General features: G+C 73.6%; 51 protein-coding genes, 1 tRNA gene and 3 pseudogenes (1 of these 55 running past the window's edge). 26 read left to right on the top strand and 29 right to left on the bottom strand.

The genetic code is table 11. The annotated features are described in order from the left end of the window. Positions 1 to 1,371: the 3' portion of a dihydrolipoamide acetyltransferase family protein gene (locus tag AB7J25_RS11355; protein WP_428507942.1), read on the top strand. It extends 36 nt beyond the left edge of the window; the window shows 1,371 of its 1,407 coding nt (coding positions 37-1,407); the start codon falls outside the window, past its left edge; its stop codon occupies positions 1,369 to 1,371. A 15-nt stretch (positions 1,372 to 1,386) separates the two neighbouring features. Here the strand turns inward: AB7J25_RS11355 and AB7J25_RS11350 are convergent, their stop codons facing one another. Then, positions 1,387 to 1,878, bottom strand: coding sequence for a hypothetical protein (locus AB7J25_RS11350; protein WP_428507936.1), 492 nt, complete (start codon positions 1,876 to 1,878; stop codon positions 1,387 to 1,389). 106 nt (positions 1,879 to 1,984) lie between these two features. Between AB7J25_RS11350 and AB7J25_RS11345 the strand changes: the two genes are divergently transcribed. After that, the gene (locus AB7J25_RS11345; RefSeq protein WP_428507934.1) at positions 1,985 to 2,488 is read left to right on the top strand and encodes an FxsA family protein; all 504 of its coding nucleotides are present in this window, start codon (positions 1,985 to 1,987) and stop codon (positions 2,486 to 2,488) included. 25 nt (positions 2,489 to 2,513) lie between these two features. Here AB7J25_RS11345 and AB7J25_RS11340 read toward each other — a convergent pair whose 3' ends face one another. Then, on the bottom strand, positions 2,514 to 3,122 hold the full coding sequence (locus tag AB7J25_RS11340) for an SIMPL domain-containing protein (RefSeq protein ID WP_428507932.1): 609 nt from the start codon (positions 3,120 to 3,122) through the stop codon (positions 2,514 to 2,516). Positions 3,123 to 3,328: 206 nt separating this feature from the next. On the opposite strand from AB7J25_RS11340, the gene AB7J25_RS11335 reads away from it, so the two are divergent. The 4 genes from AB7J25_RS11335 (at position 3,329) to AB7J25_RS11320 (ending at position 7,718) form a co-directional block, all read left to right on the top strand. Further along, positions 3,329 to 4,519 carry an AAA family ATPase gene (locus AB7J25_RS11335; protein WP_428507930.1) on the top strand — a complete coding sequence of 397 codons (1,191 nt, stop codon included), beginning with the start codon at positions 3,329 to 3,331 and terminating at the stop codon, positions 4,517 to 4,519. Between the two features lie 155 nt (positions 4,520 to 4,674). Next, positions 4,675 to 4,995 (top strand): GroES family chaperonin, encoded by a 321-nt coding sequence (locus AB7J25_RS11330; protein WP_428507928.1) that lies wholly within the window; start codon positions 4,675 to 4,677, stop codon positions 4,993 to 4,995. Positions 4,996 to 5,037: 42 nt separating this feature from the next. Then, the gene (locus AB7J25_RS11325; RefSeq protein ID WP_428507926.1) at positions 5,038 to 7,197 is read left to right on the top strand and encodes a VanW family protein; all 2,160 of its coding nucleotides are present in this window, start codon (positions 5,038 to 5,040) and stop codon (positions 7,195 to 7,197) included. 92 nt (positions 7,198 to 7,289) lie between these two features. Next, positions 7,290 to 7,718 (top strand): CBS domain-containing protein, encoded by a 429-nt coding sequence (locus AB7J25_RS11320; RefSeq protein ID WP_428507924.1) that lies wholly within the window; start codon positions 7,290 to 7,292, stop codon positions 7,716 to 7,718. Positions 7,719 to 7,872: 154 nt separating this feature from the next. Here AB7J25_RS11320 and AB7J25_RS11315 read toward each other — a convergent pair whose 3' ends face one another. Together AB7J25_RS11315 and AB7J25_RS11310 are read right to left on the bottom strand one after the other, a co-directional pair. Then, positions 7,873 to 8,829: a hypothetical protein gene (locus AB7J25_RS11315; RefSeq protein ID WP_428507922.1), complete on the bottom strand. Its 957-nt coding sequence runs from the start codon at positions 8,827 to 8,829 to the stop codon at positions 7,873 to 7,875. 268 nt (positions 8,830 to 9,097) lie between these two features. Continuing rightward, a complete protein-coding gene (locus AB7J25_RS11310) occupies positions 9,098 to 10,933 on the bottom strand; it encodes an acyl-CoA dehydrogenase (RefSeq protein WP_428507920.1) in 1,836 nt (611 codons plus the stop codon). A gap of 231 nt (positions 10,934 to 11,164) precedes the next feature. Here AB7J25_RS11310 and AB7J25_RS11305 point away from each other — a divergent pair, with 231 nt between their 5' ends. Then, positions 11,165 to 12,202, top strand: coding sequence for a peptidoglycan recognition protein family protein (locus tag AB7J25_RS11305; RefSeq protein ID WP_428507918.1), 1,038 nt, complete (start codon positions 11,165 to 11,167; stop codon positions 12,200 to 12,202). Between the two features lie 51 nt (positions 12,203 to 12,253). Continuing rightward, positions 12,254 to 15,019, top strand: a complete 2,766-nt coding sequence (locus AB7J25_RS11300) for a LuxR C-terminal-related transcriptional regulator (protein ID WP_428507916.1) — start codon at positions 12,254 to 12,256, stop codon at positions 15,017 to 15,019. Between the two features lie 76 nt (positions 15,020 to 15,095). Here AB7J25_RS11300 and AB7J25_RS11295 read toward each other — a convergent pair whose 3' ends face one another. The 4 genes from AB7J25_RS11295 to AB7J25_RS11280 form a co-directional block, all read right to left on the bottom strand. Further along, complete coding sequence (locus AB7J25_RS11295; protein WP_428507914.1) at positions 15,096 to 16,571, bottom strand: dynamin family protein; 1,476 nt, start codon at positions 16,569 to 16,571, stop codon at positions 15,096 to 15,098. After that, positions 16,568 to 18,400, bottom strand: a complete 1,833-nt coding sequence (locus tag AB7J25_RS11290) for a dynamin family protein (protein WP_428507912.1) — start codon at positions 18,398 to 18,400, stop codon at positions 16,568 to 16,570. The genes AB7J25_RS11295 and AB7J25_RS11290 overlap by 4 nt, the downstream gene beginning before the upstream one ends. A gap of 172 nt (positions 18,401 to 18,572) precedes the next feature. Beyond that, a complete protein-coding gene (locus AB7J25_RS11285; RefSeq protein ID WP_428376258.1) occupies positions 18,573 to 19,475 on the bottom strand; it encodes a hypothetical protein in 903 nt (300 codons plus the stop codon). Between the two features lie 293 nt (positions 19,476 to 19,768). After that, entirely contained in the window at positions 19,769 to 20,392 is a 624-nt protein-coding gene (locus AB7J25_RS11280; protein WP_428507909.1) for a hypothetical protein, read from the bottom strand. Positions 20,393 to 20,580: 188 nt separating this feature from the next. On the opposite strand from AB7J25_RS11280, the gene AB7J25_RS11275 reads away from it, so the two are divergent. Genes AB7J25_RS11275 through AB7J25_RS11265 form a run of 3 tightly spaced genes read left to right on the top strand, consistent with a single transcriptional unit; the run spans position 20,581 to position 23,571 of the window. After that, positions 20,581 to 22,461 (top strand): Hsp70 family protein, encoded by a 1,881-nt coding sequence (locus tag AB7J25_RS11275; protein ID WP_428507907.1) that lies wholly within the window; start codon positions 20,581 to 20,583, stop codon positions 22,459 to 22,461. A 56-nt stretch (positions 22,462 to 22,517) separates the two neighbouring features. Further along, positions 22,518 to 22,856 carry an MmcQ/YjbR family DNA-binding protein gene (locus tag AB7J25_RS11270; RefSeq protein ID WP_428507905.1) on the top strand — a complete coding sequence of 113 codons (339 nt, stop codon included), beginning with the start codon at positions 22,518 to 22,520 and terminating at the stop codon, positions 22,854 to 22,856. A gap of 7 nt (positions 22,857 to 22,863) precedes the next feature. Continuing rightward, a complete protein-coding gene (locus tag AB7J25_RS11265; RefSeq protein ID WP_428507903.1) occupies positions 22,864 to 23,571 on the top strand; it encodes an alpha/beta fold hydrolase in 708 nt (235 codons plus the stop codon). Here AB7J25_RS11265 and AB7J25_RS11260 read toward each other — a convergent pair. Further along, the gene (locus AB7J25_RS11260) at positions 23,558 to 24,124 is read right to left on the bottom strand and encodes a DinB family protein (RefSeq protein WP_428507901.1); all 567 of its coding nucleotides are present in this window, start codon (positions 24,122 to 24,124) and stop codon (positions 23,558 to 23,560) included. The genes AB7J25_RS11265 and AB7J25_RS11260 overlap by 14 nt on opposite strands. Positions 24,125 to 24,202: 78 nt before the next feature. Between AB7J25_RS11260 and AB7J25_RS11255 the strand changes: the two genes are divergently transcribed. Continuing rightward, positions 24,203 to 24,748, top strand: coding sequence for a hypothetical protein (locus AB7J25_RS11255; RefSeq protein ID WP_428507899.1), 546 nt, complete (start codon positions 24,203 to 24,205; stop codon positions 24,746 to 24,748). 371 nt (positions 24,749 to 25,119) lie between these two features. Here the strand turns inward: AB7J25_RS11255 and AB7J25_RS11250 are convergent, their stop codons facing one another. Next, positions 25,120 to 25,893 (bottom strand): MFS transporter, encoded by a 774-nt coding sequence (locus AB7J25_RS11250; protein ID WP_428507897.1) that lies wholly within the window; start codon positions 25,891 to 25,893, stop codon positions 25,120 to 25,122. Here AB7J25_RS11250 and AB7J25_RS11245 point away from each other — a divergent pair. From AB7J25_RS11245 to AB7J25_RS11235, 3 genes are read left to right on the top strand one after another with little or no spacing between them, the layout of a single operon-like run. Beyond that, positions 25,775 to 26,710 carry a replication initiator gene (locus AB7J25_RS11245; protein WP_428507940.1) on the top strand — a complete coding sequence of 312 codons (936 nt, stop codon included), beginning with the start codon at positions 25,775 to 25,777 and terminating at the stop codon, positions 26,708 to 26,710. The genes AB7J25_RS11250 and AB7J25_RS11245 overlap by 119 nt on opposite strands. A gap of 9 nt (positions 26,711 to 26,719) precedes the next feature. Further along, on the top strand, positions 26,720 to 26,935 hold the full coding sequence (locus tag AB7J25_RS11240) for a helix-turn-helix domain-containing protein (protein WP_428507895.1): 216 nt from the start codon (positions 26,720 to 26,722) through the stop codon (positions 26,933 to 26,935). After that, a complete protein-coding gene (locus AB7J25_RS11235) occupies positions 26,935 to 28,107 on the top strand; it encodes a site-specific integrase (protein WP_428507893.1) in 1,173 nt (390 codons plus the stop codon). The genes AB7J25_RS11240 and AB7J25_RS11235 overlap by 1 nt, the downstream gene beginning before the upstream one ends. Before the next feature lie 91 nt (positions 28,108 to 28,198). On the opposite strand, the gene AB7J25_RS11230 is transcribed toward AB7J25_RS11235, so the two are convergent. Then, a tRNA-Gly gene (locus AB7J25_RS11230) sits at positions 28,199 to 28,272 on the bottom strand. 184 nt (positions 28,273 to 28,456) lie between these two features. Here AB7J25_RS11230 and AB7J25_RS11225 point away from each other — a divergent pair. From AB7J25_RS11225 to dcd, 4 genes and pseudogenes are all read left to right on the top strand, one after another. Continuing rightward, positions 28,457 to 29,641 (top strand): UDP-N-acetylglucosamine 2-epimerase, encoded by a 1,185-nt coding sequence (locus tag AB7J25_RS11225; protein ID WP_428507891.1) that lies wholly within the window; start codon positions 28,457 to 28,459, stop codon positions 29,639 to 29,641. Between the two features lie 10 nt (positions 29,642 to 29,651). After that, positions 29,652 to 29,957, top strand: a pseudogene (locus AB7J25_RS11220) (dCTP deaminase); the annotation flags it as partial. A 45-nt stretch (positions 29,958 to 30,002) separates the two neighbouring features. Continuing rightward, positions 30,003 to 30,635, top strand: a pseudogene (locus AB7J25_RS11215) (LAGLIDADG family homing endonuclease); the annotation flags it as partial. A gap of 252 nt (positions 30,636 to 30,887) precedes the next feature. Further along, a pseudogene (gene dcd, locus AB7J25_RS11210) lies at positions 30,888 to 31,166 on the top strand (dCTP deaminase); the annotation flags it as partial. Here the strand turns inward: dcd and AB7J25_RS11205 are convergent. Both AB7J25_RS11205 and AB7J25_RS11200 read right to left on the bottom strand, forming a co-directional pair. Continuing rightward, positions 31,163 to 31,600 carry a nuclear transport factor 2 family protein gene (locus tag AB7J25_RS11205; RefSeq protein WP_428507889.1) on the bottom strand — a complete coding sequence of 146 codons (438 nt, stop codon included), beginning with the start codon at positions 31,598 to 31,600 and terminating at the stop codon, positions 31,163 to 31,165. The pseudogene dcd and the gene AB7J25_RS11205 overlap by 4 nt on opposite strands. Before the next feature lie 49 nt (positions 31,601 to 31,649). Then, a complete protein-coding gene (locus AB7J25_RS11200) occupies positions 31,650 to 33,179 on the bottom strand; it encodes an HD domain-containing phosphohydrolase (protein ID WP_428507887.1) in 1,530 nt (509 codons plus the stop codon). A gap of 68 nt (positions 33,180 to 33,247) precedes the next feature. Here AB7J25_RS11200 and AB7J25_RS11195 point away from each other — a divergent pair, with 68 nt between their 5' ends. Further along, complete coding sequence (locus tag AB7J25_RS11195; protein ID WP_428507885.1) at positions 33,248 to 34,003, top strand: UPF0158 family protein; 756 nt, start codon at positions 33,248 to 33,250, stop codon at positions 34,001 to 34,003. A 28-nt stretch (positions 34,004 to 34,031) separates the two neighbouring features. Next, positions 34,032 to 34,475: a HEPN domain-containing protein gene (locus AB7J25_RS11190; RefSeq protein ID WP_428507883.1), complete on the top strand. Its 444-nt coding sequence runs from the start codon at positions 34,032 to 34,034 to the stop codon at positions 34,473 to 34,475. A 200-nt stretch (positions 34,476 to 34,675) separates the two neighbouring features. On the opposite strand, the gene leuS is transcribed toward AB7J25_RS11190, so the two are convergent. From leuS to AB7J25_RS11145, 9 genes are all read right to left on the bottom strand, one after another. Beyond that, the gene (gene leuS / locus AB7J25_RS11185; protein WP_428507881.1) at positions 34,676 to 37,603 is read right to left on the bottom strand and encodes a leucine--tRNA ligase; all 2,928 of its coding nucleotides are present in this window, start codon (positions 37,601 to 37,603) and stop codon (positions 34,676 to 34,678) included. Between the two features lie 229 nt (positions 37,604 to 37,832). After that, positions 37,833 to 39,158 carry an amidohydrolase family protein gene (locus tag AB7J25_RS11180; protein ID WP_428507879.1) on the bottom strand — a complete coding sequence of 442 codons (1,326 nt, stop codon included), beginning with the start codon at positions 39,156 to 39,158 and terminating at the stop codon, positions 37,833 to 37,835. A gap of 89 nt (positions 39,159 to 39,247) precedes the next feature. Further along, a complete protein-coding gene (locus AB7J25_RS11175; protein WP_428507877.1) occupies positions 39,248 to 39,697 on the bottom strand; it encodes a RidA family protein in 450 nt (149 codons plus the stop codon). Further along, the gene (locus AB7J25_RS11170) at positions 39,694 to 40,404 is read right to left on the bottom strand and encodes an HAD-IA family hydrolase (protein ID WP_428507875.1); all 711 of its coding nucleotides are present in this window, start codon (positions 40,402 to 40,404) and stop codon (positions 39,694 to 39,696) included. The genes AB7J25_RS11175 and AB7J25_RS11170 overlap by 4 nt, the downstream gene beginning before the upstream one ends. Continuing rightward, on the bottom strand, positions 40,401 to 40,673 hold the full coding sequence (locus AB7J25_RS11165; protein WP_428507874.1) for a EutN/CcmL family microcompartment protein: 273 nt from the start codon (positions 40,671 to 40,673) through the stop codon (positions 40,401 to 40,403). The genes AB7J25_RS11170 and AB7J25_RS11165 overlap by 4 nt, the downstream gene beginning before the upstream one ends. Next, entirely contained in the window at positions 40,670 to 41,005 is a 336-nt protein-coding gene (locus AB7J25_RS11160) for a BMC domain-containing protein (RefSeq protein ID WP_428507872.1), read from the bottom strand. Before AB7J25_RS11160 ends, AB7J25_RS11165 begins: the two co-directional genes overlap by 4 nt. A gap of 7 nt (positions 41,006 to 41,012) precedes the next feature. Further along, positions 41,013 to 41,306: a BMC domain-containing protein gene (locus AB7J25_RS11155; protein WP_428507870.1), complete on the bottom strand. Its 294-nt coding sequence runs from the start codon at positions 41,304 to 41,306 to the stop codon at positions 41,013 to 41,015. Between the two features lie 22 nt (positions 41,307 to 41,328). Further along, positions 41,329 to 42,144 (bottom strand): hypothetical protein, encoded by an 816-nt coding sequence (locus AB7J25_RS11150; RefSeq protein ID WP_428507868.1) that lies wholly within the window; start codon positions 42,142 to 42,144, stop codon positions 41,329 to 41,331. Further along, positions 42,137 to 43,135, bottom strand: a complete 999-nt coding sequence (locus AB7J25_RS11145) for a hypothetical protein (RefSeq protein ID WP_428507866.1) — start codon at positions 43,133 to 43,135, stop codon at positions 42,137 to 42,139. The genes AB7J25_RS11150 and AB7J25_RS11145 overlap by 8 nt, the downstream gene beginning before the upstream one ends. A gap of 124 nt (positions 43,136 to 43,259) precedes the next feature. Here AB7J25_RS11145 and AB7J25_RS11140 point away from each other — a divergent pair, with 124 nt between their 5' ends. After that, complete coding sequence (locus tag AB7J25_RS11140; RefSeq protein ID WP_428507864.1) at positions 43,260 to 44,063, top strand: IclR family transcriptional regulator; 804 nt, start codon at positions 43,260 to 43,262, stop codon at positions 44,061 to 44,063. Here AB7J25_RS11140 and AB7J25_RS11135 read toward each other — a convergent pair. Genes AB7J25_RS11135 through AB7J25_RS11110 form a run of 6 tightly spaced genes read right to left on the bottom strand, consistent with a single transcriptional unit; the run spans position 44,052 to position 51,779 of the window. Next, positions 44,052 to 46,463 carry a xanthine dehydrogenase family protein molybdopterin-binding subunit gene (locus AB7J25_RS11135; protein ID WP_428507862.1) on the bottom strand — a complete coding sequence of 804 codons (2,412 nt, stop codon included), beginning with the start codon at positions 46,461 to 46,463 and terminating at the stop codon, positions 44,052 to 44,054. The genes AB7J25_RS11140 and AB7J25_RS11135 overlap by 12 nt on opposite strands. Continuing rightward, positions 46,460 to 47,053 carry a (2Fe-2S)-binding protein gene (locus AB7J25_RS11130; protein WP_428507859.1) on the bottom strand — a complete coding sequence of 198 codons (594 nt, stop codon included), beginning with the start codon at positions 47,051 to 47,053 and terminating at the stop codon, positions 46,460 to 46,462. Before AB7J25_RS11130 ends, AB7J25_RS11135 begins: the two co-directional genes overlap by 4 nt. Beyond that, entirely contained in the window at positions 47,050 to 47,907 is an 858-nt protein-coding gene (locus AB7J25_RS11125; protein ID WP_428507857.1) for an FAD binding domain-containing protein, read from the bottom strand. Before AB7J25_RS11125 ends, AB7J25_RS11130 begins: the two co-directional genes overlap by 4 nt. 30 nt (positions 47,908 to 47,937) lie before the next feature. Beyond that, complete coding sequence (locus AB7J25_RS11120; RefSeq protein ID WP_428507855.1) at positions 47,938 to 48,798, bottom strand: N-acyl homoserine lactonase family protein; 861 nt, start codon at positions 48,796 to 48,798, stop codon at positions 47,938 to 47,940. Positions 48,799 to 48,856: 58 nt separating this feature from the next. Further along, positions 48,857 to 50,683: a PEP-utilizing enzyme gene (locus AB7J25_RS11115; protein WP_428507853.1), complete on the bottom strand. Its 1,827-nt coding sequence runs from the start codon at positions 50,681 to 50,683 to the stop codon at positions 48,857 to 48,859. A 31-nt stretch (positions 50,684 to 50,714) separates the two neighbouring features. Continuing rightward, entirely contained in the window at positions 50,715 to 51,779 is a 1,065-nt protein-coding gene (locus AB7J25_RS11110) for a PEP/pyruvate-binding domain-containing protein (RefSeq protein ID WP_428507851.1), read from the bottom strand. A gap of 439 nt (positions 51,780 to 52,218) precedes the next feature. Between AB7J25_RS11110 and AB7J25_RS11105 the strand changes: the two genes are divergently transcribed. From AB7J25_RS11105 to AB7J25_RS11090, 4 genes are all read left to right on the top strand, one after another. Continuing rightward, positions 52,219 to 52,659 carry an SdpI family protein gene (locus AB7J25_RS11105; protein WP_428507849.1) on the top strand — a complete coding sequence of 147 codons (441 nt, stop codon included), beginning with the start codon at positions 52,219 to 52,221 and terminating at the stop codon, positions 52,657 to 52,659. Next, positions 52,656 to 53,021: a YciI family protein gene (locus AB7J25_RS11100; RefSeq protein WP_428507847.1), complete on the top strand. Its 366-nt coding sequence runs from the start codon at positions 52,656 to 52,658 to the stop codon at positions 53,019 to 53,021. Before AB7J25_RS11105 ends, AB7J25_RS11100 begins: the two co-directional genes overlap by 4 nt. 6 nt (positions 53,022 to 53,027) lie before the next feature. Next, positions 53,028 to 54,236, top strand: a complete 1,209-nt coding sequence (locus AB7J25_RS11095) for an RNA polymerase sigma factor (protein WP_428507845.1) — start codon at positions 53,028 to 53,030, stop codon at positions 54,234 to 54,236. An 84-nt stretch (positions 54,237 to 54,320) separates the two neighbouring features. Next, a complete protein-coding gene (locus AB7J25_RS11090; RefSeq protein ID WP_428507843.1) occupies positions 54,321 to 55,025 on the top strand; it encodes a dihydrofolate reductase family protein in 705 nt (234 codons plus the stop codon). Between the two features lie 34 nt (positions 55,026 to 55,059). Here the strand turns inward: AB7J25_RS11090 and AB7J25_RS11085 are convergent, their stop codons facing one another. Beyond that, positions 55,060 to 55,470: a DUF3151 domain-containing protein gene (locus AB7J25_RS11085; RefSeq protein ID WP_428507841.1), complete on the bottom strand. Its 411-nt coding sequence runs from the start codon at positions 55,468 to 55,470 to the stop codon at positions 55,060 to 55,062. Positions 55,471 to 55,793 lie beyond the last annotated feature (323 nt).

Below are 55,793 nucleotides of genomic sequence, written 5' to 3'. Positions count from 1 at the left end.
GGCCTCACCGAGGCCGAGATCGTCAACTGGCACGTGAAACCGGGTGACACCGTCACCGTCAACCAGGTGCTCGTGGAGATCGAGACGGCGAAGGCCGTCGTCGAGCTGCCGTCGCCGTACGCGGGGGTGGTGGGCGAGCTGCTCGTCGCGCCGGGCGAGACGGTGGCGGTCGGTACGCCGATCATCGCGATCGAGACGGCGGGAACGGCGGCGGCCGCCGCGGCCGCGGACCTGGATCCCGGGGTCCCGGCGGAGGTGGGCGGCGGTGGGGATCCGGGCGGTGCCCCCGCCGAGCCTGCCGGCGCGAAGATCGGCGAGGCCGGGGCGGACGGGCGGATCGCCACGCTGGTCGGGTACGGCCCGCGGCCGGGGACGGTGCACCGCCGTGCCCGTCGCTCGGCACCTCCGGCTCCGGCACCTCAGGCTCCGGAAGGGTCGAACGGGGATCGGGTCGCCCCGGCGGCCCGGGCCACCACCGTCCCCCTCGCGAAGCCGCCGGTGCGCAAGCTCGCCCGCGATCTCGGCGTCGATCTCTACACGCTCACCGGCACCGGGACCGGCGGGGTCATCACCCGGGAGGACGTGCAGGCCGCGGCGACCGCACCGGAGACGGTGAGGCCCGAAACCGCCGCACCGCCGACCGCCGCAGCACTCGCGAGCACGGCACCCGCCGCGGCCGACCGGCGCGAGCCGATCCGCGGCGTGCGCAGGGCGACCGCGGAGGCGATGGTGGCCAGCGCCTTCACCGCGCCGCACGTCACCGAGTTCCTCACGGTGGACGTCACCGAGACGATGGCGTTGCGGGAGCGGCTGCGCGCCACCCGCGCCTACGCCGACGTCGCATTGACGCCGCTCGCGTTCGTCGCCAAGGCGGTGTGCCTCGCGGCCCGCCGCACGCCGGTGGTGAACGCGAGCTGGGACGAGGCGGCGGGCGAGATCGTCTATCACGGGCGGGTGCAGCTGGGGATCGCCGCGGCGACGCCGCGCGGGCTCATCGTGCCGAAGGTCCGGGATGCGGACACGCTGGACCTGCTGGGGCTCGCCCGCGCGCTCGCCGAGCTCACCGCGACAGCCCGGGCCGGCAAGACCGCACCCGCCGACCTGGTGAACGGCACGTTCACGATCACGAACGTCGGCGTGTTCGGCGTCGACACCGGCACGCCGATCATCAACCCGGGTGAGGCCGCGATCCTCGCCGTCGGGTCGATCAAGCCGGCCCCGTGGGTGGTGGACGGGGAGCTCGCGGTGCGCACGGTCTGCCAACTCGCGCTGTCGTTCGACCACCGGCTCGTCGACGGCGAGCAGGGCTCGCGGTTCCTCGCCGACGTCGGCGCGGTCCTCACCGACCCGGGGCTGGCGTTGACCTGGTGACGCGGGTCCTGCGCGTCAGGCGGCCGGGCGCCGCCCGGTGCGCTCCACCAGCAGCGACAGCACGCCGACCGCGAGCACCACGCCCGCGATCTCCAGCGGCAGGTGGAAGACGTAGTCGATGACGAGCAGGCCTGCGAGGTCGAGGCCGTTGCTCGCGTGCATGTTGAGGTGCGGCCACCACGAGACGAGCACGAAGCCGATGGCGACGTACATGCTCCAGGCGCGCAGCCGCGAGTCCGGCGACACCCGGCGGATGACCGGGTAGCCGAAGATCAGGAACGCGACGCCCGCGCCGAGGAACAGCGCGTCGCCCACCGCCAGGGCGATGAGCGCGCCGAGCTGCGCGGCGCTCGGTTCCACGCCGAGGTCGGCGGGTGGCCAGATGATCGGGCCGAGGGCGACGGCCGGGACCGCCACACCGATCACGATCAGGGCGACGAGCAGTCGACGGCGGGAAGGGCCGGCAGGCGGGCGGGTGGCGGAGCGGGCGGCGATGTCGGTCGTCATGGTCTGCAGCGTGCGGCGCGGCACTCAACAGCGACTGGCGACCGGCTGATCCCGGTTCGTTACCGCGTTCCGGGAGCAATCCGACACGCTCCGTCGTTACCTGTACATGCCGTTCGTCCTGCTGTACGTCGTCGTCGAGATCGTCACGCTCGTGGCGGTGGCGTCGTGGCTCGGTGTGGGCGCGACGCTTGCCATCCTGCTGGCCGGTTCGGTGCTCGGCCTGTGGCTCGCGCGCCGCGAAGGGGTGCGGGCGGCGCAGGCCGTCGCGACCGCGATGCAGGAGCGCCGTGTGGCGCACGCCGAGATCACCGACGGGATGCTCGTCGCGGTCGGCGGGCTGCTGCTGTTCGTCCCGGGCCTGGTCACGGACGTCGCGGGACTCGTGCTCGTGCTGCCGCCCACCCGGGCGCTGGTACGCAGGCGGTTGGTGCGCGCGGCCGAGGAGCGTCACCCGCAGCTGCGGACGGCCCGGATCCGGTCGTCGGGCACGATCGTGGACGGCGAGGTCGTGGACGGCGAGGTCGTCGTGAACGAGCCCGTCGGGGCGCGGCGAGCGCTCGGTCCGGTCGTGGACGGCTCGGTGGTCGACAGCGACCGGCCGATCCGCTGACCTGCACCGACCTGCACCGCGGCCGTCAGGTGAGGAGCTCCCAGGTGGCCGTGCACCGGGCCGTGACCTCCACCGGCTCGGGCTCCAGCCCGAGGTCGCGCACGTCCGGGACGGCGGCCTCGCGCGCCGCCATCGCCATCATCCGGGGGGCCGGGGCGTGGGCGCCGGCGTCACCGAGCGAGATCAACGCACCCAGCGTCCCACCGAGCGCCTCGGCGTAGCCCTCGGCGCGCTCCCGGGCGTCCGCGACGGCGCGTCTCTGCGCCTGCCGCCGCGCGGCCGCCTCGTCGGCCAGGGTCCAGCGCGGGCCGCCCAGGCCGGCCGGTTCGGCGGCGACGAGCGCGGCGAGGATCTCCTCCAGCGCGGCCGCGTCCGTGACGACGACGTCGAGATGCTCCACCGCCTGCGCCCCGACGACGACGTCGTCGCGCCACCGGGTGCCGACCCACAGCCTGCGGTGGCGGATGTCCAGGGCCGGGTGCTCCAGCGCGCCAGCCGCGGCCGCCATCCGCGCCGCGAGTGCGGACACCGCGGACGCCCGGTCCGTGCCCGCGCCCTCGAAGCGCAGGTCCAGCTCGGCACGGTCACCCGGCCTCTCGACGCGGCCGGTGCCCTCGGTGACGATCGTTCCCACGCCCGCCAGCCAACCAGATCGGGGCGTATCGGCGAGTATCGCGTTCCGGGAAGACACTCGTAGAGACCGCGAGGAAGCGTCTGCCGGTATCTCGCCCCTTCTCGGACGGGCGCGAGAAAGGCCGATACAGCCCGATCGGCGACACGCCATCGCCCTCGATAGCGAAATCTAGGGAACCGCATAGACACACGGATAACGTCCGATCCGTGGATCCCGTGCGCAACCCGTTCGCCCCCGGTGCAGGTCAGCGCCCACCCGAGCTGGCCGGCCGGGACAAGGAGCTCGACGCGTTCGAGATCGTGCTGGAACGCGTCGCCCGCGGCCGTCCCGAACGCAGCCTCGTCCTCACCGGGCTGCGCGGCGTCGGCAAGACGGTGCTGCTCGGCGAGCTGCGCTCGATGGCCGTCCGCGCGGGCTGGGGAGCGGGCAAGATCGAGGCCCGGCCGGAGGCGGACCTGCGTCGTCCGCTGTCCGCAGCACTGCACCGCGCCGTCCGCGACATCGCCGTGCGCCACCGCGCACCGGAGCAGGTCGACGAGGTCCTCGGCGTGCTCAAGGCGTTCGTGCTGCGCGCCGCGCCGGACTCGGCGAAGCTGCGTGACCGCTGGCAGCCCGGCATCGACGTCGCCGTCCGCACCGGGCGCGCGGACTCCGGCGACATCGAGATCGACCTCGTGGAGCTGTTCACCGAGGTCGCCACGCTCGCCCAGGAGGTCGGCACCGGGGTGGCGATCCTCATCGACGAGATGCAGGACCTGCGGCCCGACGACGTCTCGGCGCTGTGCGCGGCCTGCCACGAGCTCTCCCAGTCCCGGGCGCCGCTCGTGGTCGTCGGGGCGGGCCTGCCGCACCTGCCCGCGGTGCTGTCGGCGTCCAAGTCGTACTCGGAGCGGCTGTTCCGCTACGTCCGGATCGGCCCGCTGGACCGCAAGGACGCCGATCTGGCCCTCCTCGCCCCGGCCGAGCGCGAGGACGCGACCTTCGACACCGGCGCCCTCGACGCCCTGTTCGACGCCTCCGGGGGCTACCCGTACTTCGTCCAGGCCTACGGCAAGGCCGCGTGGGACGCCGCCCCGCGCAGCCCCATCGCGGTCGCCGACGTCCGCCTCGCCGCGCCGGAGGCGGAGGCTGAGCTGGCCGTGGGCTTCTTCGGCTCGCGGTTCGAGCGCGCCACCCCCGCAGAACGCGAGTACCTGCGCGCGATGGCCGAGCTGACCGACGGGCGCGACGAGCCCGTCGGCACCGCGGGCATCGCCGAGCACCTCGCGCGGCGGGCGTCGTCGCTGTCCCCGGCCCGCGACAGCCTGCTGAAGAAGGGGCTCGTGTTCAGCGCCCAACGCGGCCAGATCGCCTTCACCGTGCCCCACTTCGGCCGGTACCTGCTCGCGCAGTCGTGATCACGTAACACCCGCGAGGGCTCGACCGACTTCACCGGCAGCCTCGCAGCGCCGACGGACCCCCGACCCTGTCGGTGCTGCGAGGCTCTCTCGTTCCGGGCCCCGGACGTGGGCCGCGGCAGGGCGGACCGGCGGCGGGCCGTAGCATCTGGCCGGTGCAGGACCCGAAGCTCCAGATCCAGATGCTGCACGACCGGGTGATGGTGAAGATCGTCGACGGCATGGGCGAGCGGCGCAGCAGCGCCGGCATCGTCATCCCGGCGACCGCCGAGGTCGCCAAGCGGCTGATCTGGGGTGAGGTGTTCGGCGTCGGGCAGCACGTGCGCACCGTGAAGGTGGGCGACCGGGTGCTGTTCGCCCGCGACGAGCAGTACGAGGTCGAGGTGCAGGGATCGACGTACCTCGTCATGCGGGAGCGCGAGCTGCATGCCGTCGCTTCCGAACGGCCCGAGCACGGCACCGGGCTCTACCTGTAGGGACCGCAACGGCGCATCGACCGGAGAAAGGGAACGACGCCCATGGCGGAGCGGCAATCCGCGTCCGACGAGCAGATCGCGCAGGAGGCCGGATCGTCGGCGCCCGGTGACGACCCCGTTCCCCCGAACGGGCACGCGCCGGAGGGCGGGCCCGCTCCCGGATCCGACGCCGAGCAGGCGGCCGCCGGGGCCGCACCGGGTGAGGCCGCACCGGTCAACGGCGCCGTCGATCGCACCGCCGATCGCACCGTGGTCGACGGCGCCGCCGGTGAGGTGACGGTCGCGGCCGCAGGGCCGAGCACCTGGTTCCAGACCTCCGAGCAGCCCACGCAAGCCATGCAGGCCCGCAACGCGGCCGGACCCGCCGGGCCGCCGCCGTCGCTCCCCGGCGCAAGCCGGCCCGGCGCGCTGTTCGAGCCCGCCGCGGAGCACCCCACCGAGGTGATGCCGGCCGTCGCCAGCGCGGTGCCCACGGCTGTCGGCGTGGTGAACCCCCCGCCGCCCGTCGGCGGCGACGGAGACGGCGACGCCGGTTCGGGAGGACGCAGGCCGCTGATCGTCGTCGCGGCCGTGGTCGGCCTCCTCGCGCTGCTCTACGTGGTCGACGTCGTGCTCAGCCTCGGCGCCGTGCCCCGCGGGGTCACGGTGGCCGGGGTCGCCGTCGGCGGCATGGAGTACGCCGCGGCCGAGCGGGAGCTGCGCTCGGAGATCGAGCCGCGCACGACGCGTCCCGTCCCGGTGACCGTCGGGCAGGTCATGAGCGAGATCGACCCGCGCACCGCGGGCCTGCGCATCGACTGGGATGCCACCCTGGAGCGGGCCGGCAGCCAGCCGCTCAACCCGGTCACCCGGGTCACCTCGTTCTTCAGCGCGCGGGAGGTCGGTGTCGTCACCTTCAGCGACGACGTGGCGCTCGTCGGCGCGCTCGAGCAGCTCGCACCCGTGGTGGACCGCGCGCCGGTCGAGGGGTCGGTGGCGTTCGAGGGCACCACGGCGACCGCCGTGGACCCCGTCCCCGGCCAGCAGCTCGACGTCCGGGCGGCCGCCGATGTGCTGAGCCGCGAGTGGGCGAACGGGCTGACCGTGGCGCTGCCGCTCACCGAGCTGCCGCCGATCACGACGCCCGAGGATGTGCAGACCGCGATCCAGAAGGTCGCCGCACCCGCGGTATCCGGGCCCGTCACGATCCTCGGGGAGAAGGACACCAGCGCCGCGGTCGAACCGGCGACGATCGCCGCGGCGCTCACCTTCACCGCCGAGCCGGGCAAGGGCCTGGTGCCCGGGCTGAACCCGGAGGTCGTCGAGGAGGCGGTGCGCCCGAAGCTCGCGTCCACCGAGACGCCGGGCCGGGACGCGACGATCAGCTTCGCCACCGGCGCCCCGGTCATCGTCCCCTCCCAGGACGGGCGCGGCATCGACTACCCGGCGACCCTCAAGGACATGCTGCAGGTGATCACCGGCACCGGGCCGCGCGAGATCACCGCCGTCTACGCCGAGCAGCCCGCCGAGCTCACCACCGACGAGCTCAAGGGGCTGGGAATCACCGGCCTGATCAGCGAGTTCACCACCGGCGGCTTCAAGCCGGACTCCGGCATCAACATCAAGAGAGCCGCCGAGCAGGTCAACGGCACGATCGTCGAACCGGGCGAGACGTTCAGCCTGAACGCGGCGACGTTGCCCCGCAACGCCGCGAACGGCTACGTCGAGGCGGGCGTCATCGACGACGGCGCCCCGTCGCGCGGCGTCGGCGGCGGTACCTCGCAGGTGGCGACGACGCTGTACAACGCCGCGTACTTCGCCGGCATGGTCGACGTCGAGCACAAGGAGCACAGCTTCTACATCAGCCGCTACCCGGCCGGCCGCGAGGCCACCGTCGTCGCGGGCGCCATCGACCTGCGCTTCCGCAACGACAACCCCACCGGCGTGCTCATCCAGACCACCTGGACGCCGTCGTCGATCACCGTGCGGATGTACGGCACCAAGCGCTACGAGGTGACCTCCACCCCGGGCCCGCGGACCAACCCGACGCAGCCGCAGACGGTCACGATCCCCAAGGGCAAGCCGTGCAGCCCCAGCCAGGGCGGCCCCGGCTTCACGATCACCGACACCCGCACGCTGCGGGAGGTCAGCTCCGGGCAGACGCGCACGGAAACCCGCACCGTGCGGTACAACCCGTCCCCGATCGTCGTATGCGAACAGTGATACACCTGCGCTGATCGGGTCTCGGCCCTTCCGATCGCGGCCCGGCGGTTCGTACCCTCGGTGGCGACCCAACTCACGATCGGGGGTTCGTCATGCACATCGCCGACGTCATTCGCGGCAAGGGCGCCGACGTGGTGACGATCGGGCCGTCCGCCACCGTGGGCGAGCTGATCGCGCTGATCGCCGGACGCAACATCGGTGCGCTGCCGGTGGTGGACGACGAGGGCCACCTCGTCGGCATCGTCTCCGAGCGGGACGTGGTGCGGCGCCTGCACGAGATGGGGTCCGCGCTTCTCGCACAGCACGTCTCGGAGATCATGACCACCGAGGTCACGACGTGCTCGCCCGGCGACAGCGTCGTCGACCTGGCAAGGGTCATGACCGAGCGGCGCTTCCGGCACCTGCCGGTGGTGGTGGACGGCGAGCTGCGCGGGATCGTCAGCATCGGCGACCTGGTGAAGGCGCGCATCGACATGCTGGAGGTCGAGCGCGAGCAGCTGGCGTCCTACATCGCGAGCTGACGCGCGGCGCCGGCGCCGGTCCACTCGGCCCACCCGGTCCACTCGGCCCACCCGCCGCCCCCTGTCGCGCGAACGGCACGTACGGGAGATAGGTTTTCCCATTCGTGCCGTTCGCTCGGTGCTGCGGCCGTTCAGGAGGCCGGTCAGGAGGCCGTCAGGAGGGCAGGGCGCGGACGGCCGGTGACGGCAGAAGCGACGCCCGGGCGTGGTTCGCGCGCAGCTGGCTCCGGACGCCGTCGGGATCGCGGCGCAACGCCGACGGCAGGGTCTGCATCACGACGACACCGAGTGCCATCAGCGCAGCACGGCGCTGCACCGTGCGCTCGTAGTCTCCCGGGAGCGCGTGGTATTCGCGGGAGTCGATCTCCCACGCCATCCCGGCCTCCTCGAACCACCCGTCCACGATCGCGACCAGCCTGCCGTCCCGATCGACGAGCGTGACGTTCCAGCGCGGCCGCGGGACGCCGCTGGACAGAGCGATCCGCCGGGCGTCGGCCTCGGCCACCGAGCGGACCCCGTCGATGATCTCCCGCAGCACCTCCCTCGGCAGGGCGCTCCCGCGGGAGCAGCCGAGCGCGAGCTCGGCACGCAACTCCGCCGGCGTGCACCGCCGGCTCTGCACGGCCTCGGCGAGCACCGAGCGCACGATGTCGCGCTCCCGGCTGCGACGGCAGAAGTCCAGCGCGGCGCGGGTGACCGGGGCGAGCGGCCAGCGTCCGGGAACGGGATCGGGCAGCCGTTCGGTCCGCTCGGCGAGGACTCGGCCACCGCCCGCCCGCCGGATCCCGGCCGGCACGAGCACGTGGACCGGGCCGGCAGGAGCCGGCAGGCGGCTCAGACCGTGCAGGTGCAGCGCGTCGAGCCCGGTGAGGACGGCGCGAGGCCCCGCGTAGACGAGCGCCGCGCGGCGTCGGTCGTCCCGGGTCACCGGACCGTTGCTCAGCCGGACCACGCCGGGCAACAGCCACCGCCATGGGCCGCCGCTGCGGCAGCGATGGGCGGTGGTCCGCCGCCCGACACCGAGTTCCGCCAGCTCCGCGACCCTGACGACGTGGTCGCCGACAAGGCCGACGAGGTCCGCGGTGCGCAGTGCGTTGCGTCGGAAAGGCATGGCGTCGATGATCGAGGCAGGCAAGCCCCGATGACCGGCGAATCGTTCCTCTGTGGACAGCTTCCGGCGACGTGGACAACCTGCTCGCCCTGTCACCCGGCCTGGCCGGCCGGGCCTCTCCGCGCCGGGTCGCCGTTCTGCGCCCGCCCGTCCCCGCCCCCCGAGGCGAGCGAACGGCCCATTTGGGAAGACCTATTTCCCGTACGTGCCGTTCGCGCAGCCGGGGGGCGCGGGCAGCCGCGCGGGAGACGGCTGCCCGCGCACACCGTCAGAACGCCGTTTCGGGCAACTCCATGAGCGAGTTGTCGGCGTTCTCGATCACGGCACGCTGCGCGGTGAGCAGCGGCAGCACGGTGGCGGCGAAGAACCGCGCCGCGCCCAGCTTGCCCTCGTAGAAGGCCTGGTCCTTCGCGGAGACGTCACCGGACGTGAGCGCCGCGAGCGACACGTCGGCCTGACGCAGCAGCAGCCAGCCGACGACGAGGTCGCCGACGGCCATGAGGAACCGCACGCTGTGCTGGCCGACCTTGTACAGGCTCGACGGGTCCTCCGCCGACGCCATGAGGTAGCCGGTGAGGGAACCGAGCATCGCCTGGACGTCGGCAAGTGCGGTGGCGAGCGCCGCCCGCTCCTCCTTGAGCCGCCCGTTCCCGGCGCCCGAGTCCAGGAAGCGCTGGATCTCGCCCGCGACGTGGGTGAGCGCGCGGCCGTTGTCGCGGACGATCTTGCGGAACAGGAAGTCCAGGGACTGGATCGCCGTGGTGCCCTCGTACAACGAGTCGATCTTCGCGTCGCGGATGTACTGCTCGACGGGGTAATCCTGCAGGTAGCCGGAGCCGCCGAGCGTCTGCAGGGACAGCTGCAGCATCTCGCTGGCCCGCTCCGAGCCGACGCCCTTGACGATCGGGAGCAGCAGGTCGTTGACCGACTCCTCGAGCGTCACGTCGGTGCCCGCCGCGCGCCCGGCGCGGATCGCGTCCTGGAACGTCGCGGTGTAGAGGTAGAGCGCCCGCATGCCCTCGGCGTAGGACTTCTGCAGCATCAGCATCCGGCGCACGTCCGGGTGGTGGATGATCGTGACGCGCGGGGCGGTCTTGTCGAGCATCCGCGGTAGGTCCGCGCCCTGGACGCGCTCCTTCGCGTACTCGAGCGCGGCGAGGTAGCCGGCCGACAGCGTGCCGATCGCCTTCGTGCCCACCAGCATCCGGGCGTGCTCGATGACCTCGAACATCTGCGCGATTCCGTCGTGGACCTCGCCGAGCAGCCAGCCGACGGCGGGGATGCCGTGCTGGCCGAACGTCAGCTCGCAGGTCGTGGAGGCCTTGAGGCCCATCTTGTGCTCGACACCGGTGACGAAGGCGCCGTTGCGCTCGCCGGGCTCGCCGGACTCGGGGTCGAAGTGGAACTTGGGCACGAGGAAGAGCGAGAGCCCCTTGGTGCCCGGCTTCCCGCCCTCGGGACGGGCCAGGACCAGGTGCATGATGTTCTCGGTCATGTCCTGCTCGGCCGACGTGATGAAGCGCTTCACGCCTTCGATGTGCCAGGTGCCGTCCTCCTGACGGACGGCCTTCGTGCGGCCCGCACCCACGTCCGACCCCGCGTCGGGCTCGGTGAGCACCATCGTCGCGCCCCAGCCGCGGTCGATCATCAGCTGCGCCCAGTGCTTCTGCTGCTCGGTGCCGTTGCGGTGCACGACGGCGGCGAAGCTGGGGCCCGCCAGGTACATGAACGCGGCCGGGTTCGCGCCGAGCATGAGCTCGGCGGCGGCCCACTGCACCGACGGCGGCACACCCTGGCCGCCCAGTTCCTCGGGCAGGCCGAGCCGCCACCACTCGCCGTCCCAGAGCGCCGCGAAGGAGTCCTTGAGCGACTGCGGCAGCGTGACGGAGAAGGTGGCGGGGTCGAACACCGGCGGGTTGCGGTCCGCGTCGGTGAACGACGCGGCGAGCGGGCCGCTGGCGACGGAGTTGAGCTCGCCGAGGATGTCGCGCGCGGTGGCGGCGTCCACGCCGTCGAACGGGGCCGAGCCGAGGCGCTCCTGGATGCGGAAGATCTCGAAGAGGTTGAACTCGAGGTCGCGGACGTTGCTCCTGAAGTGGCCCATCGGCTCCTCCTCGTCGTCGCGGGTGTCGCTCGGTCGGGCGTTTACTCGCCGGTAACCACAGCATATTACTCATCGGTAACCACGGCAAGACCCACTCCGACCTGCGGATCGACCGATTCGGGCGCCCATCACCCCACAGAGGGGGCATTGCTCTTGACATCGCCGCAGCGTGATCGTTGATCTCGCTCGACCGGGGGTTGCGGGGGGACGACGGCGATGGATGTGTACGGAGTGTCACGACGGGCCTTCCTCATGGGCGCGACCGGCGGAGCGGCGCTCCTGCTCGGCGGCGGCAACGCGCGGGCCGCACCGGCGGCCCTGCCGGAGATCGTCGACTGCGCGGGCTGGGGTGCACGTCCGGCCTCGGCCCCGATCGCGACGCTCGACCGGCGGCCGACCCGGATCATCGTCCACCACACCGCCGACCCGAACGGCCGCGACGTCAGCCGCGACGCGGCCGTCCGCCTCGCCAGGGCCATCCAGAACCACCACATGGACCGGCAGGGCTGGATCGACTCCGGTCAGCAGTTCACGATCACCCGTGGGGGGATCGTCCTCGAAGGCCGCCACCGCAGCCTCGAAGCACTGCAGAGCGGGAAGTTCCACGTCGTCGGGGCGCACTGCACCGGGCAGAACGACGTCGCCGTCGGCATCGAGAACGAGGGCATCTACACCAGCGCCATCCCGCCGCGACCCCAGCTCGACCGGCTGCGCGAGATGCTCGCGGCCCTCTGCACCCGCTACGGCATCGCCCCCGCCGAGATCCGCGGCCACCGCGAGTACCGCGACACCGCCTGCCCCGGCGACCAGCTCTACGGCCTGCTCCCGCAGCTGCGCACGGACGTCGGCACGCTCGTCGGCAGGCCGCTCGCCGCCGCCCAGGCGCTCCAGCACGTCTGGCCGCTGCTGTCGCCGGGCGACCGCGGCCCGGCCGTCGCCGCCGCGCAGCACCTCCTGTCCGGGGCCGGGCACCGGGTCGAGCCCAGCGGCAAGTTCGACCCCGGGACCGAGCAGGCCGTCCTCACCTTCCAGACCGAGCACGCTACCGAGGGCCGCACCGGGCTCATCGGCGGCGAGACCTGGCCACTGCTCACCCGCGACGTCCGCGTCGACCGTGGCCCCGGTGAGCAGGCACTCCGCTGCATGCTCGGCAGCGCGCCCGGACCGCACGCCGTGGCCATCGCCGGCGTGTCGGGCGGGCCGGTCGCGGTGGCCGGCGGTGTGCTCGACGACCGCGCCTGGAAGAGGGTGCTGGGCGAGCTGGGCTGACGCGACGTTCGTCCGGTCGGGGTATCTCGGGGGCCTCGGTACCCTCCGGGCGTGGCGCAGACACCGGACCCCGCCGGGCCGCCGGACGCGCCGCTCACCGGCGCACCCCCGCCGCGGCGGCTCGTGCGCGAGATCATGGCCGACCCGGGACGCGTGCCGCGGCTCGACGTCGTCGGCCCTGGTGGGCACGGCAAGACCGTCCTGCTCGACGCGATCGCCCGCGTGCACCGCGAGACCGGCGCCACCGTCCTGCGCGAAGTCCCCGCGGGCACCGATCCCGCCGTCATCGTGATCGACGACGCGCACCTGCTCCCCGATGCCGCCCTCGCCCGCCTCACCGGGATCGCCGCGGCGCCCGGCGGCGTCGTCGTCGTGGCACACCGGCCGTGGCCGCGCCGCCCCGTCCTCGCCGCGCTCGGCGCCCGTCTGGCCGCCGACCGGCCCCCACTGGTCCTGGAACCGCTCGAACCGGGTGGCGTCGCGGCCCGCGCCGCCCGGTTGCTGCCGGACCGGCCGCGTCGCGATCTCGTCGAGTACGTCGTCGCCCGGACGGGCGGGGTCCCGCTGCTCGTGGACCGCCTGCTCGCCACGCTGCTCCCGCTCGCCCCGGCGAGGGACCCGATGGCCGTCCCGCTGCCCGAGCGGGCGCCGGCAGGGTTGCTCACCCTGCTCGGCTACGACCTCGCTGCGCTCCACGACGGCGTCCGCGCGCTGATCCTGGCCCGGGCCATCGGCGCCCCGGCGGACGCGGAGGTGCTGGCGGCGCTGCTCGCGCGCGGTGAGACCGGAGCGTCCGGTGAGCCGGGGCCCGGAGGCGGCGCAGGCCTGTGGGGTAGCGGCGGGTTCGGCGATCCCCCGGGCGGCGCGGCTGCGGGCGGGGCGGCCGCGGGCGGGGCGCTTCCCCCGCCGCCCCGTGTGTTCGACACGGCCTCCCCGGCCGTGGCGCCCGCATTCGCCGCTCCGCCGCCGTCCTCCGGCGCCGCCGCCGTCGACGACCTCCTCGACGCCGCCCGCGCCACCGGCCTGCTCGCAGCGGACGCCGGCCCGATCCCGCTGGTCAGCGAGGCGGTCCTGGCCGCGGCGCCACCGCGTCAGGTGCTGGAGCTGCGCCGCGAGCTCGCCGAGATCGAGCTGCGCCGCGGCGGCGACGTCGTCGGGGCCACGCGGGGCCTGCTCGGCGCCGGAGCCACCGGGCCGCGGATGGCGGAGCTGTTCGTCGCCGCGGGCGACGCCGCCGCGGCCGAGGGCTCCGCCGAGGCCGACCGCTTCTACGCCGCCGCGGCCGCCGCGGGCACCCCGCCGACGGTCCTCGCGGCGCGGCGCGCGGAGGCGGCGATGCTCGCCGGCCGGATCGACGACGCCCTCACCCGGGCCGACGAGGCGCTCGCCGCCGCGGGCCGCCTGGGTACGGACGAGGTGGTGCGCGCGGGCCGGGTCGCGGCCGCCGCGCTCGCGCGGCGCGGCCTTCCGGCCCGCAGCGCCCAGCTGTACGGCTGGCTCGCCGGGGCCGGAGCGCCGGACGCCGTGCTCGCGGTCCCCGTCCTGCTCGGGGCGGGGGCGCTCGAGCAGGCGCGCGAGGCGCTGCGGCCGTCGACCCCGGGCGGCCTGCCGACGGCGCTCTCGTCCGGCGTGGAGGAGCTGACCGCCCAGGGGACGCTGGACTCGGTGGTCGGCGAGCCCGGTGTGGCGCTGTCGCAGCTCGCGCGGGCGTCGGCGCTCCTGACGTCGTCGCGGCGGGCCGCGCTGATGCCCGACACCCCGGCCGCGTACGCCGCGCTCGTCGCGGTGCAGAGCGGGGAGATCGACGTCGCCCGCTCGGTGCTGGACGGCGTGGTCGCCTCCGGGCTCGGCGGGGCGCCGGCGTCCGTCCGGCACCGGCTGCTGCAGGCGTGGATCGCGGTGCAGCGCGGCGCCGTACCGCGGCCGGTGCTGGACGAGACACCCGCCGGGACGCTGGAGCCGCGGGAGGAGCTGCTGGCGGCGGCCCTGGAGGTGGCGCTGGCCCGGCGGGCGAGCGACCTCGCCTCCCTGCACGCCGTGTGGGGGCGGGCGCGCGAGGCCGTCGTCCGGTATCCGGTGGACCTGTGGTCGCTACCCGTGCTGGGGGAGCTCCTGGTGGGCTCGGCCCGGCTGCGGGAGCAGGCGTGGATGCGCCCGCAGCTGGAGCAGGCGTGGGCGATCCTCGGCCGCCTGGGGTCGCCCCCGCTGTGGACGGCACCGCTGCACTGGTCCTGCCTGCAGGCGGCGATCGCCACCGGGGACGCCGCGGCGGCGGGGCGCCACGCGAGCGAGCTCGCCGAGGTTGCCGAGTCGAGCCGCTACGCGGCGGCGCTCGCCGCGGCGGCCGCGGAGTGGATACGCGTCCTCGGCGGCGAGGTGGCCGCCGCCGACGTCGACGCCGCCGCGCGGGGCCTGCACGCCGTCGGGATGACGTGGGAGGGCGGCAGGCTGGCCGGTCAGGCCGCGATCCGCACCGAGGACCGCCGCGACATGGCCGCGCTGCTCGGTTGCGCGCGGGCGCTGCAGGGCCCGGCCGCCCCGGCGGGCGGTCCCGAGCCCGAGGCCGCCGAACGGCCCGCCCGCCGTCCCGCGCCGGAGGCCGCGCTCGACGACAGTCCCGGCCAGCTCAGCGAGCGGGAGCGGGAGGTCGCGGTGCTCGTGCTGCAGGGGCTGACGTACAAGCAGATCGGCGAGCAGCTGTTCATCTCGGCGAAGACGGTGGAGCACCACATGGCGCGGATGCGCCAGCGCCTGGGCTCGACGAGCCGGGGTGAGCTGTTCGCGCAGCTGCGCCAGGTCGTCGGCCACCGGGGTTGACCGTCGAGAACGACGTTAGGATGATCGAAAAGCCTTGTTGATCAGCACAACGTCGTTCTCGACGGGGGCACCCCGGTCAGCCGCCCAGCCGGGCCAGCACGCCCTCGCAGGACCGGACGATCACCCGGGCGGCCTCGGCCGTCGATCGGCTCGCCAGCGGGCTCTCCGCCCGCCGCCGCCAACGGCCCAGCGCGTCCAGGGCCGCGGCACGCAGCTCCGGGGCCGGCGCATCCGGCGGCAGCCCGAGGCGGGTGGCCACGGCGCCGCCGTCCCCGCCGAGAAGCCGCTCGGCCTCCTCCACCAGATCCTTCGGCAGCTTGACGACCTTGCTGCGCAGGTCCGACAGCAGCCGCAGCTCGGCGAACTCGTGGGCGCCCGCGAGGATCCGTTCCATCTCGGCCGCGAGGGGAGCGGCCTGGGGCCGGGGTTCGTTGCGCAGCACCAGATCGACGGCGATGAGGGCCGAGCGGGCCTTGAGGAGGTCCCGGCGCTCGGTGAACTGAGCGGCGAGGACGCCGCGCAGGTCGTCCAGGCCGCTGCGGCGCACCAGCTCGGCGGCGAGCTTGCCGGGATCGGCGACGCCCTGCCCGAGCAGCATCATCGACAACCGCAGCCCGAACAGGCCGAAGCGGTCCAGCAGGCGGGCCCGCGTCTCGCCGTCCGGCTGGTCGACGGCCTCGGGCCGGACGAACCTGTCCGCCGAGAGCAGCAGCCTGTCCAGCTGCTCGCCGGGGAGCTCGCGCAGCGCGACGAGCGCGAGGTACTCGTCCTGGCGCATCGTGCGGCCGGTGTGGGCGAGCAGGCCCGCGACGGCGACGACCGTCTGGCAGAGGCCACGCAGCTTCTCGTCGGTGCGGTAGCGGGTGGCGATCTTCCGCGCCGACTGCAGCGCGTCCACGCGACCCACGCCGATCTCGTCGGCCCGGGAGAGCACGGCGATCGTGTTCACCGGCGCCGCCCGCGCGACCCCGCGGTCGTGGAACGACTCGAGGAACCCGACGTCCGTGGCGTGCAGGTGGCGCATGAGGTAGAGGACGGCGTCGGCCTGTGTGGGAGCGTCCTCGGGGGTGAGGAAGCCCGCGGTGCGGGCGGAGACGTCGACCGACAGCGAGCCGATGCCCGGGGTGTCGATGAGCGTGGTCGTCCGCAGCGACGACGACGGCCAGGTGACGATGAGCCGGTCGACCTTCTCCGCGGGCACCCCGCCGAGCTCGATCGCCAGGCCCCGCTCGCTGCGGCGGATCCGCAGCTGGTGGGGTGTGCCGCCGTCCGCAGGGTAGAGGGTGACGGTGGGCGCGTGCCCGTCCTGGTACCAGGTGACGAGCCGGGTGCACTCGCCCGCGTCCGTTGCCGCGAGGTCCTCGCCGACCAGCGCGTTGAGCAGCGTGGACTTGCCGGCCTTCACCTTGCCCGCGATCGCGAGGCGCAGCGGCTCGTCGAAGCGGCCGAGGTGGTGGCGCAGCCAACCGGCCGCCTGGGGGCTGTCGGCGTAGACGTCGAGTGCGCGGCGCAGCAGCGCGCGCACGGCGAGGCCGAGCGAGGATTGCGTCATGCCGTGATGGCCAACCTCTTCGCACGGCCCGCGAGGCCGTCGACCCGCTCGATCTCCGCCTTCAGGTCCGCGATGCGCTTCTTGCGTTCGGCCTCGGTGGTGCGCAGCGCGCTCTGGGCGGCGTTGACCGAGTCCGTGATGGACGTGTGCAGTTCCTCGGCCACAGCGGTGTAGTGGTCGCGCAGCGCCCGCTGGGTGCGGCGCAGCATGTCGCGGGAGTCCTTCCCGACCTGGAACTGCACCTCGTCGATGTGCTTGCGCACCGCGACCTTGACGTCGTTCTGGCGGCGCTGCTTCTCCCGCTTCTTGTCGTCGACGACCTGCTTGCGCCCGAGGGCGAGGGCCGCGGCCCCCGCCGCGAACGGGGCGATCGCGCCGAGGCCCACGATCGTCAGCGGGAACAGGACCATCAGCCCACCCATGTAGCCGCCGCGGAAGACGCTGATCCCCCGGTCGACCTTCTTCGTCGCCTGCGTCTCCGGGCGGGCGAGGGCCTCGATGCGCGGCGGGCCGGAGCCGTCCGGCATGACCTTCAGCTCGGGCAGGACGGTGCCGCCCTCGGAGGCGAAGTGATCCGCGACGACCTCGGCCAGCCAGTGTGCGCGCTCCGTGGCCCACTGGAAGTTGGCCCCGGCCGCGGTGGCGATCTCCTTGTGCAGCCAGGCCGCGTACTGGTCCCACACGTCGGCCGGGTCGGCGTCGTCGGCGAGGGCCTCGGCGTCGCGCAGGATGCTGCGCATGCGGTCGCGCAGGTCGTGGTCGATGTCCGAGACGAGATCGGCGATGCCGTCGTTGAGCGTGATCTGCCAGCGCGCGGACCGCTCCTTGAGCCGAGCGGCCCGGTCCTTCGCGACCTCCAGCTCGCTGACGAGCCGTTGCACCTGCTCGGGGTTCTCCTGGGCCAGCAGCTCGGCGGACATGGTGGTGCTGAGCTGCTCGCACACCCCCAGGACGTCCTGGCGGGCGGAGTTGCGGTCCAGCCGGTCCGACTGCGCGACGATCTCGTCGCGCAGGTACGTGACCAGCGCGGGGAAGCCGGACTCGACGTTGAGGTCGTTGTCCTTGTCCTGGAGCGCCTGCAGCCGCAGCGTCGACGACACCTCGAACAGCGGGGCCTGCACGCCGGCCTTCGTCAGGTGCCCGCGGTCGATCTCGGCGATCCGGCGCCACTGCGGGTACAGGTCGGTCTTCGTCAGCACCCCGGCCACGTTCGGGCACAGCCGCATCGCGGCGTCGAGGAAGTCCAGCTCGGCCTTCGTGTACTCCTGCGCGGCGTCCGACACCAGCAGGACGGCGTCCGCGTTGGCCAGCGCCGCCATCGTGGCCGCGCCGTGGGCCGAGCCGAGCCCACCGACGCCGGGGGTGTCGATGAGGACGAGGCCGCCCTGCAGGATCTTGCGCGGCAGCCCCACCTCGACGTAGGTGAGGCGCTGGTTGTTGCCCGGGTTGCCCGCCTCGGAGACGTGGTCGCGCAGCTTCGCGATCGGCACCTCGGTGCGCTGCGCCGGGCGTTCGCGGTCGGCGTCCGAGGCGTCCAGCGGCACCGGAGACTCCCGCACCAGCACCGCCGAGGGCTTCTCCGCGTACCGGACGGCGGTGGGCACGGCCGTCGCGATGTCGTCGTCGACCGGGCACACCTGTGCCGCGGCCAGCGCGTTCACCAGCTGGCTCTTGCCCTGCTTGAACTCGCCGACGACGAGCACGCGCACTGCCGGGTCGCCCAGCCGCCTGCGCGTCTGCCGCAGCCGGTGCGCCAGATCCGGCCTGCCGTACGCGTCGGTGGCCTTCAGCGCCAGTTCGACGAGCTGGATCGCGTCGGGCACTGCCACGCCGAGGCCCCCTTCCGCGGGCGGTGCGCGCCCGGTTGCGCGCCGGACCTCCACGATAGGACGTGCGGCGATCGCCCTGACCAGGACCCGCACACGGACGACGGCCCGTGCCCCCGGATCCTTCACCCGGGGGCACGGGCCGTCACGCTCGTGCGGGCTCGCTACGGGTCGATCAGAACTGGATGTTCACGTCGTTGGTGTTGCCGGCGTTGCCACCGTCGCCGCCGTCGCCGCCGTCGCTGACGCCCGACACCGAGGACGCGGCCGAGCTGTCGCCACCGGCACCGCCGTCACCACCGGCGCCACCGTCACCGCCGTCGCCGAGGCCGAGGAACGGGTCCCCGTCGATCCCGTCGCCGCCGGCACCGCCGTCGTCACCGGCACCACCCGCGCCACCGTCACCGGCGTTGGCGTCGGAGTCGATGTCCTGGTTCGAGGCGCCGCCCGCGCCACCGTCGGCGGAGTTGTCGCCGGTGTTGGTGATGTCCACGTCGGCGTTCTGCTGGCGGTTGTCCACGTCGCCGTCGCCGAAGTTGAAGTTGGTGGCGGCCTGGCCGTCGCCGTCGACCTCGGTGGAGACGTCACCGGTGACGGCGTTGCCGTCCGAGTCGACCACGTTGCGGTCGCCGGTAACGATGTTGGAGTCGTCGACGTCCGAGTCGCGGATCAGGACGCCACCGTCGTCGGCGACGTTGGTGCTGTTGTCGATGTCGATGTCCTGGTTGACGTCGCCACCGGCGATGATCTGCTGGTTGAAGGAGTTGTCGGTGATGTTGTTGATCGTCGTGTACTGCTGGTAGGTGTTGACCTCCCGGACGATGTACTCCTTCAGCGACTCCTTGTCACCGCCGTGCGGCGGGTTCGACGGGTGGTAGTCGGTGTCGATGTCGTACTTGCGGCTGAAGTCGGCACTGAAGTACGTGTTCCACGAGTCCGAGATGTCGTCGATGGAGCAGCCGTGCGACTCGGCGAAGTCCTCGAGGTCGGCGAGGTCGGCGTTCGGGTTGGCCTTGAGATACGCCATCAGGTCGTCGAGGAGCTGGGCGAGGGACTGGGCGTTGAGGGTGTCGGCCATGGTGATCGTCTCCTGTGTGTGCTTCGGTCTGCTTCCTGCGGCCTGCGGTTCGTGCGTCCCGCAGTTCGTCGATGCCGAGAAAGTTAGGGCCTCACCGACCCCGGGTCATCGGGGATGGACCAGAGTTCACCTTCCGGCCCCCGGGGGCCTTGCGGGTCCTCCCGGATTAGGGGGTACGGGGATCGCTCGGGGGAGCGCGATCGTCCGGACGCACCCACGACGAACAAGGGGTGTGCAGCATGCTGCACACCCCCCGTGGGTCGTCAAGCGGCCTGCGGTGCCGTCGCGAGCGCTCAGTGGAACGAGGCGTCGTCCCCGGCCGTGCCGTGCGGGTGCGAGCCCGGGTCGTGGTGATCGCCGGAGGGATCGCCGTCGAGCCCGGGCTGCAGGTCGACGTCCGGGTCGTCGCCCAGGTCGAAGGGGTCGTCGAGGTCCACGTCGGACGTCGCGTCGTGGTCGGTGACCTCGTCGGGCGCGGGATGTGTGCCGTCCGGCGCACCGTCCGGCGATCCGCCGCCATCGGCACCTCCCAGGCCGAACGTGACGACGTCGTCGGGCCCCGCGTCGGGGAGGTCGGAGTCCGACGGGTCCGGCAGGTCCGGGCCGCCGGTCTCGAACGGGTCCCCGTGCAGGTCGGGGGCACCGAACCCGCCGTAGGAGACGACGTCGACGGTCCCGTCGCCCACCTGCTGCGCCCACCCCTCCAGCCAGCGGGCGGCGGCATCGGCATCCGGCCCGTCAGGGAGGCCCGGCGGCAGCTCGGCGGCCTCCCCGTAGCCGGTGGTGACGTTGTCCAGGAACAGCGGCAGCAGGTCCGTGACCTGCGCGATCGTGAAACCGTGGGCCTGCGCGATCCCGGCGGCGTCGCCGGGCGCGCCCAGGACCAGCCGGGTCACCTCCCACATCGACGCGGCCATGACCCCGTCCTCCTCCGCTCGCGGCCGGGCACCTTCCCAGCGTGTCGTCGTACGAATCTACGGACCGGCGGCGTTCACGCCATCGGGGAACGGACCGCGCGGACCCACTAGGGGATTGGGGGGTGCGGGCCGGGCCCGAACCCCCACGCGGCAGCATGTGGCCGACGCCCGGCCCCGGAGGAACCGCCATGACCTACCAGCTCGGGATCGACCTGGGGACCACCTTCACCGCGGCCGCCGTGGTCCGTGGCCCCGGACAGCAGCCGGAGGTCGTCACCCTCGGCACGCGCAACGCCACGATCCCCTCCGTGCTCTTCCTCGGCGCGGACGGCACCACCCTCGTGGGTGAGGCCGCCGAGCGGCGAGCCGTCACGGACCCGGACCGGGTGGTCCGCGAGTTCAAGCGCCGCATCGGCGACCCGACGCCGCTGGTCGTCGGCGGGCGCCCCTGGGCACCGCAGGACCTGTCGGCCCAGCTCGTGCGCTGGGTGGTGGACCGGGTGGCCGAGCGCGAGGGCGGGCCCGCCGCCCGGACCGCGCTCACCCACCCCGCCGCGTGGGGCCGGCACAAGCTGGACCTGCTCGCCGACGCGTTCGGCCGCCAGGGACTGCAGGTCACGTTCCTGCCCGAGCCGTCGGCGGCGGCCGTCGCCTATGCGGCCAACCAGCGCGTCGAGCCGGAGTCGACGATCGCCGTCTACGACCTCGGCGGCGGGACGTTCGACGCGGCCGTCGTGCGCAAGACGGGCACCGGCGCCGGCTTCGACCTCCTCGGGCGCCCCGAGGGCATCGAGCGGCTCGGCGGCATCGACTTCGACCAGGTCGTCTTCGACCACGTCCGCGAGGGCCTGCCGGGTGCCTTCGACGATCTCGACGACACCGACCCCGAGGTGCTCTCCGCCGTCGCCCGGATCCGCCGCGAGTGCACCGAGGCGAAAGAGGCCCTGTCCAGCGACACCGAGACCACGATCCAGGTGCTGCTGCCCGGCACCCGCGGCACGGTCCGGATGCACCGAAGCGAGTTCGAGAACCGGATCGGCGCACAGATCGGGGCGACGGTCGCCGCGCTGGGCCGGGCCGTCGCCTCGGCCGGGCTGGCGCCGCAGGGGCTCACGGCGGTGCTCCTGGTGGGCGGTTCGTCGCGGATCCCGCTGGTGTCGCAGATGGTGTCCGAGCAGTTCGACCGGCCCGTCGCCGTCGACGCCGACCCGAAGAACGCCATCGCCAAGGGCGCGGCGATCGCGGTGTCGCCGCAGCCTCCGGCACCCGGACGGATCGCCGCGAGCGGCGCCGCGGGGGGACGGGGCGCGGGGAGCCGGCCGCGGGGAGGGTTCGGCGCGGCGGGCGCCGCGGGCGCCGCAGCTGCGGCGGGGGCCGCGGGCGCTGCGGCAGCCGGTGGCGCCGCCGGTTCCGGCGGGCAGGCCTTCGGCCGCAGCGGCGCGGCGGGCCACGCCGGCGGCCAGGGCGCCCCGCCCCGCCCGCCGCACGGGCGCCTCCCCGGCGCGCCCGGCACGCCGCCGGGCGGGTCGGCCTCGGCGCCACCCGGGCCGCGCACGCCGCCCCCGATCCGGCCGCCCGAGGGGGGTTTCGGCTCCTCGGCACGCGGCACGGGCACGCCACCGGGCGGCACGCGCCGGCTCCCGCCGTCGGCCACGCCGTCCGCCACACCCTCGACACCTCCCCGGCGGGCGGCAGCGCCCGTATCCCACGACGTCGGCTACGACGAGCCGCCGCGCCGCCGCACCCAGACCGGCGTCTACGTCGGGATCGGCGCGCTGGTCGCGCTCGTCGTCGTGATCGTCGCGCTGCTCGCCCGCGGCGGGATCGAGAACCCGGGTACCGCCTCCGAGGACGTCCCGCCCGCCACCCAGACCTCGTCCGCCCCGGCCACCCGCCCGACGACCGACCGCAACCCCGGCGGCGTTGCGACGACCACCCGCCCGCCCGTGACGTCGACCCCGCCACCGACGACGACCAGCGCCGAGCCCGAACCGACGACCACCACGCCGGAGCCCGAGCCGACGACCACACCGCCCGAACCGACGGCCACGGAGACCGCCGCACCCTGACGGCCACCTCCGTTTCGTTCACGACACCGGCCAACCCGCGGAGCAGGATGATCCGCATGACCTGGGACGACGTGCTCGCGATCGTGGCCGACCTGCCGGAGGTCGAGGAGTCGACCTGGTTCCACACCCCGGCGTTGAAGGTGCGCGGGAAGGGGTTCGCGCGGCTGCGCACCGAGGCAGAGGGGCTCCTGGTCGTGATGTGCGACCTGGACGAGAAGGAGGCGCTGCTCGCCTCCGGCGATCCCGCGTTCACCACCACACCGCACTACGACGGCTACGGCGCGATCCTCGTCGACCTGGACCGCGTGGACCGCGGCCACCTCACCGAGCTGCTCACCGAGGCGTGGCGACGCAAGGCACCTGTCCGGCTGCGGAAGGCGTTCGACGGGGCATGATCGGCCCATGACGACGTTCGTGCTCGTCCACGGCGCGTGGAGCGGGGCCCACAGCTACCGCAGGGTCCGGCCGCTGCTGGCCCGCCACGGCCACGAGGTGTTCACGCCGTGCCTCACCGGGCTCGGCGAGCGGGCGCACCTGGTGAGCCCCCAGGTGGGCCTCGCGACGCACGTCGAGGACGTCGTCAACGTGGTGGTGTACGAGGACCTGCGCGACATCGTGCTCGTCGGGCACTCCTACGGCGGCGCTGTGGTCACCAGCGCCGTGGAGCGCATCGGGGAGCGGGTACGCCACCTCGTCTACCTGGACGCGTTCGTGCCCCGCGACGGCGAGTCCGTGTGGGGAATGCTGGGCCTGCCGCCGGGCGAGACGGCCGCCGTCGCCCCCGGGGAATGGCTCGTCCCGCCTGCACCGCGCGAGTACGCCACCCCGGAGGAGACGGCCTGGGCCACCCCGCGGCGGCGCCCCCACCCGGTGCGCACGCTGCGCGACCCCATCCGGCTCTCGCGACCGCTGGCCGAGCACGCTTTCGGGCTCACCTACGTGAAGGCGACCGACGACGGCCGCGACGCCGTGGGCGGGCACGCGTTCTGGGACGCCGCCGAGCTCGCCCGCGACGATCCCCGCTGGAGCTACCGCGAGATCCCGACGAACCACATGGTCCAGCACAACGCCCCCGAGGCGCTGGTGGAGATCCTGCTCAGCCTGGCCTGAGGGCCCGCGCGGCGGCCTCGACCCGATCCCGGTGGCCGGTGTCGGCGGGAGCGTTCGGGTCGCCAGGATGGCGGCCCGCGGCGCCGTCCACCAGCTCCCGGACGGCGTCGGCGTGCCCGGCGTGGCGGTGGGTCTCGGCGACGACGTGCACGAGGACCTGGCCGAGCGTCACGTGCCGTCGGGGTTCGGGCCAGTGCGGCACCTCGCCGCGCGCGTCCAGGCCGAGCGCCTCGATGGTGGCGTCGGCGTGGGCCCACACCCGCCGGTAGAGCGCGACGAGGTCGTCGCGGGACTCCCCGGGCCGCGCCCACATGTCGTCCTCGGGCTGCGCGTCGTCGGCGAACCAGGGCAGGTGCTCGGGGAAGGGGCGGCCGAAGGTCGACCCGAAGTAGCCGGCCTCGACGCCCGCGAGGTGCTTGACCAGGCCCACCAGGTTCGTGCCCGACGGCAGCAGCGGTCGGCGCGCGTCGTACTCGGACAGGCCGTCGAGCTTCCAGACGACGGCCTCCCGGCCTGCGCGCAGCGCCGCGTGCAGGTGCGCCTTCACGTCCATCCGGCCAGGCTGCCACCGGTCTGCGTGCCGCGGAAATCCGCCTGCACCCGCGGCCCCGGCTCGCGCATGATCGCAGGCATGCGCGTCGAGTTCCGGAAGCGGCCCGGCGGCGGGACGCTCGCCACCGTCGACCGCCCCGACGGCGTGCAGCTCCTGCTGACCTCCTACGACCGCGCGAGCGCGGTCCCCCACGATCTCGCGCACTTCGTCACGGAGCGGGCACTCGGCCTGGAGCGCGGGCTGTGGGGCAGCATCGCGGCGGGGGCGGAGTTCGGCAGCCTCACCGTCCTCGCGGGCCGACGCCGTCACGACGCCGCGGCCCGCTCGCAGGCGATCCGGCACGAGCACGCTGCCGACCTGGGGCTCGCCGAGATCCTCGTCGGGGCCGTGCAGCACGGCGTCGCGTCGGGGGACGCGGCGGGCCACGTCCGGCGAGCGTGGGCGAGTGTGCGGGAGACGCCGTGCCCGTTCCCGGCTTCGCGGTGCGACAGGGCGGCCGACGAGCTCCGGCGGCTCTCGGCGGAGCTCGCCAGGACGGGGCAGCTGAGCCTGGAGTGGCCGGCGGGCGGGCGGGGTTCCGGCGGCGGGCGCCCGCACGGCACGGGGCGTCGCCGGTCGCGCTGACCTGCCCGCCGAGCATGCACCCGGTCACCTGGGCACCGGACTCGGTGCACACTCGCCGCCACGGCCGGTCGTCAGGCCGGGCCGCCGCCGAAGCCGATCTCGTTGCCGTCGGAATCCCGGAAGACCACCTTGCGCACGCCGTTCTCGTAGGTCTCGCGCTCCACCGGCTCGATCCCGCGGGCCGCGATCGCGGCGACGCGCTCGTCCAGGTCCGGACGTACCAGGGCAGCGCGGCCGCGTAGTCGCGGACCCGGATACCGGCGAAGAGATGCAGTGCCACGATTACCCCTTCGCAGACCGGAAGCGAAGGCCGCGCGCGACCCGCTCGTCGCCCGGGATGCGGATGTCCAGCGGGTCGGCGGGATCGTCGGTCATGCGGTGACCCCCGGGCGCCGAACGAGCACGAGGGAGACGACCATCCCGATGACGGCGATCACCGTCACGGCGAGGTAGGCGGTGGCGTAGCCGACCACGGCGGCGTCGCGGGCCGGCGTCAGGTAGTCGGCAAAGGCCGGATCGAACTGGTTGGGGTGCAGGCCGGTCTGCTCGGCCGCCTCGATGTCGGCGCGCAAAGCCTGGTACTGGCTGTCCGTGAGGTCGGGAAGCGGTCCGCTGTCCACCCGTTCGTGGAGCTGACCGACGTAGGCCGCGTGGAACATCGCGTAGAGGACGGCGATGCCGATCGCGCCGCCACCCTGCTCGGCGGTCGCGGCCACGCCGGAGGCCTGGCCGTGGTCAGCCTCGGGTATCGAGTCGAGACTGACGGGATCGTTGACCGTCAGGATGAGCGCGAGCCCGATGCCGTAGAGCAGTAGGCCCGGCAGGATCGCCGGATAACTGTGCAGAAGCGCACCACCGGCGAGCGCGACGCCGGCGAGCGCGAGAACACCGAACCCGAGCGCCAGCGGCGGCCGGCCCCCGGCACGGTCGTACCAGCGTCCCGCCAACGGTGCCAGGAGGATCATCGGAAGGGTGGCGGGGGCCAAGGCGACACCGGCCAGTGCCGGACTCATCCCCAGGTTCAGGATCAGCAGCAGAGGAAAGATCACGCCGAGGCCCATCTCGGCCATCCCGGCGAGCGCTTGGCTGATCGTTGCCCCCAAACGGGGCGCCCCGCACTTCCACGCCGCCGTCCGGGGCACCATCCCGCGCGCGGAGCTGCGGGCAATCGCCGCCGCCACCTACCACGGCGTCTACTGGCCCGCGCACGACGAGATCCGCTACACCGGGGATCGGATGCCGCGCTGGGACGACCACCAGGACGGGTTCGTCGACCCCGACACCCGCGAACCGCTCCCGACGTTCGACGAGGCCACCGACCCCGAGATCCTCACCGCACCCACCCACGTCGTGCGGTTCGGGACACAGGTGCACGTCAAGGGCATCCTCGGCGGCACCGAAGAAGCCGGCCGCCACACCGGCTACCTCACCAAGTACCTCACCAAGAGCGTCAGCCACGCCGCCGGCCTCGACCAGGACGCCACCGACCGGCAGCGCGAACACCACCGCCGCCTCACCGCGGAGCTGCGGGTGACCCCGTGCTCGCCGCGCTGCCCGGTGTGGCTGCTCTACGGCATCCAACCCCGCGGCGCGCGGCTCTCGACCACGCCGGGGGTGTGCAAGGGCAAGGCGCACAAGCCCGAACACCTCGGCATCGCCGGACGCCGCGTCCTCGTCTCGCGGAAGTGGTCGAACAAGACGTTGGACGACCACCGCGCCGAGCGGGCGGCGTTCGTTCGGCAACTGCTGCAGAAGGCCGGGGTGAGACCCGGCTACGCCATCGACGACGGCCCCTTCGAATGGGAACGCACCCAACCCGGCGACACCGACGTCCCCAGCAGACCCGCCCTGCTGCTGCACGCCATCGCGGAGAGACAGCGCTGGAAGGCCGACTACGACGCCGCCCAGCAGCTCGTCACCGACGGAGCGGACCGTTCGGCAACTCACGATCACGCGGCTTGAGGGGGAGAGATGACCACCAGATACCTGACGGTCGCCGAGGCGGCCGAGCACCTGAACACGTCCGTCCGCTTCGTCCGCAGGCTCGTCGCGGAACGACGGATCGCCTTCCACCACGTCGGCCGGCACGTGCGCATCGCCGTTTCCGACCTGGACGCCTTCGTCCGGGCAGGTCGGGTCGAGCCGATCGTCATCCGCGCCCACCGCGGCTACAGGGCGGCGTCCTGATGGCGCGCGAGTTCGGCAACGTGCGCAAGCTGCCGTCGGGCAGGTGGCAGGCCCGCTACCACGGCCCGGATGGACAGCGACGTTCCGCGCCGTACACCTTCGACACGAAGACCGCCGCGATGCGCTGGCTCCGGCTCACCGAGGCCGAGGTCATGCGAGGGGAGTGGACCGACCCCGACCGGGCTCGCGTGCCGCTGCACGACTACGCGGAGCAGTGGATCCGCGAGCGTCCCGGCCTGCGCCCGCGGACGGTGGAGCTGTACGGCTGGCTGCTCGGCAAGCACATCGTCCCGCACCTGGGCGACGTCGAGCTGGGGAAGCTCTCGACCGCGCTCGTCCGACGGTGGCGGGCCGATCTGCTCGCGGCCGGCGTCTCCGAGTCGATCGCGGCGAAGTCATACCGGCTGCTGCGAGCGGTGCTGAACACCGCGGCGGCGGAGGACCACATCATCCGGGCGAACCCGTGCCGGGTCAGGGGCGCGGACCGGGAGAAACCTGCAGAGCGGCCGACGCTGACCGTCGCTCAGGTCTTCGCGCTCGCCGATCGGATGCCACATCCGCGCTACCGCGTCCTCGTCCTACTCACGGCGTTCTGCTCGCTGCGCTGGGGTGAGGTCTCGGCGCTGCGCCGATGTGACATCGCCGATGACGGGAGCTGGGTGCGGGTCACCGTCGCGCACACAGAGGTGGCCGGCCGAGGGATCGTCGTCGGTCCGCCGAAGTCCCGAGCGGGTCTCCGCACGATCGTCGTCCCTGAGGCCATCCGCGCCGAGCTCGTACAGCACCTGCGAGGGAGGGTCGGGCCGGCTCCGTCCGCGCTCGTGTTCACCGGCGACCAGGGCCGCGCGATACGCCGGAGCAACTTCAGCCAGCGTGTGAAGTGGACCGAGACCGTGAAGAAGATCGGCGTTCCCGGACTGCACTTCCACGACCTCCGACACGCGGGCAACGTGTGGGCGGCGCAGACGAGGGTCAGCACTCGCGACCTCATGGCGCGGATGGGCCACGACGACATGCGCGCCGCGCTGATCTACCAGCGGGCCACGCAGGAGGCGGCCGAGCGGATCGCCCGCGGGCTCTCGGACCTCGCCGACCAGCACCGCAACCCCGACGGCACCGACGACGACCCGGACGACGATGGGGCAACCGGCGCGCTCGTCCCGGCCGGTTGAGGGCACACAGAGGGCACGACAAGCGAATGGATCACGGAACGACGAAGGCCCAGGACCGGCGGATCATGCCGCTGACCTGGGCTTTTACGTGTGGAGCGGATGACGAGAATCGAACTCGCGTTCTCAGCTTGGGAAGCTGATGTTCTACCATTGAACTACATCCGCAGTGCGTGTCCGGAGCCTAGCATCTCCACCGCCCCTGCGATCAGCGGCCGATACCCTGCCGCCGAACAGCCCCTTACCGGTCAGTAGGGTCCAGGATCTGGGACCCTTCCTCGACGCCCGCGCGACGCCCGGTCGAGACTGGGCCGCGCCGACCAGAACCCCGGCTGCTAAGGATCTTCATCCGATGACCGAGTACGACCCCGTCCGGGGTTCGCTCCCGGTTCCCGAACACGACGACGACGTGCTGCTCATCGCGGGATGTCGCGCCGAGGTCGCGCGCCTCGCGCCGGTCGCCACGGCGTTCGCCATCGCGAACCGGATCCACCCGCTCACCGTCGCGACCGGGGACAACCCGATGGCGGTGCACGAGGCGTTCGAGGATCTCGGCACGCCCGCGGACGTCACGGTGCTGCTCACGAGACCGCCCGGGGTCGATCCGGCGGCGATCGTGGCGACGCTGACACCCCGCCTGGACGAGTTGCTGGTGGACCTGGACCCGTCGGCGATCATGGTGCACGGCGGCGGCATGACGGCGCTGGTGGCGGCGCAGGTCGCGTTCTGGCGGCAGATCCCGGTCGTGCACCTGCAGGCGGGCGTGGCGAGCGACGACCTGCTGTGCCCGTTCCCGCAGGAGGCGAACCGGCGGGTGATCGGGCAGCTCGCGTCGCTGTTCCTCACCACGGGCGGGGCGGCCCTCGGCTCGCCGATCGGGCCGAACACGATCCCGGTCGGCGACACGATGACGTCCAACCCGCCGTCGGAGGACATGCGGTTCGCGCCGGTGCTGCGGCGGGTGCGCGAGGGTGCGTCGCGGCTGGTGACCGTGGCGCTGGACCGGACGGACTCCCTCGGGGTCCTGGCGAGCCTGCCGGAGCTCCTGGACCGCGAACCGGCCGTCGAGGTCGTGCTCTTCGGTGAGCTCGGCGCGCACGGGGCCGCGCATTCGCTGGCCCTCCACGAACGCGCCGTCGTGGCGCGCGACGTCCCGTTCCCGGAGCTGATCGGGCTGCTCGCGGCGAGCACCGTGATCGTGTCGGACGACCTCGAGACGGTGGCGGACGCGCCCGGTTTCGGGACGCCCGCGGTCTTCGTGGACGGGAACCGGGTGGCGGAGCTCGGTGACTCGATCCGCAGCATCGGAAGCCCGTCCGTCCTCGCGACGGTGCGGCAGCTGCTCGCCGGCCCCGACGAGCCCACCGAGCCCGTGGACGGGCTGGCGGCGGCCAGGGCCGAGCAGGCGGTGGCGTGGATGTTCGGTCTTGCGGACACCCCCATCCTCGGTGCGGACATCGACCTGCCCGCCCCCCGTGAGCCGCTCGAGGAACCCCTCGAGTACCCCCGCGGGCACGACGTTCGCCCGGACGCCTAGGGTCCGGGGGGTGCTGCTGTCCGACGGCGACCTGCGCAAGGAGATCGAGTCCGGTCGGCTGGTCCTGGATCCGTGGGACACGGCGATGCTCCAGCCGTCCAGCATCGACGTTCGGCTGGACCGCTTCTTCCGCGTGTTCCAGAACTCCCGCTACACCCACATCGATCCCCGCGAGCAGCAGGACGAGCTGACCTCGCTCATCGAGGCGGCGGGCGAGGAGCCTTTCGTGCTGCACCCGGGCGAGTTCGTGCTCGGGTCGACGTTCGAGTCGGTGGGGTTGCCGGACGACCTGGCGGGGCGGCTGGAGGGCAAGGCCTTGGCGGTCGACACCCCGATCCCGACGCCGGCGGGCTGGCGTTCGATGGGCGAGCTGCGGGTCGGCGACCACGTGTTCGGGATGGACGGCGAGCCGGTGACGGTCGTCGCCGCCACCGAGGTGATGTTCGGCAGGCCGTGCTACGAGGTGGGTTTCTCGGACGGCTGGTCGATCGTGGCCGATGCGGAGCACCGGTGGCTCACGACGACCACGAGCGCGCGGAAGCGTGGGCGGCCCCCCGCGGTCGTCACCACCACGGAGATCGCCGCGAGCCTGCGCGTCGGGCAGGAGTGGAACCACCGGATCGCGCTGGCCGAGCCGGTCCGCTACCCGGCGCAGGAGCTGCCGGTCGACCCGTACACCCTCGGGGTGTGGCTCGGCGACGGCACCAGCGCAGCGGCCGAGGTCACCTGCGGCGAGGGTGACGAGCGGATCCTCGACGAGATCCGGGCCGACGGCTCCCTCCCGAGCGCGCTCCCGCTCGGCGTGCTCGGCGACACGCACGTCCCCGCCGTCTACCTGCGCAGTTCGGTACCGCAGCGGCTCGCCCTCCTGCAGGGGCTGATGGACTCCGACGGGCACGTCGACGAGTCCGGCCGGTGCGAGTTCGTCACCGTCCGGGAGTGCCTGGCGGACGCGGTGGTCGAGCTCGCCGCAGGCCTCGGGCTGCGCCCGACCAAGCGCAAGACGAACCTCACCTTCCAAGGCCTCGACCAGGGCGTGGCTTACCAGGTGACGTTCGCCCCGTGGCATCCCGTCTTCCGGCTGCGGCGCAAGCTCGCCCGGATGACGGCCGGGCACCACCACCGCCACCGCCACCGCGCGATCGTGGACGTCCGGCCCGTACCGACGCGCGCCGTCCGGTGCATCCAGGTCGACGCCGCCGACGGCATGTTCCTGGCCGGCCCGACGTTCGTACCCACGCACAACTCCTCGCTCGGCCGGTTGGGCCTGCTCACCCACTCGACGGCCGGCTTCATCGATCCCGGTTTCGCCGGCCACATCACGCTGGAGCTGTCGAACGTCGCGAACCTGCCGATCACCCTGTGGCCGGGGATGAAGATCGGGCAGCTGTGCCTGTTCCGGCTGTCCAACCCCGCCGAGCGGCCCTACGGCAGCGACGGCGTCGGCTCCCGCTACCAGGGGCAGCGTGGGCCGACACCGTCGCGGGCCTACCTCAACTTCCACCAGGCCGACACCCGGCGCTAGCCGGCGACGGTGTCCTCGCCGCGGGCGGCGGCGATGTGCTTGGCCGTGTCGAGGTAGTGGCGGAAGCGCACGACCTTGCCGGCGTCGTCGAACGTCCAGAGGTGCAGTTCCTCCTCGGCGAACCGGCCGCCGTTCGGCAGCGTGAAGCCCGCCCGGACCTCGGCGACCACCTGCCGCCCGGTGCCGATCACGTCCAGGACGGCGAACTCCTCCGGCGTCCACTCCGCGAGCAGAGCGAAGAACTCGGCGACCTCGGCGGGCCCGCGACGTCGCTTCATGTGCGCCACGCCGGCGTTCTGGGCGGAATTGTCGGCCCAGTCCTCCCACGTCACGTCGTCGGCGAGCGCATCGAGGATCGCGGCGAGGTCGCCGCGCGCGAACGCCTCGTAGATCGCGACGATGGTGGCGGCGTTCGTGCTGGTCAGAGTGGTCATGGCGGCAAGGATGAGGGCCCCGGCCGGCCGGCCACATCGGTTGTTCGACCTACGGCACCAGCCGGTGCTCCATCGCGAACACGGCGGCCCCGGCACGGGTGCGCCGCCCGGTCTTGTCGTAGACGTGGGCCAGGTGGTGGCCGACGGTCCGCTCGGAGACGCCCAGGCAGGCGGCGATCTCGCGGTTCGTGAGCCCGCGGGCGGCGTGGCGCAGGACGTCGACCTCGCGGTCGGTGAGGCCGGCGGGCCAGGCGGCGCGCGGTCGTGGCAGCCCGGCGCCCTCGACGACGGCGGCGCAGGCGGCCGGATCGAGACGGCCGGCGGCGGCCTCCGCGTCGAGCAGGGCCGCCGCGTCCGGCACGGTCCGGGCGGGGCGATGGGCACGGGTCTCGGTGGCGGCCGCGAACACGTCGGCAGCCGCGAGCAGGCGCGCGGCGAACGGCAGGTCCGTGGACCGGACGCCCCGGTGGTAGCCGGATCCGTCGCAGCGCTCGTGGTGCCCGGCCGCGATCTCGGCGAACGGGGCGAGGCCGGGGCAGCGGCGCAGGATGCGTTCGGTCCAGTAGGGGTGCAGTCGGACGCGTTCCAGGTCGGCGGCGCCGAGCGGGCCCGGGCTGTCCCAGATCCGGCTGGACACGGCGGCGCGGCCCAGGTCGTGCAGGAGCGCGGCGCAGCGCAGCGTCGAGCGCTCGGCGGCGGTGAGCCCGGCGAGGGCCGCTGCGGCGTCCGCGACCGCAGCGACGTGCGCCGAATGACCCGCGAGGTGCAGCCCCTTGAGGTCGACGACGACGGCGAGCGCCGCGCACAGCTCCTCCAGGTCGCCCGCCCCGACCCGGGCACCCGGGCCCGGCTCCGCATCGACGACGGCCGCGACGAGATCCGGTGCGGCGAGCCCCGCGAGCACGGCGTCGGCGTCCGCGACGAACGCGGCGGCCAGCGCCGGGTCCAGATGCCCTCCGGCGCGGCGGTGCACCTCGGCGACCGCTCCCGCGACCCCGCCGTCCGCGTGGGCGAAGACGGCCTGCTCCGCGACGTGGACGATCCGCGCCACCGGCGAGATCTGCTCACCGCGACGGCCGCTCGGGATGCCGAGGCCGTCCCAACGCTCGTAGACGTCGTCCAGCGCGTCGACAGCACGCACCGGGAGCCCGATCCGCGTCCCCAGCGCACGGCTGACCTCGCAGCCCGCCGCCGCGGCCCGCGGCCCCTCGGTCGGGGCTATCTCCACGAACCGCCGAGCCAGCTCGGCGGCCCGGGCACCGGCCCAGCTGCCGAACTGCGCGAGCTGGGGCCCGAACACCGCCGGGTCGCCGGGGTCGAGTCGCTTGAGCACCGCCTGGAACGCCGTGTCGTCGACGAACAGCGCCGCGTTCTCCGGCGCGTGCGCCGTGCACCCGACCGCGCGTAGCAGCGACGCGTGGAAGGCGGCCGTCCGGTCCGCCTCGTCCAGGCCGAGCACGCCGGCGAACGCCGTGGCGACCACGCACGTGCGCAGGCCCTTCTCCACCGGCACGCCGGAGGCGAGGTCGGTGGTCAGCGACAACGCGGCGAACACCTCCGCGACCCTGATCGACGCCACGCGCGGATCCTAGAGCCGCCCACCCGGCGGACCTCGTGGTCGGCGGGGCCTGTCAGTAGCATCGGCACATGCTCGATCCGGACCGCCTGGATCTCGACGAGCTGTGCTTCGCCCGCGACGACCGCACCGTCGGCATCACCTGGTGGATCGACCCCGCAACCGGCGAGCTGCTGGCGCGCGGGATCGACACCGAGCACGACCACGTCCCGGACGGCTGGATCGAGATCACGCCCACCGAGCCGTCGGAGGGCTACCGCGACATGGCCGACTTCGTCGCCACCGTCTCGCATCCGCGCGCGTCGGACCTGCTCGAACGGGCCATCGCCGGGCGCGGCGCGTTCCGCCGGTTCAAGAACACGCTGCACGAGTTCCCCGAGCTGCGCGACCGCTGGTTCCGGTTCCGGGACGCGCGGTCGCGTCGCCACGCGCTACGCTGGCTCGCCGATCGCGGCCTGATCACCGCCGAGGCCGGCGAGGCCGCGTGCGCGCACCACGCGGACCCGGTCACGGAGGACGGGGACGTCGCCGGCAGCGTCGTCGCGGACCTGCGGGAGCTCTACGGCGACCGGCTGCGGCAGGTGCTCATGTTCGGCCCCCGTGCGCACGGCGAGAGCGGCCCGGAGACCGACGTCGAGCTGCTCGTGGTGCTGCGTGACGTCGAGTGCCCGTGGTCCGAGCTGGCGCGCATGGACGAGGTGCTGTGGCGGCACACCGAGCGCACCGGCGTCACGGTCGCGGCGCTGCCGGTGAGCCGCGCCGAGTTCGGCCAGCCCACGACGCCCGCGGTGCTGCGGGCCCGGTCGGAGGCAGTGCGGGTGGGATGACGATGACACCACTCCACGAGGCGCACCGGTGAGCCCCGCGCTGGACCGCGCCCGAGCCGACCTCTCCGCCGCCGAGCTGCTCGTCGGCGCGGGGTTCGCCCCCCAGGCCGTGGCGTGCGCGTTCCGGGCCTCCCGCCACGCCGCGGACGCCGCCCTGCTCGCGATCGGGGAGACCCGCTCCACCGATGCCGCCACCGTCGGCGCGTTCGTCCAGCGGGTCGTGCGCCAGCGCGGCCTGGACCCGAAGGCCGGGCAGCTCCTGCGTTCGCTGCACAACCGGGCGCTGCTCGCGAACCTCTCCTACGACCCCGTGCCCCCGGACGAGGCGGGCGCGGCCGTCCGGGACGCGACGGCCGTCGTGGACGCGGTGGAAGCGTGGCTGGAGGAGCCGGTGCGGACGGCGAACGGGCACGTCACGCGGCGCGCGGCGCCCGTGCCTCCCAAGGAGCGGCCGGCGCGGCGACGACGCTGAGCGCGGTGCGCCGGTGGGTTGCCGGAGCTCGGGCAGGCGGACGGGACCGGGCCGGGGGCCGCTTCGCCGCGCCCGCGCGAACGGCCCATATGGGAACTCTGATTTCCCGTTCGTGCCGTTCGCGCGATCGGGGTTGCCGGTTCGTGCCGTTCGCGCCGCACCCCGCGCCCCCGCACCCCGCGCCCCTGCCCGCGAGCCGGTCAGACGACGACGTTCACCAGCCGCCCGGGCACGAAGATCACCTTCCGCGGCTCCTTGCCCGCCAGTGCCGCCACGACCTTCTCGTCGGCCAGCGCCGCCGCCTCGACGTCGCCCGGGCCGGCGTCGGCGGCCACGGTGATCCGCGAGCGCACCTTGCCGTTGATCTGGATCGGGTACTCGACCGTCTCCGCGACCAGCCACTGCTCGTCCGCCACCGGGAACGGGCCGTAGGCCAGAGACTCCGCGTGACCCAGCTTCGCCCACAGCTCCTCGGCGATGTGCGGGGTCAGCGGGGCCATCATCAGCACCAGCTGCTCGGCGACCGACCGGGGCACCCCGCCGCCCGGGTACTCCTTCGTCAGGTGGTTGTTCAGCTCGATCAGCTTCGCCGCGGCCGTGTTGTAGTGCAGCGCCTGGAAGTCCGCGTGCACGCCGGCGATCGCCCGGTGCAGCGCCCGCATCGTCTCCGGGCCGGGCTCGACGTCGGTGACCTGCACCTCGCCGGTCTGCTCGTCGATCAGGTTGCGCCACACCCGCTGCAGGAACCGCTGCGATCCGACGACGTCGCGGGTCGCCCACGGGCGCGAGACGTCCATCGGCCCGGTCGACATCTCGTACAGGCGGAACGTGTCGGCGCCGTAGCGGTCGCACATCTCGTCCGGGGTCACCACGTTGCGCAGCGACTTGCCCATCTTCCCGTACTCACGGCGAACGGGTTCACCGTTCCACGTGAAACCAACGCCACCCTCCGCGGTGGTGACCTCGGTGACCTCCTCGGCCGGGACGTACACCCCGCGGGAGTCCGTGTAGGCGTAGGCCTGGATGTAGCCCTGGTTGAACAGGCGCCGGAACGGCTCCTCGGACGAGACGTACCCCAGGTCGTACAGGACCTTGTGCCAGAACCGGGCGTACAGCAGGTGCAGCACCGCGTGCTCGACGCCACCGACGTACAGGTCGACGCCACCCGGGTCGGTCGTCCCGGGCACCCCGCGGTCGGGATCGGGCCCCAGCCAGTACCGCTCGATCTCCGGGTCGACCATCTGCTCAGGGTTCTGCGGGTCCAGGTAGCGCAGGTAGTACCAGCACGAGCCGGCCCACTGCGGCATCGTGTTGGTCTCGCGCCGGTAGTGCCGCCGGCCCGCGCCCAGGTCCAGGTCGACGTCCACCCACTCGTGCGCGCGCGACAGCGGCGGCTCCGGCTCGGTGTTCGCGGCGTCCGGGTCGTAGGTCTTGGGCGAATAGTCGTCGACATCGGGCAGCTCGACGGGCAGCGCCGACTCGGGCAGCGCGACGGGCAGGCCCGCCGGGTCGTCGGTGAAGTCCCAGACGACCGGGAACGGCTCTCCCCAGTACCGCTGCCGCGAGAACAGCCAGTCCCGCAGTTTGTACTGCACCTTCGCCTGGCCGTCACCGCGCGCGACCAGCCAGTCCGTGATCGCGGCCTTGGCCTCCGCGACGCCCAGCCCGTTCAGGCTGATCTCGTCGTTGGCGGAGTTGATCGCCGTGCCCTCGCCGATGTACGCCTCGCCGTCCCAACCCTCCGGCGGCTGCACCGTCCGGACGATGGGCAGGCCGAACGCGGTGGCGAAGTCCCAGTCCCGCTGGTCCTGCCCCGGCACGGCCATGATCGCGCCCGTGCCGTAGCCCATCAGGACGTAGTCCGCGACGAACACCGGGATGCTCTGCCCGTCGACCGGGTTCACGGCGTACGCGCCGGTGAAGACGCCGGTCTTGTCCTTGTTCTCCTGGCGGTCCAGCTCGGACTTGCGCGCCGCAGCCGCCCGGTAGACCTCGACGGCCTCGGCCGGGCTGGCGGCGCCGCCCGTCCAGCGCGCGTCGGTGCCCTCCGGCCAGGTGGCCGGCGTGATCGCGGACGCCAGCGGGTGCTCGGGGGCCAGCACCATGTACGTGGCGCCGAACAGCGTGTCCGGGCGGGTGGTGAACACCTCGACCGGTTCGTGCCCCGGGACGGCGAACCGCACCTGCGCGCCCGTCGAGCGGCCGATCCAGTTGCGCTGCATGGCCTTGACCGAGTCCGGCCAGTCCAGCCGGTCCAGGTCGTCCGCCAGGCGGTCCGCGTACGCGGTGATCCGCATCATCCACTGCTTCAGGTTGCGCCGGAACACCGGGAAGTTGCCGCGCTCGCTCCGGCCGTCCGCGGTGACCTCCTCGTTCGCCAGCACCGTGCCCAGCCCGGGACACCAGTTGACGGCGGCCTCCGAGACGTAGGCCAAGCGGTAGGAGTCGATCACCCTCCGCTGCTCGACGGACGTCAGCTCGCACCAGCCGCGCCCGTCCGGGGTACGGCGGCGGTCCAGCGCGAACTCGCGCTCCAGCTCGGCGATCGGCCGGGCCCGGTGCTGCGTCTCGTCGTACCAGGAGCCGTAGATCTTCAGGAAGATCCACTGCGTCCACCGGTAGAACTCGACGTCCGTGGTGGCGACGCTGCGTCGCTCGTCGTGGGCCAGGCCCAGCTGGCGCAGCTGTGCCTTGTAGCGCTGGATGTTCTCCTCGGTGGTCTTGCGCGGGTGCGTGCCCGTCTGCACGGCGTACTGCTCGGCGGGCAGGCCGAACGCGTCGAAGCCCATCGCGTGCAGCACGTTGTGGCCGGTCATGCGCAGGTAGCGGCCCAGCACGTCCGTGCCGATGAAGCCCAGCGGGTGCCCGACGTGCAGGCCGGCGCCCGACGGGTACGGGAACATGTCCAGCAGGTAGACCTTCGCCGACGGGTCGGCCGTGCGCTCGGGATCGGCCCACGGGCCCACCGGGTTCGGCGTGTGGAAGGTCCCCTCGGACTCCCACAGGTCCTGCCAGCGCCGCTCGATCTCGGCGGCCAGCGCGGCGCCGTAGCGGAACGGCGGGACGCCCGGGGCGCCGGCGGAGTCGGTACCCGCGGCGCTCGGCGCGGTGCTGGTGTCGGTGCTCATGTCCGTTCCCTGGTTCGTGGAGGGTGGCTCCGAGAATGACGCCGAGACGAGAAAGCCCCTCCGCCGACCGGGGCGTGAGGGGCTACCGTGCCGGTCGAGCCGGGGGGCTCAGACCCGAACGGCCTCGAGGAGAAGTCGCGGATCCACGTGTCCAGGGTAACGCCGGGTCGTGGCGGGTCGCGACGGGGTTGGGCAGCGCCGCCGATGCCCCCGGCCGGTGCGGCCGCCGTCAGCAGGCCGCGCGTACGGCGGCGGCCCGCCGGGCGACGTCGCGGACCACCTGCTGCTCGTCGACCGTCTGCGCCACGCCGCCCCGGACGACGACCGAGCCACCGACGAGCACGGTGTCGACGTCGCTGCCGCGGGCGCTGTAGACGAGTGCGGCCAGGGGATCGTGCAGCGGCGTCATGTGCGGCCCGCGCGCGTCGACGAGGACGACGTCGGCGAGGAACCCGGGCGCGAGCATGCCGAGCCGGTCGCCGAGCCCGATCGCCGTGGCCCCGCCGTGCGTGGCCATCCGGAAGACCTCCTCGGCGACGACGACGTCGGCCCGCCGGCTCACCGCCTTCTGCAGCAACGCGGCGTACTTCATGTTCTCGATCATGTCCTGACCGTTGTTGCAGGCGGGCCCGTCGCAGCCGAGCCCGAGCGGCACCCCGGCGGCGCGCAGCGCGGGGACCGGGGCGACACCGGAGGCGAGCAGCATGTTGCTGGTCGGGTCGTGGATCACCGGCGAGCCCGCCTCGGCGATCAGCGCGATGTCGCGCTCGGACAGGTGCACGCAGTGGTTGAGCATCACCGCGGGCCCGAGCGACCCGACGTCCGCGAGCATCTCGACGTTGCTGCGGCCGGTGCGCTCGCGGACGAGGTCGTTGTACTCCGGGGTCTCCGCGGTGTGCAGGTGCAGCGGCATCCCGCGGTCGGCGGAGAGCTCCACCAGGTCGCGGAACGAGCCCTCGCTCGATCCCCACGGGATCAGCGGGCCCCCACCGATCCGCGTCCGGCCGTCGTTCGGCCAGCGGTCGTGCAGCTCGCTCACCCGCCGGACGATGTCGCCGCGGTCCTCGACGAAGCCGTCGAAGAAGGACTCGTCGTTGGTGCAGCGGAACAGCACCGACCGGATCCCCGAGTCGTCCAGGGCCTGCGCGGCGACCTGGTCGACCTCGGCGTCGTAGTGCGGGGAGAAGAACACCTCGCAGACGGTCGTGTTGCCCGCCTTGAGGTTCTCGACCGCACCGAGCGTCATGCTCAGGGCGTAGTCGCTCGGCTCCAGCCCGCGCATGACGGGGATCTGCGCCTCACCGAGCCAGTGCAGGAGGTCGCGGTCGGTCCCGAGCGACCGGCCGTAGATCATGCACAGGTGGGTGTGCGCGTTGACGAACCCGGGGATCACGAGCATCCCGGAGGCGTCGATCACCTCGTCGGCGCCGGGTGGGTCGCCCTCGCCGACCGCCGCGATGAGCCCGTCCTCGACGAGCAGCCAACCGGCCTCGATCGGCGGGCGGCCCGCCTCGCCGGTCAGGATCGTCCCGCCACGCAGCACCGTCGTCGCCATCGCGTCCCTCCTCAGGGAACCGCACGCTGCCGACCCCGGTGGCCCGCGGCAACGCTCCCGTCCGGCTGTGTCGGACGGGAGCCGGACGGTCATCCGAGCTGGACGGTCATGTCGACCTCGACGGCGAAGCCCAGGGGCAGGTTCTGCACGCCGATCGCGGTGCGGGCGTGCGGGCCACGCTCGCCGAAGACGGCGAGGAACAGGTCCGAGGCGCCGTTGACGACCTGCGGGATCTCCGTGAAGTCCGCCGTGCACGTCACGAAACCCCGGACCTGCACGACCTGGCGGACCGCGCCGAGCCCGCCGGTGGCGTCGTGGATCTGTGCGAGCAGGTTCAGCCCGCAGGACCGGGCCGCCTGGTAGGCCTCGTCCCGGGTGAGGGTGTCGCCGACCCGGCCGGTGAAGCCGTCGGCCCCCTGACCGGACAGGAACAGCAGGTCGCCCGCCCGCACCCAGCCGACGTAGTTGCCCGCCTTGGGGCGCAGCGGCGGGAGCTGCAGGCCCAGCGCTGCCAGCCGCTCGTACTCGACGCCGGTCATCGGCCGATCACCTCGGGCCCCCGCGGGACGGCGAACACCCGCCGGGCCGCGGTGGCCGGGGGTAGGCCGAGCGACGCCGCGATCCGGGCCATCGAGCCCGGCGCGTCGCGGACGTCGAACAGCTGGGTGCGCATCCCGATCGCCGCAGCGCCGTCGAGGTTCGCGGCGAGGTCGTCGACGAAGAGGCAGCGCCGCGGCTCCTCGCCCAGCGCCTGCGCGGCGGCGCGGAACGCCGCGGGATCGGGCTTCAGCACGCCGAGCACCGAGGCCTCCAGGATCGTGTCGAACTCGCGTAGCACCGGGAACCGGGCAGGCCAGTCCGGGCCGAACCAGTGCGACATGTCGTTGGTGAAGGCCGTCACGCGCATCCGCCCGCCGATGCGCCGCAGCAGCCCGGTCACCTCCTCGCGCACGACGGAGCAGTCGCGCCACAGCGCCCCGATGTCGAGCTCGGGATGGCGGGCCGCGAGCCGCGCCCAGTAGTCGCGCTCCTGCATCTCGCCCTTCTCGACCTTCGCGTAATCGGCGTCGGGACGCGCGGCGTCGGAGAAGGGCCCGGACGGGAAGGACGGGAACCGGACGCGTTCGAACAGCGTCGGGATGACGACGCCGCCCATGTCGAGCACGATCGTGGTGACCGCGGGCCGGGTGCGGCGCAACGCCTGGCGGCGCCGGGCCCGCGCGCCCCCCGGGGCCGGGTACGTCACCCGCCGGCCTCCGCGGGCACCACCGCAGGCCGGGCGGGCTCCGCCACCAGCGCCACGACGGCCGCGTCCACGGTGGCGTCGCCCGCGGCGGCGGCCGCGGCCTCGTCGGTCGCGACGAGGACCAGTACGCCGGGCCCGGCGTCGACGAGATCGACGGCGACCTCGCGGCGGTCGGAGTCGATCTCGGCGACCAGCACCAACCGGCGCCCGTCGTAGCTCGGGAGCTGGCGGTCCGACCACACCTGGCGCACGACGGTACCGAGCATCATGGCGAGCCGCCCGACTCCAGCGCCGCGATCCCGCTCTGCAGCCGCGCGCTCGTGCCGTTGTCGAGCAGGGCACCGGCCTCGGCGTGCGGCTTGGGGTAGACCTGGGCAGCGCGCAGCTCGCCGTACTGGCGGACGGCCTGCGAGCCGGCCTCGACCGCCGAGCGGACCGCGGCAAGGCTGCCCTGCACCGCGGCGGCGAGGTAGCCGCTGCTCACCCGCTCGACGGCGATCGTGCGCACGTCGGAGGTCTTCATCATCGCCTCGATGCCCGCGGTCAGGGCGACGACACCGCGGGTCTCGATGATGCCGATCGCCCGGTCCGTGGATGCCATGTCGTCCTCAGCTCCCGATGATCGTGACGTCGCCTGCGATCGCGAGGACCGGCTCGGCGGGACTCGCGAAGACGATCGACTTGACGTTGCGCCCGGAGATGGCCCTGGCCGTCTCCTCGCCGATCTCGACGGCCTCCTCGACCGTCGCGAGCTCGCCGGACACCGCCACCGCGACCAGCCCGCCGCCGAGCCGTACGGTGCCCCGGACGTCGACCTCGGTGGCCTTGGTCATCGCGTCGACCGCGTCGAAGATGGGTACGAAGCCCTCGGCCTCGATGAACCCCACCGCTGTACGGGCCACTGTCTCCTCCTGGTCCGGATCACTACTGCCAGTTGACGACTGCCGCGCCGGTGCCCCAGATCGGGCCGTACTCGAGCAGCTCGCACGTCTCCAGCGCACCCACGCCCGCCCCGGTGAGGAACGGGTAGACCCGCAGCTGGCTGTCCGCCCGGGCAGCGCGCGCGTACTCCTCGCGCAGGTCCAGGACGTCGTCGTGCTTCCGGTCTACGACCAGGTCCAGCATCCGGCGGTCCCACGACTCGTGGCCGTCGGCGACCCGGTCCTCGCCGGGGGAGATCCACCGCTGGACCAGCCCCGACGACAGGCCGCTGACCACGACGACGCCGGTGCGGCGGCCCACACCTGCCGCAGCGGACGAGGCGGCCTCGCCGAGCACGCTCATCGCGTCGGCGCCTGCGTAGAGGTTGCACGACACCAGGGCCAGCCGGAACCCGTGCCCGGGGTCGAGCAGGTTCATCGCGGTGATGGTGCCGGTGTCGACGGGGAAGCCGTCGTAGCGGGTGCGACGGGCCTGCAGGCCACGGGCGTCGATCGCGTCCGCCCAGGCCAGGGCGAGGTCGACGTCGACGGTGATGTCGAAGCGCTGGCGGCCGTAGTCGTAGCGGTACCAGTTCTCGTCGCAGTGTTCGCCGGTCAGGTGCGCCGCGGTCTGGACCTGGTGGCCCAGCACGGTGAACCACTGCGTCGAGACCATGACGACGGTCTCCACACCCGCGGCCCGCAGCCGGTCCCCGGTGGTCCGCACGGCGTCGCGGAGCCGCGTCCAGCTCGGCGCCGGGTCGGCGGCGAGCAGGTGCGGCATCCCCGGCACGAGAGCGGCCATCGCGAGCTCAGCCACGGCGGCCCGGCCATTCGACCACGGCGTTGCCGGTACCGATGATCGTGCCGTAGGCGAGGACCTCGCCGGCCACGTCGGGCCAGCCCATCGCCGAGAGCATCCAGCTGAGGCTCCCGGACTTGGTCTCCGAGGCCGTCTCCGCGATGTGGCGCGGGATCAGCTCGCGCAGCCTCGACGTCGGCCCCTCCCGGATCGCCGCGAGCAGCCGCATGTCCCACTCGTACTGGTGCTGGCTGTACGGGTGCTCCCGGGACATGTCCTCGGGCAGCTCGGGCTCGACGTCCCAGTGCAGGTGCGACAGCGAGTTCGACGCCAGCAGGACGGCCCGGCGCCCCGTCCGCTCGACCGCCCGGCGGGTGGCCTCGCCGAGCGTCTCCATCTCGTCGAGGGCGGCGTCGGAGTAGAAGTACGGGTTGTTGTTCGCCGAGATCGACACGACCGGCAGGTCCCAGGCCGGGTTGACCAGGTGCAGCGCCCCGATCGTCGCGTAGTCGACGCGCACGTCGGGCTCGCGCATGGCGCTCGTGACCAGGCCCAACCCGTCCGCCTCGGCGAGGATCGCCTCGGCGAGCTCCACGTCGGTGCGGAAGTCGTAGTGGTAGCGGAACAGGTTCGGGAAGATCGGCTCCACGCTCACGCCGTGCGGGTTCGGCACGCAGTTGACGTGATGGCCGACCATCGTGATCCAGTGCGGCGCGTGCACGACGAGCACGTCGGGCCGGGCCGGGCCGGCGAGCCTGCGGCGCAGCTCCTCGTACCCCCAGCGCAGCACCTCCCAGCCGCCGCGGGAGCGTGGCTCGTTCTGCTCGGGGTTCTCCGCGTAGATCAGGTGCGGCGGGTGCGGGGCCAGGTAGCCGGCGACGATCGCCCCGCGCGCCGGTCCCGGACCGCAGGCCGCCGGAGCGTCGGGCGCGGGCAGCACCGGTGCCGGGCCCTCACGGCGAGCCCGCGACGCCGAGGTGCCGGCGGGGACCTGGAAGACGCGGCTCATGACTGCGATGGTGGGTGACGTCAGGCGCGCGATCCACGGATCCGTCCCACGGTGCTGGACGGGCAGGGGCGCAGGACGCGGTCGACGACCGACAATCCCGGGGCCGTCGGGAGAGGAGGGACCGGTGAGCGCATCCGTGGGCAAGGCCGCCGCAATCCTGCGCACGTTCCGGCCGACCGTGGAGGTGCTCTCGGTGCGTGGGCTCGCCGAGCGCACCGGACTGCCCCGCTCGACCGTCCACCACCTGTGCCGGTCGCTGTGCGACACCGGGCTGCTGGAGGCGGTGCCGCGCGCCGGGTACCGGCTGGGGCCGCTGCTGCTCGAGCTCGGTGGGCTGGTCATCGAGCGGACAGGTCTCGTCGAGGCCGTCGAGGGATCGACGAGCGCACTGCGCCGGGGGCCCGGCCAGGAGCTGCACGTCGGCCAGCTGGTCGAGGGCTGGATCGTCTACCTGCACCGCGAGTCCGGCCCGACGAGGGTCCGCATGGTCAACAGGGTGGGCATGCGCGCGCCGGCGTTCCTGTCGGGCTGCGGCAAGAGCGCGCTGGCCGCCCTCGACCCGGTCGACGCCGACCAGCGCGTGCGCAGGTTGTGCCGTGACGAGGAGCTGCCGCTGCCCGACATGGCCGCCCTCGACGACGAGCTCGCGGCGACCCGCTCGCACGGCTACTGCGTGTGCCACTCGTTCCAGCCCGGACGCACCTCGGTCGCCGCGGCGGTCCTCTGGGCGGACGGGCAGCCGGTCGGCGCGCTGTCGCTGGCCGGGCCGAGCTCGACGTTCCCGCCCGCCCGGCTGAGCGACATCGGCGCGGCGGTCACCGGGTCCGCACGGGTCGCGAGCAGGCGCCTGCAGGTCGCCTGCACCGGGCCCGACGGCGCGTCGCCCGCGACGGGCGTGCGGACGCCGCTGCGGCTGCTATCCCGCTGAGGCCACCCGCGTGGCCCCACCGCCGGCCCGCCCGGCCTCGGCGATCGCCGACAGGACGCGCTCCGGCGTGGCCGGCAGGTGGCGGACCTCGGCACCGAGCGGCGCGAGGGCGTCGTTCACGGCGTTGAGGATCGCTGCCGGGACCGACACCATCGTCGACTCGCCCATCCCCTTGGCACCCGACGGGCTCGTCGCCGAGGGCGTCTCGAGGTGGGTGAAGCCCACCGGCGGCGCGACCGAGATCGGCGGGACCAGGTAGTCGAGGTAGGTCGTCGTCGCGAGCTGGCCGTGCTCGTCGTAGACGAGCTCCTCGTAGAGCGCCTGCCCGACGGCCTGGACCACGCCGCCGCGGATCTGGCCCTCGACGATCATGGGGTTGAGGACCGTCCCGCAGTCCTCGACCGCGTGCACGCGCAGGACCTCGACCTGCCCGGTCTCGACGTCGACCTCGACGACGACCCCGTGCGCCCCGTTGGAGAAGACCGGCTCGCTCGGGTCGTAGACCCGGGTCTCCTCGAGCGTCGGGTCGAAGCCGTCCGGATGCAGCGGCCGGGCGAAGTAGATCGCCCCGACGACGTCGGGGAACGGGATCCTCGCCTCCGGCACACCGGAGATCGACGCGAACCCGTCGGCCAGCTCGATGTCGTCCGGGGAGGCCTCCAGGAGCTTCGCCGCCATCTGGATCACCTTGGCGCGCAACGGCTCGGCCGCCCGCATGATCGAGCCCGCCGCGATCACCGCGCCCCGGCTGCCCCAGGTGCCGATGCCGAAGTTCTGCCGGGTGTCCCCGGCTCGGACGACGACGTCGTCGACGGTGACGCCGAACATGTCCGCCGCGACCTGCGCCATCGTCGTGCGATGCCCCTGGCCCTGCGACACCACCGCCGTGGTGACGACGATCTTCCCCGTAGGCTCCACGCGCACCGTCGAGGAGTCGTGGGTGGTCACCGGGAAGCCGAGGGCGAAAACGCCCTTGGTGCCGAGGCCGCTCATCTCGTTGAACGCGCTGATCCCGAGACCCAGGTACCGGCCCTCGGCATGGGCCTGTTCCTGCTCACGGCGGAACGAGTCGACGCCCAGCGCCGCCTCCAGCGCGTCCACGGCGGCGCGGTAGCTGCCCTCGCGGTACACGTGGCCGGTGACCGTGGTGTACGGGTACCCGTCGTCGGGCACCACGTTGCGGCGGCGGATCTCGAACGGCGAGAGGCCGAGCTGCCGTGCGGCGCGGTCGAACAGGCTCTCCCGGGCGACCTGGGGCGCGGTCCAGCCGACACCCCGGTAGATGCCCACCGGGCACTTGTTGGTCGCCACGGCCGCGAACGACGTCCGTACCGCGGGCAGCCGGTACACGCTGGAGATGCTCGACTCGCCGATCATGACCTCCGCCAGGGAGGTCCAGGGGAAGCTGCTGTAGGCCCCGCCGTCACCCAGGATGTCGTCGGTGAGCGCGAGGAGCCTGCCGTCGGCGTCGAAGGCGAGGGCCATGTCGTGACGTTGGACCTTGGCGTGCGTCCCGGCGAGCAGGTTCTCCTGCCGGTCCTCGATCCAGCGCACCGGCCGGCCCAGGGCGCGGGCGAGCAGGCAGCAGAGCATCTCCTCGGGGAACATGTGCCCCTTCTGCCCGAAGCCGCCGCCCACGTCGGGCGCGATCACCCGGATGTGGTGCTCGGGCAGCGCGAGGAAGATGGCGAGGAACGTCCTGACGAAGTGCGGGATCTGGGTCGAGGTCCAGAGGGTGAGGTCCTCGGTGCCGATGTCGTACTCGGCCACACAGCCGCGGGTCTCCATCGGCGACGCCGCACACCGGCTGCTGGTGTAGCGGCCGCGGACCACCAGTGCGGCGGAGTCGAACGCCGCGTCGACGTCGCCGACGGACCGGCCGCCCCGGTGGATGATGTTGTCCTCGAGCGTGTCGTTGGCCAGGTCGGGGCCGGCCAGCGCGGCGTCGGGGTCGACCACCACCGGGAGCGGCTCGTACTCGACCTCGATCAGCTCGCAGGCATCCTCGGCGATGTGCCGGGACGAGGCCACGACCAGCGCCACCGGCTCTCCGCAGTACCGCACGACGTCCGCCGCCAGGAGCTGCTGGGTGGTGGCCTTCATGCCCTCCATCTCCAGCCGCCAGGGGATCCCCGGCAGGCCCGCGACGTCGGCCGCGGTCCACACCGCGGTGACGCCGCCGACCGCGGCGGCCGCCGCCGTGTCGATCGAGACGATGCGCGCGTGCGCCTGGGTGCTGCGCAGTACCGCCACCTCGAGGGCACCGGGCCGCGCCAGGTCGGCGACGTAGGCGCCGCGCCCGGTGAGCAGCCGGGGGTCCTCGGTGCGCAGCACCGGTGAGCCGACGGCCCGCATCCGCAAGGACGGGAGCCGGCCGGGGCCCGTGTCGGCGAGGGTCATGACCCCGTCCTCTCCGCTGCGGCCCGCGCCGCGGCGCCGTCGTGGGCGGCGTCGTGGGCGGCGCGGTGGGTGACGTCGAGCACCGCGTCGACGATCGTGGCGTAGCCGGTGCACCGGCAGAGGTTGCCGCCGAACGCCTCCCGCACCTGCGCCTCCTCCGGCGACGGGTGCTGCTCCAGGAGCGCCGTCGCGCTCATGAGGAACCCGGACGTGCAGAACCCGCACTGCAGTGCGTGGTGCTCCCGGAAGCTGGCCTGCAGGCCGTTCAGGTCGGTACCGGTGGTCAGGCCCTCGACCGTCCGCACCTCGTGGGAGTCGGCCTGCACGGCGAGCACCAGGCACGAGCGCACCGCGGCGCCGTCGAGCAGCACCGTGCACGCGCCACACATCCCGTGCTCGCACCCGAGCTTGGTGCCGGTCAGGCGCAACCGGTCACGCAGCAGGTCGGCGAGGCTGAGCCGGGGCTCCACCCGCTGCTCGTGCTCGACGCCGTTCACCGTCAGGCGCACGGTGAGCTCCTCGACGACGACGCCGAGCGCCGGGTCCGGAGCGACGGCCTGTTCCGGTGCCTCGACGGACTCGATGGTCATTTCCGGCTCCTCCCCGCTGCATGCACGATCGCCCGCCGCAGCAGCACCGCGGCGACCTGGCGGCGGTAGCCGGACGAGCCCTGGACGTCGCCTGCCGGGCGCAGCGCCGCCACCGCCCGGGTGGCCACCTCCTCGGCCAGCTGCCGGTCGATCCGGGCGCCCACCAGCGCCTCCTCGCCCTCCTGGAGCCGGATCGGCCGCGGATGGGCGGCGCCCACGACGACCCGGGCCTCGCGGCAGACCTCGTCCTCGATCCGGAGGCCGACCGCGACCGACACGAGCGCGAAGTCGGCGCTTCGCCGGGCCAGCTCGTGGAACGCCCAGGTCAGCTCGTTGGCGGGCAGCTCGACGGCGGTGAGCAGCTCGCCCGGGTGCAGGTCCGGCTCGAAGGGGCCGCGGAAGAAGTCCCGCGCCGCGACGGTGCGGGGCCCGGCCGGCCCGTCGATCAGCATCGACGCGTCGAGCGCCACGGCGAGCACCGGCAGCTCGGCCGCCGGGTCGGCGTGCGCGAGGCTTCCGCCGATGGTGCCGCGGTTGCGGATCGCCGGGTAGCCGACCTGCCGCAGGCCCTCGACGAACACCGGGCACCGGGTCGCCAGCAGCTCGGAGGCCTCGGCGTCGGCCTGCCGCGTCATCGCACCGATCCGCACCGTGCCGCCGTCGAGCTGGATCCCGGACAGCCCCTCGACCCGCTCCAGGTCGACGAGGACTGCGGGCGCGGCCAGCCGTGCGCCCATCAGCGGGAGCAGGCTCTGACCTCCCGCCAGCGGGCGGGCGTCGGGTTCGGACTCGAGCACCGCGAGGGCGGCCGCCCTCGTCGTCGGTCGGGTGTAGGCGAACGGCGGTGACTTCACGGGGTGCTCCCTCTCGGCCCGTCCGGCCGCCTAGGCGGGCCGCAGGACCTTGTCCCAGGACGCCACGTGCACCTCGCCGACCTCGTTGGCGCCGACCTTCCAGCTCGGATGGCGCTCGAAGACGAGGGTGTCGTGCCCCGGGACGATCCGGTTCACCTCGCCCTTGAGGTACTCGTAGATCTGCCCGTAGGTCATGAGCATGTTGTAGGTGTTGCCGTTCGTGTAGCCGCTCGGCCACATCTCCTCGACGTTCGAGTACCACATGACCGCGTCCCCGGCGACGACGTACGGGCCGCCCGAGGTGTCCACGGAGATCCACTGGGTACCGAACGTGTGGCCGTCCTTCGAGAGGTGCCCGCGGATCCCCGGCGCGAGCTCCTCGTCGTCGCCGAGGAACTTCAGCCGGTGGTCGCGGGCCAGCTCACCGAACACGCGGGCGTCGTCGCGGTCGAACGACGAGGTGATCCAGCTCTGCTCGCCGAGCGGCGTGTACAGGTCGGGCAGCGCGAGCGCCGTGAGCCACCCGCGGTACTCCTCCCACTGCACGTAGACGTCGGCGTTCGGGAAGGCGCCCACGTTGTTGGCGTGGTCGAAGTGCATGTGCGTCAGGAAGATCTTCTCGATCTCCGACGGCTGCACGCCGACCTTCGCCAGCACGGCCTCCGGCGGCTCCCAGTCGTAGAAGCCGAAGCGGTGGATCCACTTGTCGGCGTGGAAACCGGCGTCGACGAGGTAGTGGTGGACGGTCCCGTCATCGTCCTGACCCGAGAGCAGGACATAGATCATCGGTGAGGCCGACACGCCCTCGCCGCTGTGGATGGGGACCCCGCCGAAGAACTCCCGGGGCAGGTCGACGTGCGAGTAGCAGAGGGGACGGATCGAGTAGTCCATGGTGCGGCCTCCTTGTCCGGATCGGTCGTCCGGATCGGTCGTCGGATCAGTCGTCGGATCAGTCGAGAAGCGTGACGACGCCGGAGTTGCCGTCCACGCGCAGCAGCTGGCCGGTCCTGATCGTCGCGACGGCGTTGCCCGTGCCGACCACGGCGGGCATCCCGTACTCGCGGCAGACGATCGCGGTGTGGCTCATGATCCCGCCGACGTCGGAGACGGTGGCCGCGATGCGGGTGAAGATCGGTGCCCAGGCGGGCGAGGTCGCCGGGCAGACGAGGACCTCCCCCGGCTGCACCGAGCCCAGCTCGTTGACATGGGTGAGCACGCGCGCCCGCCCCTCCACCACGCCGGGGGAGGCGCCGAGGCCGCGCAGGGTGGCCGGACCGTCCCCGTCGTCCGCGGCGAGCCACTCGGCCACCGACGAGGTGGTGATGCCCCACAGCATGACCGTGAACGGCTCGTTGACCTCCGCGGGCGGCGGGCCCAGCGCGGGCGGCGGCTCCCAGGCCTTGAGCGCCTCGAAGATCCGCCTGCGCTCGGCGATGATCGGCCGCCAGTAGTCCGCGCCGCGCGAGCGGCTGCCGACCGACCAGCCGACCACGCAGTCGTAGATCGCCTCGGAGACCTCGCCGCGGCGCAGGAAGAACATGTCCTCCGGCTCGTCGAGCTCGCCCATCGCCGCGAGCGCGCGCGAGAGCTCCTTGGACTTCGACCAGAACGTCGCCCACATCCAGTGCTCGATGTAGAGCACGTGCTCCTCGATGTAGCGGAACACCAGCCGGGCGAGCTCGACGGCCTGGTCGAAGCTCGCGTGGTCCTCGGCCGACATCAGCTCGCGGTACTCGGTGGTGATGCGGTCGCGCTCGCGCAGCACCCCGGCGGTGTCGCGCTCGATGTCCGCGCCCTCCCGGTGGCGGCGCAGGTACTCGCGCACCGACACGAGCGGGACGTCCGGGGCGTCGGCCCAGGTGTCGTAGTGGTGGTAGCCGCCGGGATGGCCCGGGTCGGTGTTGATGACGAACCACGGGTCGGCCGTCGCGTTCCAGTCCTCGACCCACGCCTTGCCGTTCGGGTCGCCGGACAGCCGCTCGAAGAGATCCGCGGCCGTGAGGGACTCGTCGAGCACGGCGTCGGCGATACCGAGCCGCTCGGCCTCCTTGGCCAGCCGGCGCAGCTCGTCGTCGGGGCGGTAGAGGTCCACCCGCAGCCCGCCGACCATCCGGGAGATCGACTGGTCGGTGATGCCCGGGAACGCGGTCTTGCAGAGCTGGAAGAAGTTCAGGTAGGCGGCGTAGCCGATGTTGAGCAGCTCGAAGTGGTACTGGTACGTCTCGTACATCGTGACGACGAGGCGTTCGAAGTCGCGCACCATCCGGAACCCGGCCGAGTGGCCGACGTGGTTCTCGACGGTCTCGATCGGCTCCAGGTCCGGCAGCGGAGCGAACTCGATCGCGCGGATCTCGTCGAGCTTCGCGGTGACCTTCACCTTCCACTCGTCGTAGATCGCGTCCCAGTTCTCGTAGTAGTGCGACGCGCGCGCGGCGAACTCCGTCGCCCGGGTGGCGATGTCCTCCGGCGGCGCCGGGACCGGCGTCACGTAGAGCCGCCCGTTGAGGATGCGCTGGTCGACGCCGAACGCGGGCGGCATCGAGAAGATCCGGGTGTTGAACGCCCCCAGCGCCTGCCACCAGCACTCGCACTGGATCTCGTCGTAGGGCGGGAGGACGTCGGGATGGTGCAGCCGGTCGGCGAACCAGAACCGCTGCTCGTCCAGCTCGCGGCGCTCGTCGCCGAACAGGTGGTACCAGTTGTACATCCGCTCCCAGCCCTCGGCGCCGGGCGGTGTCTCGATCTCGAACGGGCTCGGGAACTTGCTCTCGGTCATGTCGGCTCCTGCAGGAGTAGGACGGACGGCGCTACGTGGTGTCGCGCTTGGGCACGAGGTGGGAGAGAATCGAGTCGATGAGGCTCGCGCCGGTCGACGCCTTCGCCACGGAGCGCCGCGACCACACCGTCTCCGGGCGGGACTGGACCAGGTAGACGTTGTCCGGGGCGGTTCCCGGCCCGATCGCGAACTCGCCGTCCTGCGGACAGCCGAAGTGCCGCTCGACGAGCCGGGCCAGGCGCAGCAGCTCGGCGAGCTCGTCGTCGGTGAGCGACGGGGTGCGTCGGCGGTCGGCCGCGACGTCGACGGTGGCCGTCCCGCTGCCGTGCGGTGCGCGGACCAGCTCGGTCCGCTTGTCGGCGACCGACCGGTGCACGACCTCGCCGGTGACCTTGTCGAGGTGGAAGCCGTCAGGGGTCACCGCCCCGGACACCAGCGGCTCCCCGAGGCCCCAGACCGACTCGACCGCCACCTTGGAGCGGTCGCCGTTCTCGGGGTTGAGCGTCATGAACACGCCGGCGGCGTGTGCCGGGACCATCTCCTGGACCACGACCGCCATCGCGTCGCCCGCCGCGGGCAGGCCCGCCGCGCGGCGGTACTCCATGGCGCGGGTGGTGAACAGGCTCGCCCAGCAGTCGCGGACCCGGGCGAGCACCTCGTCGGCGCCGTGCACCCACAGGTAGGTGTCGTGCTCGCCGGCGAAGCTGTGTTCGGCCGAGTCCTCGGCGGCCGACGACGACCGCACCGCGACGGCGACCCCCGCGTCACCGCCGCCGAGCGTGCGGTAGGCCGCGCGGATGTCCTCGGCCAGTGCCGGTTCGAGCTCGACGGCCGCGACGAGTGCGCGCACCCTGGCGCCCGCCGCGTCCAGCTCGTCGGCCGTCGCAACCTCCGGGACGGCCGCGAGCACGGCGTCGAGCTCGTCACCGACGCGGGTGAGCACCGCGTGCCGGTAGGCCGCGGTCGAGACGACGAACCCGGGCGGCACCCGAAGCCCTGCGGCGCAGAGCCGGGCCAGGCTCGCACCCTTGCCTCCGAGCAGCGCGGGCCCTGCGCCGCGTGCGCGGTCGATGCGGACGACGCGGGCAGCGGTCACGTCAGTGCTGAGTCGAATGGTGACCTCGCAAGCTTGGTCACGTGCGGTTCCGGCCGGGCTCGGGCGACGGGCGGTCACGCTCGTGGCCGACGCCGGGGTGGGGGACGACAACGCGCTCGGTCACTCGGCCTCCTGGGTCGACCGGTCCTGGTTCGACGGCGACGACGACCGAACCGCCGGCTCTCGCGCAACACCAGCAGTAGGGGCAGACGGGGTCCAGCACGTTGTCCGGCTGTGCCGGACACGCGGGCCCGACCCGGTCGCGGTGCACCGTGCGGCTGGTGCGTCGCCCGACCGTCCGCAGTGGGGTGGCTTCACTCCGGTTCAGCCGGAGCAAAGCCACCCCACTGCACCGGGGGGAGCCGACCTCACTCCGCTCCGGCCGGCGCGGGCAGGCGGCGGGCCGGAGCGGCCCCGGCCCGGGAACTACCCTGGCGTCATGGCCGACACGCTGCGCCTCGCCGTCGCCGCCCTGCTCGCCGTCTCGGGCACGGCGCTGCTGACGGTCGCGGTACTCGGCGCGCGGGGTCGGCTGCCCCGCAACCGGTTCGCGGGCGTGCGCACGGCCGCGACGCTGCGTTCGGAGGCGGCGTTCGCCCTCGCCCACCGGGTCGCGGCCGCGCCGCTCGCGGCCGCGGGCGGGATCGCGCTGCTCGGCGCGGTGGCCGCCGCCCTGGCGGGCACCGGCACGGCCGGCTGGGTGCTGGCGGCGCTCGCCGGGGTCGGGACGGTGGTGCTCGCCGGGATCGGCGGCACGCTCGCGGACCGGGCGGCGCAGCGGCTCGCGGCGCAGGAACCTGCGCCGTCGGCGTGCAGCGGGACGTGCGCGGGCTGCTCGCTCGTCGCCGGATGTGGCGCGCCCGCCGAGGAGGCCCGGTGAAGTACCTCATGCTGATCTACGGCAACGAGAAGGTCTGGAGCAGCCTGCCGGCCGCCGACCTCGCCTCCCTCATCGCGGACGTGGACGCGTTCAACGAGCGGCTACGGGAGTCCGGGGAGCTGGTCGACAGCCAGGGGCTCGTGACGCGACCCCGCTCCGTGCGCCTCGACGGCCCCGACCCCGTCGTCACCGACGGGCCCTACCTGGAGGCGAAGGAGTACGTCGGCTCCTACTTCGTGGTCGACGTGGACAGCGAGGAGCGCGCCCTGGAGATCGCGCGTGCCTACCCGGGGATCCGCTGGGGCGGCGCCGGTGGCGGCCTGGAGATGTGGCCACTGATGACCCAGGGCGGCAGCGCCTGACGCCGGATGGGCGTCGGTGAGCTGCTGCGGGACCTCGCGCCCCAGGTCCTCGGCGGGCTCGTGCGCCGCTACGGCGACTTCGCCCGGGCCGAGGACGCCGTCGCGGACGCCGTCGTGGATGCGGTGGCGGCCTGGACCCGCGACGGCGTGCCGGAGCACCCCGCGGGCTGGCTGCGGACGGTGGCCACCCGCCGCTACGTCGACGCGGTGCGCTCCGACGCCGCCCGGCGCCGCCGCGAGGACGCCGTCCACGACGCGACACCGCGCGACGAGCTCGTCGCCGCAGCGCCGGACGCCGAACCCGCCCGCGACGACCTCCTGGAGCTGCTCTTCCTCTGCTGCCACCCGGCACTCGGCCCGTCCGCCCAGGTCGCGCTGACGCTGCGGGCCGTCGGCGGGCTCACGACCGCGGAGATCGCCGCCGCCTTCCTGGTGCCGGAGTCGACGATGGGGCAGCGCATCGTGCGGGCCAAGCAGCGGCTGCGCCAGGCCGGTGCCCGGTTGGCGGTGCCGCCGGACGGTCGGCGTCTCGGCGCCGTGCTCCACGTGCTCTACCTGATCTTCAACGAGGGCTACACCGCCAGCGGGGGCACCGCGCTGCGCCGCGTCGATCTCACCGAGCAGGCGATCCGGCTCACGCGCCGCCTGCACGGGCTCGTCCCGGACAAGGGCGAGGTGGCAGGCCTGCTCGCGCTCATGCTGCTCACCGAGGCGCGCGGGCCGGCCCGCACCGGCCCCGACGGCGAGCTGGTCCCGCTGGCCGAGCAGGACCGCAGCCGCTGGGACGGCGCTGCGATCGCCGAGGGCACGGCGTTGATCACGGCCAGCCTCGCGGGGTCGGAGCTCGGGCCCTACCAGGTGCAGGCCGCCATCGCCGCGGTGCACGCCGAGGCCCCTTCGGCGGACGGGACGGACTGGCCGCAGGTGCTCGCGCTCTACGAGCTGCTCGAACGCCTCGCACCCGGCCCCGCCGTCACGCTGAACCGGGCCGTCGCGGTGGGCATGGTGCACGGCCCGCTGGCCGGGCTGGCGCTCCTGGACGGGCTGGGCGGGCGGCTCGCCGGACACCACCGGCTGCACGCCGTCCGCGCGCACCTGCACGAGCGGGCCGGGGAGCCGGACGCGGCGGTGCGGGAGTGGCGCGAGGCCGCGCGGCTGGCGGGAAGCCTGCCGGAGCGCCGGTTCCTCATCGGCCGGGCCGCCCGATTGGAGTGACGGGCGTCACATCACAGCCCGGTCGAAGCCGCGCGCGCGGCTCCGATCCCTCCGCGAACCACCCCCGGACGGAGGAGAGATCGCATGAGCAAGGTGACCGCGCAGATGTCGGTGTCGCTGGACGGCTGCTACGCGGGCCCACGGTTCGACGGCACGGGCAGCTGGATCGAGTCGGCCGAGGCCGCCGGGTTCTTCCGGGTCACCCGCTGGGCGACCGACGCGATGGCCTGGCGTGAGCGGCAGGGCTTCACCGGCGGCGAGCGGACCGTCGACTCCGAGATCATCGAGGAGATGTTCACCGCCGCGGGCGCGTATGTGATGGGTAGGCGGATGTTCGACGGCGGCGAGGGCCCGTGGGGCGAGGAGCCCCCGTTCCGCGCACCGGTGTTCGTCGTGACGAGCAGCCCGCGCGAGCCGCTGGTGCGCGACGGCGGCACGACGTTCACGTTCGTCACCGACGGGCTGGCGACCGCGATCGCGCAGGCGCGCGAGGCGGCGGGCGGCAAGGACGTCGCGGTGGCGGGTGGCGGCTCGTTCCTGCGGGCCGTGCTGGCGGCCGGCCTGCTGGACGAGCTGGAGCTGCACGTGGCGCCGGTGGTGCTCGGCGCGGGCATGCGGCTGCTCGACGAGCGCCTCGGCATCGACGGGACCGAGGGCATCGAGCTGGAACCGCTGCGGGTCGTGCAGGGACCCACGGTGCTCCACCTCCGCTACCGGGTGGCAGGCCGCGCGCCGCTGCTGCTCGACGACCGCGGCTCGGGCGGCGGGCGGACGGCCGTCCGGGCCTGACCGGTCGCGTCCCGGGCTCGCGGACGCGGCGGTCTCAGAAGCCCAGCGCGGCGGGGGCCTGCGGGTCGGAGTCGGCGAGGAAGGTCGCGCACCGGTCCGCCTCGTCGGTCTCGCCGATCCCGGCGGCCGCCCGCTGCAGCGCGGCCAGCGCGCGGAGGAACCCGCGGTTCGGCTCGTGGGACCACGGCACCGGGCCGTGCCCCTTCCAGCCGTAGCGGCGCAGCTGGTCCAGGCCGCGGTGGTAGCCGGTGCGCGCGTAGGCGTAGCCGGCGACCGTCTCCCCGGCGGCGAGGGCGTTCTCCGCCAGCACGGCCCACGCGATGCTCGACGTGGGATGGGCGGCCGCCACCTTGGCGGGATCGGCACCCGCGTCGAGCTCCGCCGCGGCCGGGTCGGCGGGCAGCAGCGTGGGGTCGGGCCCGAGGAGGTTGCCGAACGAGGTCATGGCGCCATCCTGCCTGCGCCCACGGACCGCGCGAAACGCACCGACGGGAAAAAGGTTCTCCCCTACGTGCCGGTACCGCGGCAGGGGGGGAGCACCGCCCGCCCCTGGGGCACGATGACCCGCGACGAGGGCGGTCGAGGCCGCCGACACCACCGCAGCACTGACGGGCACCGACGGCGACGAGGACGGGATGCAACCGTGACGAACCGCGAGCAGCTGGAGAAGGTCTCGAGCGGGGAGGGCTTCATCGCCGCGCTCGACCAGAGCGGCGGGAGCACGCCCAAGGCACTGAAGCTCTACGGCATCGGCGAGGACGCCTACTC

The organism is Pseudonocardia sp. (assembly GCF_050246655.1).
Classification (GTDB): Bacteria; Actinomycetota; Actinomycetes; order Mycobacteriales; family Pseudonocardiaceae; genus Pseudonocardia.
This window is presented reverse-complemented; position numbering and strand designations above follow the sequence as displayed.

Excerpts from the sequence above, each read along its gene's own strand:
- AB7J25_RS11225 (WP_428507891.1), top strand. The coding sequence starts at position 28,457 with ATGACCGAGTACGACCCCGTCCGGGGTTCGCTCCCGGTTCCCGAACAC.
- AB7J25_RS11195 (WP_428507885.1), top strand. The coding sequence starts at position 33,248 with ATGCTCGATCCGGACCGCCTGGATCTCGACGAGCTGTGCTTCGCCCGC.
- AB7J25_RS11285 (WP_428376258.1), bottom strand. The coding sequence starts at position 19,475 with ATGGCCGACACCCTCAACGCCCAGTCCCTCGCCCAGCTCCTCGACGAC.
- AB7J25_RS11295 (WP_428507914.1), bottom strand. The coding sequence starts at position 16,571 with ATGACGCAATCCTCGCTCGGCCTCGCCGTGCGCGCGCTGCTGCGCCGC.
- AB7J25_RS11235 (WP_428507893.1), top strand. The coding sequence starts at position 26,935 with ATGGCGCGCGAGTTCGGCAACGTGCGCAAGCTGCCGTCGGGCAGGTGG.
- AB7J25_RS11090 (WP_428507843.1), top strand. The coding sequence starts at position 54,321 with ATGAGCAAGGTGACCGCGCAGATGTCGGTGTCGCTGGACGGCTGCTAC.
- AB7J25_RS11280 (WP_428507909.1), bottom strand. The coding sequence starts at position 20,392 with ATGGCCGCGTCGATGTGGGAGGTGACCCGGCTGGTCCTGGGCGCGCCC.
- AB7J25_RS11145 (WP_428507866.1), bottom strand. The coding sequence starts at position 43,135 with ATGAGCCGCGTCTTCCAGGTCCCCGCCGGCACCTCGGCGTCGCGGGCT.
- AB7J25_RS11275 (WP_428507907.1), top strand. The coding sequence starts at position 20,581 with ATGACCTACCAGCTCGGGATCGACCTGGGGACCACCTTCACCGCGGCC.
- AB7J25_RS11270 (WP_428507905.1), top strand. The coding sequence starts at position 22,518 with ATGACCTGGGACGACGTGCTCGCGATCGTGGCCGACCTGCCGGAGGTC.
- AB7J25_RS11310 (WP_428507920.1), bottom strand. The coding sequence starts at position 10,933 with ATGGGCCACTTCAGGAGCAACGTCCGCGACCTCGAGTTCAACCTCTTC.
- AB7J25_RS11120 (WP_428507855.1), bottom strand. The coding sequence starts at position 48,798 with ATGGACTACTCGATCCGTCCCCTCTGCTACTCGCACGTCGACCTGCCC.
- AB7J25_RS11205 (WP_428507889.1), bottom strand. The coding sequence starts at position 31,600 with ATGACCACTCTGACCAGCACGAACGCCGCCACCATCGTCGCGATCTAC.
- AB7J25_RS11345 (WP_428507934.1), top strand. The coding sequence starts at position 1,985 with ATGCCGTTCGTCCTGCTGTACGTCGTCGTCGAGATCGTCACGCTCGTG.
- leuS (WP_428507881.1), bottom strand. The coding sequence starts at position 37,603 with ATGAGCACCGACACCAGCACCGCGCCGAGCGCCGCGGGTACCGACTCC.
- AB7J25_RS11350 (WP_428507936.1), bottom strand. The coding sequence starts at position 1,878 with ATGACGACCGACATCGCCGCCCGCTCCGCCACCCGCCCGCCTGCCGGC.
- AB7J25_RS11095 (WP_428507845.1), top strand. The coding sequence starts at position 53,028 with ATGGGCGTCGGTGAGCTGCTGCGGGACCTCGCGCCCCAGGTCCTCGGC.
- AB7J25_RS11255 (WP_428507899.1), top strand. The coding sequence starts at position 24,203 with ATGCGCGTCGAGTTCCGGAAGCGGCCCGGCGGCGGGACGCTCGCCACC.
- AB7J25_RS11135 (WP_428507862.1), bottom strand. The coding sequence starts at position 46,463 with ATGACCCTCGCCGACACGGGCCCCGGCCGGCTCCCGTCCTTGCGGATG.
- AB7J25_RS11240 (WP_428507895.1), top strand. The coding sequence starts at position 26,720 with ATGACCACCAGATACCTGACGGTCGCCGAGGCGGCCGAGCACCTGAAC.
- AB7J25_RS11325 (WP_428507926.1), top strand. The coding sequence starts at position 5,038 with ATGGCGGAGCGGCAATCCGCGTCCGACGAGCAGATCGCGCAGGAGGCC.
- AB7J25_RS11320 (WP_428507924.1), top strand. The coding sequence starts at position 7,290 with ATGCACATCGCCGACGTCATTCGCGGCAAGGGCGCCGACGTGGTGACG.
- AB7J25_RS11130 (WP_428507859.1), bottom strand. The coding sequence starts at position 47,053 with ATGACCATCGAGTCCGTCGAGGCACCGGAACAGGCCGTCGCTCCGGAC.
- AB7J25_RS11180 (WP_428507879.1), bottom strand. The coding sequence starts at position 39,158 with ATGGCGACGACGGTGCTGCGTGGCGGGACGATCCTGACCGGCGAGGCG.
- AB7J25_RS11260 (WP_428507901.1), bottom strand. The coding sequence starts at position 24,124 with ATGGACGTGAAGGCGCACCTGCACGCGGCGCTGCGCGCAGGCCGGGAG.
- AB7J25_RS11160 (WP_428507872.1), bottom strand. The coding sequence starts at position 41,005 with ATGGCATCCACGGACCGGGCGATCGGCATCATCGAGACCCGCGGTGTC.
- AB7J25_RS11165 (WP_428507874.1), bottom strand. The coding sequence starts at position 40,673 with ATGATGCTCGGTACCGTCGTGCGCCAGGTGTGGTCGGACCGCCAGCTC.
- AB7J25_RS11250 (WP_428507897.1), bottom strand. The coding sequence starts at position 25,893 with ATGGTGCCCCGGACGGCGGCGTGGAAGTGCGGGGCGCCCCGTTTGGGG.
- AB7J25_RS11085 (WP_428507841.1), bottom strand. The coding sequence starts at position 55,470 with ATGACCTCGTTCGGCAACCTCCTCGGGCCCGACCCCACGCTGCTGCCC.
- AB7J25_RS11115 (WP_428507853.1), bottom strand. The coding sequence starts at position 50,683 with ATGACCGAGAGCAAGTTCCCGAGCCCGTTCGAGATCGAGACACCGCCC.
- AB7J25_RS11175 (WP_428507877.1), bottom strand. The coding sequence starts at position 39,697 with ATGACCGGCGTCGAGTACGAGCGGCTGGCAGCGCTGGGCCTGCAGCTC.
- AB7J25_RS11105 (WP_428507849.1), top strand. The coding sequence starts at position 52,219 with ATGGCCGACACGCTGCGCCTCGCCGTCGCCGCCCTGCTCGCCGTCTCG.
- AB7J25_RS11315 (WP_428507922.1), bottom strand. The coding sequence starts at position 8,829 with ATGCCTTTCCGACGCAACGCACTGCGCACCGCGGACCTCGTCGGCCTT.
- AB7J25_RS11265 (WP_428507903.1), top strand. The coding sequence starts at position 22,864 with ATGACGACGTTCGTGCTCGTCCACGGCGCGTGGAGCGGGGCCCACAGC.